Below are 55,604 nucleotides of genomic sequence, written 5' to 3'. Positions count from 1 at the left end.
TCGCGGACTGACTCGGGAAATCCGGGCGACAGCCTGGCCACCACGATCACGAGCAAGACGGTGTACGTCGACGTCAAGTAGTCACCGCGCAAGCGATGCAAGGGGCACCCCATCGGGGTGCCCCTTGTTCGTGGGCCATCATGTAGCGCGTGACGGAGTACTCGCTGCCGATCGTGCCGCGCTATGCGGAGATAGACCAGCAGGGCGTGGTGTTCAACGGCCACTACCTCACCTGGTTCGACGAGGCGGTGACCGGATACTTCGACCACCTCGGCGCGAGCTATCCGGACCTGATGTCCGCCGACCTCGACATGCAGGTGGTGCACACCGAGATCGACTACGCGGCACCGGTTCGTTGGCGTGACAACGTGCGCGTCGCCGTTGTCTGCGAGCGGGTGGGTGAAACAAGCTTCACGATCGGATTCTCCGTCCTGCGCACGCGCGCCGGGTCCGACGAGTCGGTGGCGGTGCGCGGCCGCAACGTCTACGTCGTGGTGTCCACCGAGGACTGGACCAAGCGACCGATACCCGATGCACTGCGCACGGTGCTGTCGCCGTAGGCGTCTCGATTACCCGCCAGGTGATGGTCGCGACGACCATGGCGGTCTAACGTCGGCGTGTGCATGACGTCAAGAACAAGCACGGTGGCGAACTCCTACGCCAATGGCGACAGCGGCGCAGGCGCAGCCAGTTGGACCTCGCTCTGGACGCAGGCATCTCCGCCCGTCACCTCAGCTTCGTCGAAACCGGACGGGCCCGGCCAAGCCGCGGGCTGCTGCTCGCGCTCGCCGAGCAGCTCGATGTGCCTCTGCGCGAACGCAATACGCTGATGCTCGCCGCGGGATATGCACCGACCTACGCCGAGTCCGATCTGAACGGCGAAGAGACCCGTGAGGCCCGCGATGCGCTCGCGCGGCTACTGGCGGGCCACGAGCCCTACCCGGCGGTGGTACTCGACCGCTGGGGCGACGTCGTGCTGACCAACGGCGCCGCCGGTCCGCTCCTGGAAGGTGTCGACGCCGAACTGCTGGCAGCCCCGATCAACAGCTACCGGCTCAGCCTGCACCCGAAAGGAATGGTCTCGCGGATCCAGAACCGGGCCGAGTGGACAGCCCATCTCGGACACCGGCTGGCCCGGCTGGCACGGCTCACCGGCGACCAACGCCTTGCCGAGCTTCTCACCGAGATCCGCACGTATCCCGGCGTCGCCGACGCACTCGACGGCTTCGGTGAACCGGCGACATCGGACCTGCTGCTGACCTTGCAGCTGACCCATTCCGCAGGCGATCTCCGACTGCACAGCACCCTCACCAGCTTCGGCAGCCCGCACGACGTCACTCTCTCCGAGCTGACCGTCGAATCGTTCTTTCCAGCCGATGACGCCACGCGCCAACGGCTGCAAGAACTTTCGGGCTAGCGCTCGCTAAGCCTGAACAGTGACCGGATCACCGACCCGGACGGTGTCGAAATACCACGCGGCATTGTCGGGGCTGAGGTTGATGCAGCCGTGACTCACATTCGAGTTGCCCTGTGACCCCACGGACCACGGCGCACTGTGCACATAGACGCCGCCCGACGTGATGCGCACTGCGTCAGCCACAGTGAGCTTGTAACCCTCGGGGTCGGACAGCGGGATACCGATGGTCCGCGAGTCCATCACCACGCTTTTTTCCTTCGCCAAAGCGGTGAACGAGCCGACTGGTGTGGGGTGCTTGGGCTTACCCATGGAAGCGGGCATCTGCCGGACCACCTGGTCGTCGATGCTGACCGTGAAGGTGTGTGCGTCGATGTCAGCGACGCCCACCACCTTGGAACCGGTTTCGAAGCTGGTGGAAAAGCCGTCTGCCGTCACCGATATCGGAGAGTGGGCGGGCCAGAACTGATCTGGGGTCCACTGCACCATCTGGTTACTGAGCCAAGTGAACTTGCCCGTCGGCGTCTTACTGGAGGCGATGTCGATCGATTCTTCGGCGCGGGCCGCGTTGATCACCGGCTCGGCGAATGTCACCTCGATGGGTGCGCCGACACCCACGACGTCCCCATTTCCCGGCGAGATCGCGGTGACTCTGAGGTTGGACCCCGGGCCGGGCACCGCGGCCAAGCCGGCGGGAGCCGAACCCACCATGGCGACAGCCGTAGCGCCAGCCACGACGAGTACGTACCGAACAGTTCTACGCAACGCTTCTATCCCTTCACCGACTTCCCGACCAGCAAAGTGCATTCTAGTGACTCAATCTGTGGGAAGTCGCCGACAGGCCGTTACTCCACGTCGGGACGGGTCTTGCACACCGCCGGGATTAGCGGAATTGTGGATTTACACCCCGGGCCCGACGAAGTGACCCGGGTCTGGAAGGGGCCGTCATGGCTGACAAGGCGAATACTTCCAAGGGCGCCGGAGCCGCCCCCACCGCGGACAGTCCGGCCGCCATCCGAAACGTGGTGCTCATAGGCCCATCGGGTGGCGGCAAGACCACACTCGTCGAGGCCCTGTTGACCGCTACCGGGGTGCTCTCGAGACCCGGATCCGTCGTGGACGGCACGACTGTGTGCGATTGCGACGAAGCCGAGATCGCCCAGCAGCGTTCGGTCGGGCTGGCACTCGCGCCGCTCTCGCACAATGGCGTCAAGGTGAACCTGATCGACACCCCCGGCTACGCCGACTTCGTCGGCGAACTCCGGGCCGGGTTGCGGGCAGCGGACTGCGCGCTGTTCGTGATTGCCGCGAATGAAGGTGTCGATGAACTCACCAAGTCCTTGTGGCTGGAGTGCCAGCAGGTCGGGATGCCGCGCGCGGTCGTGGTCACCAAGCTCGACCACGCCAGGGCGAACTACGACAACGCGGTGGCCGCCGCCCAGAAGACGTTCGGCGACAAGGTACTTCCGCTCTACCTGCCCGCTAACTCCCCTTGCACCGGGCTGATCGGACTGCTGTCGCAGACGCACTACGAGTACAACGGCGGCAAGCGGACCACCAAAGAGCCCGACTCGTCCTACTCCCGGCTGTCCGAACAGCGCGGCACGCTGATCGAAGGGATCATCGAGGAGTCCGAGGACGAGACGCTGATGGAGCGTTACCTCGGCGGAGAAGAGATCGACGAGAAGGTGCTCATCGAGGACCTCGAGAAAGCGGTCGCCCGCGGCTCCTTCTTTCCGGTGATCCCGGTGTGCAGCAGCACCGGCGTCGGAACGCTCGAACTGCTCGAGGTGACGACCAGCGGGTTCCCGTCTCCGCTCGAACATCCGCTGCCCGATGTGTTCACTCCGCAGGGCAAGGACCACGCCGGGCTCCGCTGCGACCCGAACGGACCGCTGCTCGCCGAGGTGGTCAAGACAACCTCAGATCCGTACGTCGGCAGAGTCAGCCTGGTCCGGGTCTTCTCCGGCACCATAAGGCCCGACGCGACGGTTCACGTGTCGGGCCATTTCTCGTCCTTCTTCGGTAACTCGGCAACCAATGGAAGCTCGGGGGGCCACGAGGACCACGACGAGGACGAACGGATAGGCACGCTGTCGTTCCCCTTGGGAAAGCAGCAGCGACCGGCGGGCACCGTCGTTGCGGGTGACATCTGTGCGATCGGCAGGCTGTCCAAGGCCGAAACCGGGGATACGTTGTCCGACAAGGCCGAACCGCTCGTGCTCAAACCATGGGACATGCCCGAGCCGCTGCTGCCGATCGCGGTGCAGCCGCACGCCAAGACCGACGACGACAAGCTGTCGGTCGGATTGGCGCGGCTGGCGGCCGAAGACCCGACGCTGCGTGTGGACCAGAATCCCGAGACCCACCAGATCGTGCTGTGGTGCATGGGTGAGGCGCACGCAGGCGTCGTGCTGGACGGTTTGGCCAACCGGTTCGGGGTCAGTGTCGACAAGATCGATCTCCGCGTGCCGCTACGCGAAACTTTCGGCGGTTCTGCGAAGGGACACGGCAGGCACGTCAAGCAGTCCGGCGGGCACGGCCAGTTCGCCGTTTGCGACATCGAAGTGGAGCCGTTGCCGGAGGGCTCGGGCTTCGAGTTCGTCGACAAGGTCGTGGGTGGCTCCGTGCCGCGGCAGTTCATTCCCAGCGTGGAGAAGGGCGTGCGGGCGCAGATGGAGAAGGGCGTTGGCCCCGGCTATCCGATGGTCGACATCCGCGTCACCCTTCACGACGGCAAGGCGCACAGCGTCGATTCATCCGACTTCGCCTTTCAGATGGCGGGCGGGCTGGCACTTCGTGACGCCGCCGCTGCGGCGAGTGTGAAACTGCTCGAGCCGGTCGACGAGGTGTTGGTGCTGGTGCCCGACGATCTGGTCGGCACGGTGATGGGCGACTTATCCAGCCGTCGCGCAAGGGTTCTCGGCACCGAGAACGTCGGCGCAGACCGCACCCAGGTGAAAGCCGAGGTGCCCCAGGTGGAGTTGACGCGCTACGCGATCGACCTGCGCTCGCTCTCCCACGGCGCCGGGTCGTTCACCCGCACCTTCAGCCGCTACGAACCCATGCCGGAGTCGGCCGCAGCCAAGGTCAAAGCGGAAGCCTAGGAGGCCGCCTTGAGCGCGGCCGCTGCCGATGCGAACATGGTGTTCTTGATCGCGCCGATGGTGCCGGGGTCCTTGGCGCCAAGTGGCGCAAGGATGTTCAGCGCCGTGCCCGTCACGGCGTCCTCCTCCGCGGTCGCATCGACAATTCCGATGGCGGCGGCCTCCTTGCCGCCGAACCGGCGGCCGGTGGTCATCGCGGCGACAGCCGCCTGCGGCGTCAGCTTGGCCTGAATCAACGCCGCCATCCCCGGCGTGAACGGAATGCGGATATCGACCTCCGGGAAGCAGAAGTAGCCGCGGTCGGCCCGCATCACACGAAAGTCGTGGGCGAGAGCCAGCATTGCGGCCGCACCGAAACTATGGCCACCGATCGCGGCGGCCGTCGGCATCGGCAGCGTCAGCATGCGGGCCAGCAGTGCTTGCACGCGCCCGACGTACCAGTGGGTCTGGTCGCCGTGGGCGGCCAGCCAGTCGAGATCAAGACCGTTCGAGTAAAACTTTCCGGTCGCCACCGTCACCAACGCATGCGCACCAAGGGATATCGCATCGTCGATCTGGGCGTCGAACTCGTCGAGAAACTCCGGCGAGAAACGGTTTTCGTCGTCGCCGAGATGCAGCACCGCGATCGTGTCCTGAAAACTGAGGGCAATGGGCATCGTTGCGCTTCACTCCGGTAGGTCTAGGAGACGACGGGTCAGCACCATCAGCTGCGCACGCAGCTCGTCGTCGTCGATGTCGGTGACAAGGGGGTGTACGACTGCGGTACCGATGGCGCCCGACAGCATCGCCGCGCTCACCCTGCCCTCGGCGTCGGCATCGCCGAGCAATACTCCGTAGAGGCGAGTGAGGAAGTGCTGGAACGGCTCGTGGTCGGCGAGCAGCCGGATCACCACGGGGTCGAACTGCAAAGTGGCGGCCGCGCGACGCCGCTCGATGGCCATATCGATGACGCGGGTGAGCAGCACTTCGCGGGCCCGTGGCCGGGACTTCTGCGCCTCGGCCGCCTCGAGTGCGTCGTCGAGGCGGCCGAGCTCCCGCTCGGTCAACGCGATGACGATCTCCTCCTTCGTCCTGAACTGGTGATAGACCGCCGCCTTGGTGACGCCGACCTCGTCGGCGATCATCTGCAGCGATGTGCCACCGACACCGTGGTCGGCAATCAGGGTGAGGGCTGCGTCCAGGACGCGGTGCTGCGCCGCACTGCGCCGCACGTCCGAGAACCGGCCGGCTGCGACGCGCTCTGCGGAGACCACGTCACGAGGGTATCCGGCGGGCCATCCGTTGCCACGGCCACGTCATCAGAGCCCACACGATGAGGATGAGCACGGCAGCGACAAGTACGTAGGCCGGCCACGACCCGAACAGGTCGAGCAGAGACGGCGTGCTCGGCTTCCTGTTGAGGAACCCGTAGTTGGACCCGGCAATACTGTTGAACGTCAACGTGATCACCGCCCACGCCAGCGTGACGCAGACAACGAACCGGTAGTCGCGCCACGTCGGCCGAAATCCCCGACCCCACGTCAGGTAGATCGCCGCCCAGACCACCAGCAGGTGAATCGCCCAGAAGGCCAGGAATTGATAGTTCGGGAAGTCCGGACCCCGCAACACAGGCGAGATCAACGCCTGCACGCTCAGCGCCAACCCCCAGTAGTAGGTCAGGGCGACGGCCCAATGCCGTTGCGACCACAACGCGTACGCGCCCACCGTCGTCGCCAGGTCGGTCAACTGCAGCGGCACCGACCACATTATCGACGGCGGGATGAGGGAGTAGACCAACACGGCCGCATAGATGAGACCGGTCAGCGCACCGAGCGCCCGGCCGAGCATGCGGGCTGCTGCCTCCGTCTGCCTACGTCCGATCCAGACCAACAGCACCGCACCGAGCGCGAACACCGCGAGCACGGCCCAGTGCGAGGGGCCGTACGCCGTGAACTGTCGGGGCGTCAGCGGGCCGCTACCTGCGCCGTCATCGCGGTCCCCGGCAACGGACGACCACCCGTCTCCCGCAGCGTCAGCGCGGTCACCAGCGAAACCACCGCTGCGACAATGACATAGAAGGCCGGTGCCTGAATGTGGCCGGTGCTGCCGGTCAGCCAGGCGACCATGTACGGCGTGGTGCCGCCGAACACGGCGACGCAGACGTTATAACCGATCGAGAAGCCGCTGTATCGCACCCGGGTGGCGAACAGCTCGACGCCCGTCACCACGGCGACCGAAATGTAAATCGATTCGATCGCCGCCAACATCGCTGCGCGGCGATCGCCGCACCGACCGAGCCCGAGTTCAGCAGCAGGAACAGTGGATATGCCAACAGCGCAAACGCCATCGTGCCACCGATGAGCAGCGGCCTTCGGCCGATCCGGTCCGAAAGCGCCGCGAGAGGAAGGATCAGCACGATCGCCACCACGCACGCCATCGTGATCGAGACGAACGCGACCGTCTTGGATAAGTGCAGTGTCTTGATGAAATACGTTGGCAGATAACTGAAGATGACATAGTAACCGACGTTGAACATGATCATGATGCCGATCACCTGAAGGATCGGTCGCCACGCCGTTCTGAGCGCCTCACGCAGCGGTGATATGGCGACGTCGTCCGATGCAGACAATTGCTCGAACGCGGGAGTGTCGGTCAGCTTCAACCGGATGTACAGGCCGACCAGTCCCAGCGGTCCGGCGATCAGGAAGGGGATGCGCCAGCCGTAGGAGTCCATGGCCGCATCGCCGAGCAGTGTCTGCAACAGCGTGACCGTCACCGAACCCAGCAGGAATCCCACGACGCCGGACCACGCGATGAAGGTCACCGTCAGCCCGCGTCGCTCATCGGACGCGAACTCGGCGAGATAGCAGGCACCGCCGCCGTACTCCCCGCCGGCTGAAAAGCCCTGCAGGCAACGCAGAAACAGCAACAGCAGCGGTGCGCCGACACCGACGGCGTCATATGTCGGCAGCAGACCCATCCCCAGCGTCGAGCCCGCCATCAGCAGGATGACGATCGCGAGCACGCGTTGTCGGCCGATACGGTCGCCGAGCGGACCGAAGACGAGACCCCCGAGCGGTCGCATCACGAACGCGGCGGCGAAGATCGCGAACGTGTTGAGCAGCGCCGCCGTCTCGTTACCGGCGGGAAAGAAGTTCGCCGCGATGAACGTGGCCAGGAAGCCGTAGATCGCGAAGTCGTACCACTCGACGGCGTTGCCGATCGACGCACCGCTGATGACCTGGCGAAGAGGAGGGGCGCCGCTCACCCCACCCACGCTAAATCAATCGACTGACTTAATGAAGTGACTTCATGTAGGCCGCCATGCGGGCGTGAGTCTCCTGCGACATCCAGCCGGCCCGCACGGTCATGTCCGTTTCGGTGCCTGCGTCGATCGCGTCTCGGGCGGGCAGGTGTAGCTGCCGCTTGGTCATGGCGTATGCGGCGGGCGCGTACTCAGCGAGCTCGCGGGCGAGCGCCGTCGCCCGCGGGAGCAGCTCTTCAGGGGTGACGACCTCGTCGACCCAGCCCAGCGCGGCGGCTGTGGACACGTCGACGGTGCCCGCACCCAACGTCGCCTGCGTCACCGATGTCCCCATCGCGTACCGGCAGATCTCCAGCGCCGACATCGGGAACATCGCGCCGACAGCGAGTTCGGTCAGCCCGATCGTCCCAGCCGACATCAGCCGGATGTCGGCGGCCATTGCGAAGACGCAGCCACCGGCTATGGCGTGGCCGTTGATCGCGGCGACCACCGGCGCGGGGTGGTCGAAGACGGCGAGGAACGCCGCCGACAGCGACGTCATGAAGCGATCGGTGTACTCGGCGCCGCCATCGACGATCGCGGGGAGGTCCACGCCCGCAGAGAAACACCGTCCGGCGCCGGTGATAACCACCGGTCCGTCCAGCCCGCGCATGGCGACGATGACGTCGTCGAGCAGGTCGAGGTCCAGCGCGTTGACCGGCGGGTGGTCGAACCGCACCACCGAAACGCCGTCGACCTCTTCGATGCTCATTGCTGCCTCGCGTCCTCCGCGCCCTCCGCGTTCGTCGCGTCCTCGGTGTCCTTCTTGTCCTTGACGCGGGTCTTGTACAGGCTCGCGACGGTGGTGATGACAAGGGTGACGATGATGACGCCGAGGGATGCCAGTGTCGGGATCTCCGGCACCGCAACGTGCTCGCCGCCGTTGATGAACGGCAGTTCGTTCTCGTGCAACGCGTGCAAAACCAGCTTCACGCCGATGAAGAACAAGATGAACGCGAGCCCCTGAGACAGGTAGACCAGTCGCTTGAGCAGGTCGCCGAGCAGGAAGTACAACTGCCGCAGGCCCATCAGCGCAAATACGTTCGCGGTGAACACCAGGTACGGCTCCTGGGTCAGGCCGTAGATCGCGGGGATGGAGTCCAGCGCGAAGATAAGGTCGGTGGTGCCCAGCGCGACGATGACGAGGAACATCGGCGTCATCAGCCGCTTGCCGTTCTCCTTGATATAGAGCTTGAGGCCGTCCCACCTGTCGGTCAGCTGCATGTGGCTGCGGGCGAACCGCACCACGAAGTTGTCCGCGTCGTCGTCATGGTCGGTGTTACGCACCAGACCGATGGCGGTGTAGAGCAGGAACGCGCCGAAGATGTAGAACACCCAGGAGAACTCGTTGATCGCGACCGCGCCAATCGCGATGAAGATGCCGCGGAAGATCAGCGCCAGGATGATGCCGACCAGCAGCGCCTGCTGTTGATACTTCTTGGGCACGTTGAAGCTGGCCATGATGATGAGGAAGATGAACAGGTTGTCGACCGACAGGCTGTACTCGGTGAGCCAGCCGGCGAAGAACTCCACCCCGAATTGGCTGCCGTGGAAGAAGTACACCCAGATGCCGAAGGCCACCGCGAGCCCGATGTAGATCGAAAGCGCTGTTACCAGCTCACGCTTTTTTGGTTCATGCGGCCGCCGGCCGATGACCACGACGTCGAACAGCAGAACGGCGATGGTCACGCCCAGCGTGACGATCCACTCGATTTGGGAAACTTGCATGAAGGGTGCCTCCGGTCGTCAAAACGCCCGAGGTCTCTTCCACCGTTCCGTTCGGCCCGCGAGCCGGTCGTCTGATGACAGTCGACGTGATGACGACACCGCGGCGAAGGAATACTCCCCTCGCCAACCAGTCTGTCAGAAACCTGTGGACGATGCCCAACCCGGTGCGACGGGAGGCCTGTGCGACGATGCCTCGATGACGGCTCGTCCAGCACATTTCACCCCGGCGGGGGAAGACCGCTACCTGCCGACCACGTACGCGCAGAGCCATTGGGGACCTGATCACCTCAACGGTCCAGCGCTGGTCGGTCTGGCCGCCCGCGCGTTGGAGACCGAGTTCGGATCACCCGAGTTCATGCCTACTCGGCTCACGGTGGACCTGTTCAAGGCCGCGCGCGGAGTGCCGACAACGACGAAGGTCACCCTGGTCAGGGATGGACGCCGAGTACGCAACGCCGAATGCGAGATCACCCAGGACGGTGTCACCGTGGTGCGCGCAACGATGGTGGCCTACCGCCGGTCGGAGGCGCCGCGGGGCGAGGAGTGGGCGTCGGCCGACGACTTCAGCTGGCCGCCGGAATTGGGCGGGGTCGGTATGTCCTTCATGGGCAGCGACGGTGTGGGCTGGACGAAAGGAATCGCCGAACACCAGCACACCGCCCGCAAGCGGTTCGTCAACCGGATGGTCGACGTCGTCGAGGGCCACGACAACACGCCCTTCGTCCGCGGCGCGATGGTGGCGGAGGGCGCCAGCCTGGTCACCAACCTCGGCTCGGCGGGGGTCGGTTACATCAACGGCGATCTCACGGTCGCGCTGGCCCGGTTGCCGGTCGACGAGTGGATGGGTGTGCAGGCCGACTCACACTGGGCGGCGGACGGCATCTCGGTCGGCTCGGCGACGATGTTCGACCGCATCGGCGCATTCGGTTCGGCCCTGGTGACCGCGGTCGCCAATCCGATGGCGCAGATCGACTTCACCGCCGATCCGTTCCCGTCGCGCAGCCCATAACGGTTCGGCGCCAATGCTTTCAGTTGAGATTTTTGTCATCGCCGGAAAACGGCCAAGGTCACGGCGCTGGACAGCCCGAGGATGAACGCCAGATAGTTCGCCAGAACCGCAGCCAAGTAGACCGCGAACTGAGGGCCGACGGGTGCGTGCGACGCAAAATTCATGGTCCGGTTCAGGAAGTAGCTCAGGGTGAACGCGCACCGTAGGCCAGGGTGACCGCGAACAGTATCGGCATGCGCAGGCCCGCGTGCACCGGAAAGGAGCAGCAGGTCGACTCCGAAGGTCAACCCGTTGATCAACACGAATCCCAGAAACGTGGGTGCGACAACGGAATTGAGCTGCCACGGCAGCCGCGCTACCGTCGCGACACATGCCGACGCTCCCACGGACAGGTGTCCACGACGTGAGCAGCGGGCCAACCCCGTGCCGCGGGGAGGGGTTCCACAGTTGAAACCTGCTGCTTGGCAACATCGCTCGATTGCTTCGTTATTCGGATATCAGTGCGAATATCCCCGTCTGCGACGCGTACAGCAAAATCTCTTGAGATACTGACCCCGTGCCGAGCCGCGTCGTCAGTCGACCAGACGAGGGTCGAGCGGTTATAACGTTCCTCGCTGCCGCGGCGTCGGAACCTGCCGGCTTGGTGGCCGAGGGCGAGCCGGGCATCGGCAAGACCACACTCTGTCTGTCCGCCATCGAACTCGCGGAAGAGCGCGGGTTCCGGGTATTGGCGGCCAGGCCTGCCGAGGCGGAGTCGGTGCTCGCGTACGCCTCGCTCGCGGATCTGCTTTCAGGCGTTGCCCCGTCGGTACTTGCGGACCTGCCGACCCCCCAGCGGCTGGCGATCGATCGGGTTCTGCTGCGCGCGGACGCCGAGGATCTGTCCACAGATCAACGCGCGGTGGGTGCGGGGTTCGTTTCGGTGGTCGAGCTGCTCGCGGAGACGGCTCCGGTGTTGGTGGCGATCGACGACCTGCAGTGGCTCGACCCGTCCAGCCGCAATGTCATCGCGTTCGCCGCTCGACGGCTGTCCGCCAGGGTTGGCGTGTTCGGTACTGTCCGGACGAATCCGGACGATCGCGACGGTGCGGCGTCCTGGCTGCAGTTGCCGCAGCCGGATGGCGTGCAGCGGGTGCAGATCCGGCCGCTGAGCCTGGGCGGTTTGAACGCTGTCATCACCCAGCGACTCGGACGCTCGCTGTCGCGCCCGGCCATTGTTCGGATACAAGAGGTTTCGGGAGGCAACCCGTTCTACGCGCTGGAATTGGCGCGGGCGATGGACGGGGGCACCAGAAACGTGGACATGCCCATGCCGATGACGCTCACCGAATTGGTGCGTGCCCGGATCGGCAGCCTCGACGAGTCCGTCGGCGACGCCCTGCTGGCGATGGCGTGCCACGCGGCGCCCACCGTCGAGGTGGTGTCCCGCGCGACCGGGATTGCCGCCCATGAAGTGGTCGCCCAACTCGAGGACATCGAAAATAAAGGCCTTGTCGGGATCGATGGCCACCGGCTCCACTTCGCACACCCGTTGTTGGCGAGGGGGTTTTACACCGATGTGGCGCCGGCGCGACGTCGGTCGATGCATCGTCGGCTGGCGGAGATCGTCGACGAACCCGAGTTGAAGGCCAGGCATCTGGCGCTGGCTGCCACGCACGGCGACGAGCTGACCCTGCTCTCCTTGGACGAAGCCGCCGACATGGCGCGGAGTCGGGGCGCGCCCGCCGCAGCAGCCGAACTCCTCGATCTGGCCATCGGTCTGGGCGGCGGCACCCCCGAACGTCGAATCCTCTCCGCGGCACATCATTTCGACGCCGGCGAGCCCGCACGGGCAAGGACGCTGCTGCAGGACACGATCGAAAGCCTCGAACCGGGGCCGAGGCGGGCGGAGGCGTTGACACTGCTGGCCCTCGTCGCGTCGCTCAACGACAGCTTCGATGAGGCCGCCGACCTGCTCGAGCGCGCACTCGACGATGTCGGTGACGAGCTCGCCCAGCGGGTGGCCATCTTGGTGTCGCTGTCATTCGCGGCGGTCAACGCCGGGCGGATGGACACTGCCGTCCAGCGCATCGGAGAAGCCGTCGGCAGAGCCTCCGAGCTCGGTGATCCGCATGCCCTCAGCCAGGCGCTGGGGATGCGGGTGATGCTGCATTTCATGTGCGGCGAAGGGGTTGACGAACGCAGTCTGCAACGGGCAGTCGATCTCGAGGACAGCGACGCCGACGTCTCCTCGGCTTTCAGCCCACGGGTTCAGCGGGCCTTGCTGTTGGCCTGGATCGGCGCACTCGACCGAGCCAACGCCGAAATGCTGTCCATCCGACGCCGCTGCATCGAAACCGGCGACGAGGGCGAGCTCTCGTTCATCGACTTTCACTCGGTGTTGATCCACCTCTGGCGCGGGTCCATAGCCGACGCCGCGCTGATCGCCGAGGACTCGGTGGAGCGCGCGCTTCAACTCAACGGCGATCTGCCGCTGTCTGTATCGCTGACGGTGCGGGCCGCGGTCGCCGCCTACGCAGGAGACGAGGAGTCGGTCCGCCGCGATGTCGCCGAGGCGACGGCGGCGAGCAAGCGCTGTGGATCGCGGCGGCTCGGTGAGTGGCCGGTGACGATGCTCGGCTTTCTCGAGGTCTCGCTCGGCAACTACGAGGACGCCGTAAAAACTCTCGAGCCCCTGATGGGAATGCTCGAGGTGATGCCGGCTTCAACGGAAATCATCAACGCGTCATACGTTCCCGATGCCGCGGAGGCTCTGATCCAACTGGGCAGGCAAGCCGAGGCCGAACCGCTGATCGCGGCACTTGAACGTAACGGGCAGCGGCTCGACCGGGCGTGGATGAAAGCGGTCGGCGCACGGTGCCGGGCCATGCTGCATGCGGCGCAGGGCGACATTCAGGCGGCGAACCGGGCGATCGAACGGGCGTTGGCCGAGCACGAACGGGTACCCATGCCGTTCGAGCGGGCACGCACCCAACTGCTGGCAGGCCAACTTTTACGCAGACAACGCCAAAAGGACCAGGCCGCAACGACTCTGCGGGCGGCGCTGAAGACATTCGAGGACCTCCACACCCCGCTGTGGGCGGACCGGGCCCGCGCCGAACTCGCCCGCGCCGACGTCGGCACTCGCCGGATGTCGAACTTGAGCCCGTCCGAGCAGCGGGTGGCCGAACTCGCCGCGTCGGGCATGACCAACCGCGACGTCGCCGCCGCCCTCTTCATCAGCCCGAAGACGGTGGAGTCGAACCTGGCCCGGATCTACCGCAAGCTGGGTATCCACTCACGTGCCGAACTCGGAAGGCACATGGGCCATTCCGACCAGTAGGACCGCTCAGGGGTTGCGCACGCAGTCGTAGGTGAGCGGAATCTCGTCACCCAGCTCGACGACCTCGAACTGATCGACGCCGATGTCATTGAACGACTGCGCCTCGATGCCGAGGTCGGCCCACTTCGCCGTGCTGTTGCGATCGTCGGCGAAGGTCAGCGCGATCTCGCCCCCATCGGCAAGCATCATGCCGTGCGTCTTGAGCGCCTTGAGGATCACCTTCTCGGAATCGGAGTAGCGGGACTCGTCGAAGTCGGGCTTCAGCCTGAACCGCACACCGTAGGGCGGGGCATCGGGATCTGCGCTCTCCGGCCCGCCCGCGTGAGTCGCCGGATGCACATAGACGTCGGCCTTCATCCGGTCATTGGGAAGAATGAACCGCAGCGCGTGATTCACTGTGCCGGAAGCGACTTCGTCGGCGGTCGGGGTCATGGCGGAAATCGGGAAACCCGCGGCGTCGGCACTGGTGCACTGGTCACCGCGTAGGTTCTCCGGGTACGTCTTGCTCAGGTCCCAGATGAACATCGCCTGGGTCGTCATGTTGTCGCCGACCTGATTGGCCTGGTAGAGCTCGTAGAGCTTCTGCTCGTCGCGATCGGCGACCAGCAGATGGCAATCGCCCTGTCCCTCGGTGTTGCCCGATATGTCGCAGGTGAGGTCTTGCGACCCTTCGATGGTGGCGTCCTTTGGCACCGGCATCTGCGTGGGCACGCTGTCACAGTCCGGACCGCCACCGCAGTAGTCCTCGATCCCCACCACATCCATCCGGGGACTGTTGCTGTCCGCGTTGAAGATCGAGATCGAGAAATCGGTCTGCAGCACGTTGTCGTTTCCCCAGCCGCCCGCGGCGGTCAGTGCCGCAAGGATTGCGTCACTGCGGTCGGACTTCGCGGCTCCCGCCACGTCGACCGTCCATGGCTGGGTGGAATCGGAAGCATCACCTCCGGTCGCCGGCGCACCGCCGGCACCGGCGGTCTTCGAAGCGCCCGCGGTCGAGGTGGGGCCGGAACTCGATACCGTGTGGGTCCCGCACGCCATGCACGCCGTGGTGGTGATGCACAGGACGGCGGCCAACGCGCCGAGTCGAGCGGGGTCCAGATGCGATCTCATGCAGCAGTCAGCGCCTCTCGGAGATAGTGAGCTGTGTGCAGACGCTATCGCGGTCGAGTTTGCTGAGATATCGGGTGTTTCCCTACCATTGGCCGCCGGTCACGGCAGCACGACGCGCAGCCGCTCCCAGCCCCTCACCGTCGACGTGGGGGCGGGCACAGCGCTGTCGTAGTCGATTCCCCATTCCGGCCAGCGGTTCAGCAACTCATCGAGGGCCACCCGGCCCTCCAGCCGGGCCAGGTTGGCGCCGAGGCAGTAGTGCACGCCCTTGCCGAACGTGAGGTGGCTGATGCTGTCGCGGTGGATGTCGAAGGTGTCCGGATCGGTGTAGCGCCGCGGGTCGCGGTTGGCGGCGCCGAACAGCAGCAGGACCGCGCTACCCGCGGGCACGGTGGTGCCGTACATCTGGAAATCCTTGACCGCGTACCGGGCGACATGCGGGCCGGTCGGCTCGAAGCGCAGAGTCTCGTCGACCGTGCGGGTCAGCAGCGAGCGGTCCTCGTACACCTCGCGACGCTGACCCGGGTGCTCGGCGAGCACCTTGGCAAGCCAGCCGATGAGCCTGCCCGTCGTCTCGTTGCCCGCGCCCGCCACGACCTGGGTGTAGTGCAGGATCTCCTTGCGGTGCAGCTTGCGGGTGACTCCGTTCTCGTCTTCGAACTCCATGGTCAACAGCGCCGTCATCAGGTCGTCCGACGGGTTGCGTGAACGCCACTCCACATAGTCGGCGTAGATGCTGCCGTCTGCGATCTTGTCCGCCTTGGCCACCTTCATCGGGGCGCCGGGCTTGGTGCGCAGGTTCGCGTCATTGGCGTCGCGAACGGCGATCTGGTCGGACTCCGGAATCCCGAGCAGCATGCCGATCACGCGCATCGGCATCATCGATGCGAGTTCGGCGACGATGTCGAAGCCATCCGAGCCGACATGCGGGTCAAGGCAATTGACGCAGAACCGCCGGATCTGGTCCTCGATCTCGGCCATCCGGCGGGGTGTGAAAACCCGGCTCATCAACCCCCGCAACATGGTGTGCACCGGCGGGTCCTCGAACATCATCACGCCCTTGGGCATGTCGAAGTCCGAATTCACCAGCTCGAGGATGTCGCTGCGGGAATTGGAGAACGTCTCCCAGTCGGCGACCGCCTTCTCGACGTCGGAGTGCCGCGAGATCGCCCAAAAGCGGTACCGCGCATTGTGGTAAAGCGGAGCTTCCTCGCGCAACCTGGCATACGTCGGCCATGGGTTGGCTGCGATGTCCAGGTCGTACGGGTCGTAATAGACGACGGAGTCGACGGTGCCCTCGGAAGTCGTCATCGTCGCCGCTATTTCAGGAGGCTGCCTGCGTCGACGGGCAGCGTGACGCCGGTGACATAGCGCGCCTCGTCGGAGGCCAGGAACAACACCGCGTTGCTGATGTCAACCGGCTCCACCCACGGGATGGGAAGGAAGTGGAACGACTGGCAGATCGGCGCGAGGTCATCGGGGCCGGGGTTCTCCAGGTCCGGACGGAACAGTCGATAGGTCGGCTCGTTCATCAACAGCGGAGTACAGACGTGGGTGGGATGGACGGTGTTGACCCGGATGGAATGCTGACCCAGCTCCACGGCGAATGTGCGCATCAACCCGACGACCCCGTGCTTGGCCGCGATGTAGTGACCGACCTGAGGGTAAGCCTTCGTGCCGCCGACCGAACTGGTGATCACGATCGAGCCGCCGCGACCGCCCGCCAGCAGATGCGGCACCGCGGCCTTCACCGTCTTCCACACACCACCGAGGTTGACGTCGATCGTCTCGTCGAAGATGTCCTCGCGCATCTTGTGCAGCTTCACGCCCCTGGTGCCAATGCCTGCGTTGGCGACGACGATGTCGAGCCGTCCGAGTTGCTCGACGCCGCTGTCGACGGCGGACGCCAGGGCCTCGAAGTCACGCACGTCGACTTCGGCCGTGACGATGCGCCGATCCAGGTTCTTCACCATGTCCGCGGTTTCGGCGAGGTCCTCCGGCGTGGCCGCGGGCGCAGTCGAGTCGTCGAAGCCGCGGCAGATGTCGACCGCGATGATGTCGGCGCCCTCTTCGGCAAGCCGCACCGCATGGCTGCGGCCTTGGCCCCGGGCGGCACCGGTGATGAACGCGACCTTGCTCTGGACCCGTCCGGCCATGGCACCTCGAATTCTGAGCCTTGTTGGGCGACTGCCCAACATTTATGCTGACGCCATGTCTAGCAGTCGGCGCGGTGGGCGGTCAAGGCCCAGATGACGGCACCAAAATCATCGGGCCGTGACTCTGCGACGCGTCAGGCTCTGATCCGAGCGACTGCCCAAGTGATGCTCGAGGAGGGGTATGCCGCTGCGACCTCCCGGCGAGTCGCGGCAAGGGCGGGGGTGAAGCCGGCGCTTGTGCACTACTACTTCCCGAGCATGGACGACCTCTTTCTGGCCGTGTTGCGCGAAGGCGCCGAGGACAACCTTGTCCGTCAGCGCGAGGCGTTGGCGGCCGACGAACCCCTGCATGCCTTGTGGAAGCTCAACAACGCGCACGGTGCCCGGCTGCTGATGGAGTTCATGGCGCTGGCCAACCATCGCAAGGAGATCCGCAACGAGATCGCCGCCTACGCCGCGCGCTTCGGCGATCTGGAGGAGAGCGCGGTCACCCTGGCCCTGCGGGCACACGGTGTCGATGTCGCCGAGTTTCCCCCCGTCGTGATGTCGATGATCGTGACCAGCCTGGCTCGAATCCTCGTATTGGAGCGCAGCCTCGGCATCACCCGCGGCCACGCCGAAGCGGGCGACTTCATCGAGCGACTGCTCGACAGGTATGAGATGCCGTCGGCCTAGCTGGCGCGAATAACGATTCGGTCACTATCTCGATCACGATCAATTAAGAATTCAGCGCAACTCATAAGAAGAATGGCGCCTTCAATGGCACTTAGGCGTCGGCGGCCGGATATGCCGGGTGAAAATGAGGCGGAAATCACGCCTACAGCTGTAACACTTCGTGTTCACTGCCAGCGAATACGTTGGCGACGTTTGACCGTCTTGCGCTTCGGCTACCTTGGTTCTCAGGGGCGGGGGAACGCAATTACACACCGCAATACGAGGGAACAATCGATCATGAAAAACATTGGTATAAATGCGCGCCGCAAAGTTGTCGGCGCTGTCGTCGGAACGGTGCTCGGCGGCGTTGCCGCGGCAACGATCGCTGCGCCGTCCGCTGTGGCCGCGCCTCAGGGCTGCAGCGCAGCCGATGTGGCAGGCACCGCCAGCTCGACGCTGGGTGCGGCTCGTGGCTACCTGAGCGACCACCCGGGCGCCAACCAGGCCGTGACGGCTGCTTTCAACCAGCCGCGCGGACAGGCCGCGGCTGACCTGCGGAACTACTTCACCGCCAACCCCGGTGAGTACTACGACCTGAAGGGCATCCTGGCCCCGATCGGCGACAAGCAGCGCCAGTGCAACGTGTCGGTGCTGCCCGGGGACCTGCAGTCGGCCTACGACGAGTTCATGGCCGGCTAGTCCACCGCACCACGACGACGCCCGCCGCCGCAGCCGACGCTGTGGCGGCGGGTTTCTCGTCTAATCCGCGCGGTGCGCCCACCGCAAGGAGCCGGACCCCAAATCCAGGCATTGCAGGGCGATTCCGTCGGAGCCCTGAGCTGACAGGTTCAACGCCGGGCACGGCGTCGTCACGTTGTACACCCCGATGAGCGGGCCCGCCGGCGTCCAGGTACCGGCGGGGTTGCAGATGACCGTCCCCCCGCTGGGTTCCAGCCCGTACGCGAAGGCCCGCCGGGGTTGAGGCGCGCACGGCGCGCCCGCGATGACGTTCCTTGCCACGTTGGGCACGCAGTCAGCCGAGTAGCACCAATCCGCAGATGCATTGTCCGCGAACAGCATCGACGTCGGCAGCAACGCGCTCACCGCAAGCGCGCCACCCGCAAGACCGCGAAACAAAGCGATTCGAACCGTCATGGCCGATCCTCTCCTAGGTGACTTCGGCGTCCACTCGTTGTTCGGTGCGCTTCAACGGTATCGATTCACCGCTCCTCGGATCGGCGGATCGGTGTGCGCCCCGGCGGCTGCTCCGGAGGTGGCAGTAGCGCGGTCCGGCTACTCACGGCCACCGTCGAGGGTGATTTCGTGCTGAGCTCGACTTCCTCACCGTCGTGACGGATGGTCAGCGTGGCGTCCGGCCCGTCGCGCAGCGTGTAGGTGACCTGGTCATGGTCGGCGTCGACGGTGAGCCGGAAATCTCGCCACCGCAGCCGGAAGCACAACCGGTCGATCCCGTCCGGCAGGTGCGGATCCAGCGTGAGGATCCCCTCGTCGTCGCGCAGGCCGCCGAAACCTGCGACCAGAGCGGTCCATGCCCCGGCCAGCGACGCCATGTGCAGGCCGTCTTCGGTGTTGTTGTGCAGGTCGCGCAGGTCGATCAGGGCCGCCTCGTAGGCGTAGTCGTGGGCCAGTTCCAGATGTCCGACAGCCGCGCAGATCACGGCCTGGGTGCACGCCGACAGAGACGAGTCGCGGGTCGTACGCCGTTCGTAGTAGTCCAGGTTGCGCGCCATTTGTTCGGGCGTGAACGCGTGGCTCCGCCAATGCATGGCCAGCACCAGGTCGGCCTGTTTGACCACCTGCGACGGATACAGCCGGCTGTAGGGCTCGTGCATCAGCAACGGATATTCGGTGTTCTCGGTGAAATTCCATTCCCGAAGGGTGGTGAAGCCGTCGCACTGCTCGTGCACCCCCAGACCCTCGTCATAGGGGATGTGGGCGGCGCCCGCGGCGTCCCGCCATGCGGCCATCTCCTCTGTGGTCACCCCGATGTCCTGCGCTGCTTCGGGGTGGCGCTCGCACGCGTCGGCGGCAATCTGCATGTTGTGCGCCGCCATCAGGTTGGTGAAGACGTTGTCCCGCACGATGGCCGTGTATTCATCGGGACCCGTCACACCGTCGAGATGCCAGACGCCGTGCCGGTCGTGGTGCCCCAACGACAGCCACAGTCGCGCCGTCTCCACAAGTACGGCGAGGCCACACTCGAGTTCCAGCGAATCATCGCCTGTGACAACGCGATAGCGTTCGAACGCCATCGCAATGTCGGCATTGACGTGCCAGGCGGCCGTGCCTGCGGGCCAGTACGCCGAGCACTCTTCGCCGTGGATGGTGCGCCATGGGAAAGCCGCGCCTTGGAGGTCGAGCAACGCGGCCCGGTCCCTGGCGAGGGCCAGGGTCGAGGCGCGCCATCGCAGGGCATCGGCGGCCGCGGTCGACGCCGTGTAGGTCAGCAGCGGAAGTACGAAACCTTCGGTGTCCCAGAAGGCGTGGCCGTCGTAACCGGTGCCGGTGAGACCCTTGCCCGGAATGGCCCGCCGTTCGGCCCGCGCACTCGCCTGCAGCACGTGAAAAAGCCCGAACCGCACCGCCTGCTGACAGTCGGGGTCACCGTCCACCTCGACGTCGGCGGAGTCCCAGAACACGTCGAGGCATTCCCGCTGCAAGTCGACCAGCCCCTGCCAGCCGGTGTAGCGGGCTCCCGCGATGGCCGCGGCGACCTGGTCCCGCAGCGCAGGGCGGGACCGCAGGCTCGACCACCCGTACGCCAGATACTTCACGATGCGCAGCTGCTGGCCCGGGCGAAGCCCGCAGATCACCGTCGTGCGTGCCAGATCACCGCTTGCCTCGGTGCGCACCTCGACCCGGCCCGGTACCTCGACGTCGTGGTCCATCGCCGCGGCCATCATCAGGCCACTGGCCCTCGTCTTGTGCACGAGCAACGCCGCATACTCGGTGGCCTCGTGACGGACCGCCTCCAACGGATCCTGCAGCAGGGTCGCGACCCGCGGGTCCTTCGATCGTTCCGGCTGGTCTTCGTTGGCGACAAGCTCGGACTGCACGGTGACGCGGACGAACTGGTCGATCGCCTCGACCACGTACTCAATGGCGGCCACGCTGCGCTGGCCCAACGACACCAGCCGCGTGGACTGCACCCGAACCTGCTTGCCGGCGGGCGACTTCCATTGCGCAACGCGAGCAAGAGTGCCGGCCTGCATGTCCAACACCCGTTCGTGTTCCGACAATTCGCCGTATCGCACATCGAACGGCTCGTCATCCACGAGCAGCCGGATGATCTTGCCGTTGGTGACGTCGACGATGGACTGCCCGTCCTCGGGATACGAGAAACCCGTTTCGGCATACGGCAGTGGCCGCGTCTCGTAGAAACCGTTCAGATATGTTCCCGGCAGGCCGTGGGGTTCACCTTCGTCGAGGTTGCCGCGCAGCCCGATGTGGCCGTTGGACAGCGCGAACAGCGACTCGGTCTGGGCAATCCGGTCCATGCTCAGGCTGGTCTCGCGGACGTGCCACGGCTCGACCGGGAAGGCGTCGTCGTCGATCATCAGGAGTCCAGCAGCTCGGCGAGATCCGACACGACGACGTCGGCTCCGTTGCGCCGCAACTCATCTGCCTGATCGGTGCGGTCGACTCCGACCACCAACCCGAAGTCACCCGCGCGACCGGCGGCCACGCCCGCGAGCGCGTCCTCGAACACCGCCGCCTCGTCGGCGGACGCTTCGAGCAGTTGGGCGGCGCGAAGAAACGAGTCCGGCGCCGGCTTGCCCGCGATGTTCTCCTCGCGCATGGTCTGCCCGTCGACCCGGACCTGGACGTAGGAGTCCAGACCGGTGATCTCGAGCACCTCGCGGGCGTTGGAACTCGACGACACGACCGCGACGCCGAGCCCGGCTGCGGCGACTGCCTCGAGGTACCGGCGGGACCCCTCGAAGACCTCCACGCCGTCGTCTCGCAGCGTCTGGTTGAACAGCCCGTTCTTCCGGTTTCCCAGGCCTTGCACCGTCTCGGTTTCCGCGTCGTCGTCCGGACTGCCCTCGTCGAGACTGATGCCGCGGCTGTCCAGAAAGGACCGGACGCCGTCTTCGCGCTTCTTGCCGTCCACGTACTTGCGATAGTCGGCGTCGATGTCGAAGGGGACGAATTGATCGCCGCTGCTGTCAGCGCGCGCCTTCAGGTAGGCGTCGAACATCTGCTTCCATGCTTTGCGGTGCACGCTTGCAGTGTCGGTGAGCACACCATCGAGGTCGAAGAGGCAGACATGAACACGTTCGGGTAATCCCAGCGTTTCGGCCACACGCCGGGGGTACCCACCAACGCCCGACCATAGACTGGCCCAATGGCCGACCTGCATCCCGGCGTCGCTGCGCTCGCTCCTCTGCTCGGCGTTTGGGCCGGTCAGGGCTCGGGCGAGTACCCGACCATCGTGCCGTTCGATTACCTCGAGGAAGTCACGTTCGGCCATGTCGGCAAGCCGTTCCTCAGCTATGCGCAGAAGACGAAGGCCGGCGATGACGGTCGGCCCATGCACGGGGAGACGGGCTTTCTGCGGCTACCGTCGCCGGGGCGGGTGGAGTTGGTGCTGGCACACCCGACCGGTATCACCGAGATCGACGAGGGCACGCTGACCGTGGCGGGCGACACGATCGTGATGGACCTCGCCGCCACGACGATCGGGCGCACCGCGTCGGCGAAGGAAGTGACGGCGCTTGGCCGGTCCATTCGCGTCGAGGGCGATGAACTCGTCTACACCGTGCGCATGGGTGCGGTCGGCCAACCCCTGCAAGACCACCTGACCGCCACTCTGCACAGGAAGCAGGTATGACACCACTAACCGGCAGGATCCGCGTTCCGACCGATCTCGACGAGGTGACCGACATCGCCGCTGAAGACCACTCCGATATCGATCCGGCGTCCGTCGAGCGGATCTGGCGAGCGGCGCAGCACTGGTATGCCGCGGGGATGCACCCGGCGATCCAGCTGTGCTTGCGCCACAACGGCAAGGTGATCCTCAACCGGGCGATCGGCCACGGCTGGGGCAATGCCCCGGATGACCCGCCCGATGCGGACAGGGTTCCGGTCACCACGGACACCGCGTTCTGTGCGTTCTCGGCGGCCAAGGCGGTCGCGACGACGGTCGTACACATGCTCGTCGAGCGGGGCGCCTTCTCGCTGGACGACCGCGTGTGCGAATACCTGCCCACCTACACGAGCCACGGCAAGGACCGAACCACGATCCGGCACGTCATGACGCACAGCGCTGGCGTTCCGTTCGCCACCGGTCCGCGGCCCGACCTCGACCGCATCGACGACACCGAATACGCGCGCCGCAAGCTCGGCGAGCTGAAGCCGATACACCGGCCCGGCCTCGTGCACATCTACCACGGGGTGACGTGGGGGCCGCTGGTGCGCGAAATCGTTTCGGCCGCAACGGGAAAGAGCATCCGCGAGATTCTCGCCACCGAGATCCTCGATCCGCTCGGTTTCCGGTGGACGAACTTCGGCGTGACCGAGCAGGATGTGCCGCTGGTGGCACCGAGCCACGTCACGGGCAAACCCCTGCCCGCCCCGATCGCGAAGGCCTTCAAGATCGCCGTCGGCGGCACCATGGCCGAGATCATTCCCTTCGGGAACACGCCGCTGTTTCTCACCGGCATCGTGCCGTCGTCCAACCTCGTCTCGACGGCGAACGAGATGTCACGGTTCGCCGAGATTCTGCAACGAGGCGGGGAGCTCGACGGCGTCCGGGTGATGCGACCGGAGACGCTGCGCGCGGCGACGAAAGAGTGCCGCAGGCTGCGTCCCGACATCGCCGACGGATTCGCACCCCGCCGGTGGGGTACCGGCTACATGCTCGGCAACAAGCGGTTCGGACCATTCGGCCGCGATGCGCCTGCGGCGTTCGGCAACACCGGCCTGACCAACATCGCGGTGTGGGCCGACCCGGAGCGCCGACTCGCCGCCGGGCTCATCAGCAGCGGCAAGCCGAGCGGTCACGCGGAGGCCAACCGCTATCCCGCGCTCCTCGACCGCATCACAGCCGAGATCCCGCGTCAGCGGATCTTTTCGCCGTAGACCTTCTCGACGGTCAACGCCATCAGCACCCGGCGGTCGGCCACCATCACCGATCGGTACTCGTCCCAGTCCGGGTGCTCGCCGGCCGCCTTGCGGTAATAGTCGACCAGGGCGTCGACCTCCGCGCCGTGCGGATCCGTTCCCGGTCCGGTCAGCGTCACCCGTCCCTCGGCGGTGGCCCACGCCCAGCCGTCAGGGCTGGTGACCTCCAGAGCGGCCCTCGGGTCGCGCCGCAGGTTCGCGGTCTTGGCCCTACCCTCGGTCATCGACACGTAAATGACGCCGGCGTCACGGTCGTAGAACGGGGTTATCGGCGACAGTTGCGGCAGTCCGTTCGACTTGATGGTCGCCAGAACTCCGAGTCGGCTGTCGGCGAGCAGCGTGTGCGTGTCGAATCCTGAGGCGGTCATGCTGTGGGCAACCTGCTACCGTCTGTCCGCTATTCCGGTACTGCCCGGTAAACTCGCTGTGCTGTCGCCGGAGGGGCAGACAGACCTGGAGGTAAGCATGGAAGGTGCGGCATCGAGTAGCTGCGCAATTGAAGAACGCCACATCGACTCCGTCTGCGTGGTGTCGGTGGCCGGTGTAGTGGACATGCTTACGGCCCCCGACCTCGAGAAGGCGATAGCCGAGGCCGCCAAGTCCACCCCGAGCGCCGTGGTCGTCGACATGAGCGACGTCGAGTTTCTGGCATCTGCGGGGATGGGCGTGCTGATCGCGGCCCAGGACGAGCTCGCACCCGCAGTCAAGTTCGCGGTCGTCGCCGACGGACCCGCGACGAGTCGGCCACTGAAGCTCGTCGGTGTCACTGACGTGGTTGACCTCTACGCCACGCTCGACGAAGCGCTTGGCGCTCTGACGAGTTAAAACCACAACTATCGGGTAGCCAGCATCCTGAGATGGAAGATTCAGGACAACGCGACTCGAGGACACGGTTCGCACCGACGAATGTCCCCGCCGACGCGGCATCCGCTGCGCAGATGCGACAGAACTTCTCCGATTGGCTGAAGCGGCATTTCGCGCTCGATCATACGAAGATCAGCGATGTCGTGCTTGCGGTCAACGAGGCATTGGCCAACGCGGCCGAGTTCGCCTATTCGACGGCGTCGCAGCCGGGCGCGATGAATTTGCTCGCCGCCTACGACAGCCACACCTCGGTCCTGTCGGTCACCGTCACCGACGAGGGCGCCTGGCGCATCGCGGACTCCGAGAGGAAACGCGCCTCCCGCGGCCGGGGCATCCCGCTCATGCGTGCACTGGCCGATCGGGCCACGATCGACTCGACTGCGAAGGGCACGCAGGTGCGCCTCGAATGGAACCACGTCGCCGCGGCACAGAACGCCGTGAACTGACCTGCGCTCACTTCGGCAGCTTGACCACCTGGACGAAGAATTCGTCGATCTGCCTGACCGCGCTCATGAACTGATCCAGGTCGACCGGCTTGGTGACGTAGGCGTTGGCGTGCAGCTTGTAGCTCTTGAGGATGTCCTCCTCGGCTGACGAGGTTGTCAGCACCACCACCGGGATGTGGCACAGGTCGTCGTCGGATTTGATCTGCTCGAGCAACTGCCTGCCGTCGTACTTCGGCAGGTTCAGGTCGAGCAGGATCAGATCCGGCCGTGGCGCGCCTTCGTATGCACCGCGCCGGTAAAGGAAGTCCAGGCCCTCCTCGCCGTCGTGCGCCACGTGAAGGTTGTTGTTGATCTTGTTGTGCTCGAACGCTTCCCGGGTGATGAGCTCGTCGCCCGGGTCGTCCTCGACCAGCAGGACGTCGATGGCTCGAGTATCTGATGTCACTCGTGTGATCCTTCCAAAAGAGCGGATGGTATTGCGTTGGGTTCGGTCGTAGGGGTGGCGGACAGGGTGAAGTGAATTCGGGTGCCTGGGCTGTAGGACGGGTCGACCCAGATGGATCCGCCGTGATGCTCGACGATCTTCTTGCACAACGCTAGACCGATGCCGGTCCCGCTGTATACCTCGCGGAGGTGCAGGCGCTGGAAGATGACGAAGACCTTGTCGGCAAACTCTGGGGCGATGCCGATGCCGTTGTCGGAAACGCTGAAGAGCCAATCATCGGCATGTTCGCCGGTGCCCTGCTCTACTTCGATGACGAGTCGCGGTGCGACGCCGTCTCGCCGGAACTTCACCGCGTTGCCGATCAGGTTCTGCCACAGCATCGTCAGCAGCGTCGGGTCGCCGTCGACTGTCGGGAGCGACTGCTGCGGCCGCTTGATCTCGGCGCCTGCCTCCTCGATCGCCGTCGACAGGTTGCCAAGCGCGATCTGTAGCGTCTCCTCGAGATCGACCTCGGTGTGGGTCGAGTTGAGCCGCCCGACCCGGGAGAAGGTGAGCAGGTCGTTGATCAGGGCCTGCATTCGTTTGGCGCCGTCGACGGCGAAGCCGATGTATTCGGTCCCGCGTTCGTCGAGTTGGTCCCCGTACCGCTTCTCAAGCAGCTGGCAGAACGATGCGACCTTGCGCAACGGCTCCTGCAGGTCGTGTGAAGCGACGTAGGCGAACTGCTCGAGTTCGGCGTTGGATCGTCGCAGCTCCTCGGCCTGATCGTCGAGTGCGGTCTTGGCGGCCCGGGAGGCATCGAGTTCGTCGACGATTCGCTGCCGCATGTCCTCGACATCGGCTGCGATGGCGCGGATGTCTCGCGGCCCGCGCGGCGTGATGCGCTCGGAGAAATTGCCCTCGGTGATACGGCGGCACGCCGCGGCAAGGGCGGACAGTGGGCGGGTGACGGCACTTCGAACCAGCAGAGCCAGCACGACGCCCAGCCCGACGAACACGACCACCATGGCGATCGCCAGCCCGTCGCGCCAGTGCCGCATGTGGTCGAGCTGCTCGATCCCCTCTGTCCTCGCCGCTCGGAGATTTTCGTTCTGACGGTCGAAAAGTGTTCGGAGGTTGTCGAATTCGGACTTGCCGCGATCGGTCAGGCTGCGGCTTTGCGCAAGGGGGGCGCCACTGCTGATCTCCGCGATGATCGGCTCTGCGTACGATGTCCGCCACGTCTGGGCGCGCTGTTGGATGACATCCAGATCGGATATCAGCTCGGGGTGTGTGCCGACCCGCTCACGGACGTTTTTCGATGCTTGTTTTTCGGCGGCCTGGCCGGCGTAGTACGGCTCGAGAAACTGCATGTCGGCGGTGATGACGTAGCCGCGTACCGCGGTCTCCTGGTCGCGCAGCGCCGCCTGCAGCGCATAGGCCTGCACCCTTGCCGGCTGGATGTTGTCGATCACCTCACGCGAGAGCTGATCGGTTCGCGTCATCAACAACCCGCCCGCCACCAAACCCGTGAGCACAACCAGTCCCATCGCGGACAGCACCAGGTTCTGCCAGCCCTGCACGGTGAGCCGTCGCCCATGCTTGGGCTTGGCCACAGATGCGCTCCCGTCGCGATCCGTCATCGAGAAGTGCGCTCCACGCGCACCACCGCGATGTCGTCGGTGAGGCCGCCGTGGGCCCGCGCACGGCTCGACGCTTCCTCGATCAGGGCGTCGATGAATTCCGGGCCGGACAACCTTGCATGCGCACGCGCCAGGTCGAGCAGTCCCTCTTCGCCGAGTCGTTCGTTGCCCCGCCCAGAGTGCCCCTCGAAGAGGCCATCGGTGAGCAGCACCAAGCCCGTGTCCTGCGGCCATTCCACCTGGTGATATTCCCAGTCACCGGAGTTCAGGCCGAGGGCGGGGCCGCCCGGCGGCTCGAGCCACCGCACGGAACCCCCGCCGTGCAACAGCATCCCCGGATGGCCCGCGCGGACCGCGCGGAACTCGGAACCCTCGGGCGGTATCGCGAGGCTGAGCACCGTCGCGAAGATGCCTTTGCCCGCCCGTTCGGTACGCAGAATCCGGTCCAGCTCGCGCATCCGGTCGGGACCGCGCAGGCCGGCGAAGGTCAGTGCACGCCATGCGATGCGCAGCGCAACCCCGAGTGCCGCCTCGTCAGGGCCGTGGCCTGCGACGTCGCCGATCATGACGTGCACAGTCCGGTCCGGTGTCTGGACGAAATCGTAGAAGTCGCCGCCGAGCAGCGAGTTCTTCCGGCTGGGCACATAGCGCGTCGTGATGTCGAGGCCAGGGTTGTCCAGCAGCAGCGGCGATGGCGAGAGGCCACGTTCGAGGCGGGCGTTCTCCATGGCGCGCAGCTGGCTGGCGTGCAATTCCACCGACGTGATCTCGGCGCGCTTGCGCTCGATTGCGTAAAGCACGGCCCGCCTCAACATCTCGGGTTCGACGCGACCCTTGACCAGATAGTCCTGCGCGCCGGAGGCCACCGCAGACATCCCGAAATGCTCGTCGGACAGTCCGGTCAGGACGACGATCGGAAGGTTGGGGTCGACGGCTTTGACGCGTTCCAGCGCCGCGATTCCGCTCGCGTCGGGGAGGTTGAGGTCGAGCAGCACGCAGTCGGGGCGGGAGATGGACAGTTCGCGTTCGGCGTCGGACGCCGACTGCGCCCATACACAGGCGATGTCGGCGGCCGCATCGGCGATGAGCTCTTCTACCAGCAGCGCATCGCCGCGGTCGTCTTCTACCAGCAGCACCGAGAGCCGACGCCCGCCCGCAGTGCGGACGGACGCAGGGTCCGGCGCAGGCTGGGTATGCGGCTTAATCGGCGCGCGCATGGGTCATCACGTCCTTTAGTAACGCCACCCGGTCGCGCGACCCTCTGCTTCAGTGACAACGCCTAGACAATACCCAGGGCCCCTTCGTCTCGCCGCACATCGGTCCCCCGACCTCCGCGCGCGCGGAGACGTTTCCTATCGTGGCTTGATGAGCACCCTTCTCGATGCGGATCGCGTCGCCGATCTAGCCAGAAAGGTCGTGACCGACCACGACCCGAAATCCGTCCCGATTCCCGAGTTGCTCGGCGCCGCCTATGACGCCGGGCTGTCCTGGGTGCACTTCCCGGAGGGCCTGGGCGGCCTCGGGGTTTCGCGCGGCCTGCAGGCCGTAGCCGACGGAATCCTTCAGGGTGCGGGCGGCCCGGTACCGCTGGGGCTCAACCCGATGGGCTACGGCATGGCGGCTCCGACGATCCGCGAGCACGCGCAGTCCGACGAGGTGAAGCGCCAATGGCTGCGACCGCTGGCGACGACGGATGACCTGTGGTGCCAACTGTTCTCGGAGCCGGGTGCCGGTTCGGATCTGGCCGGGCTGGCGACCACGGCGGTGCCCGACAGCGACGAGTGGATCATCAACGGCCAGAAGGTGTGGACCAGCCTGGCGCACCGCGCGCGGTGGGGCCTGCTGCTGGCGCGCACCAATCCCGACGTGCCGAAGCACAAGGGGCTGACCTATTTCGTGATCGACATGCACGGGACGGGTGTCGAGACGCGCCCATTGCGCCAGATGACCGGCCAGGCCGAGTTCAACGAGGTGTATTTCACCGACGCGCGCATCCCCGACGCGCATCGGCTCGGCGACGTCGGCAACGGGTGGAACGTCGCGATGACCACGCTGATGAACGAACGCACCGCGCTGGGCGGCAGTGGCAGCAGGCGCGGCGCGGGCACCATCTCCGAAGCCGTCTCGCTGTGGGCATCGCGGCCACATCGGCAGACCCCTGTGCTGCGGGACCGGCTGACCCAGCTGTGGCTGCGCTCGGAGGCACAGCGCCTGACGTCGGAGCGCTCACGCGCCTCGGCCGGTGTCGGTGGTCCCGGGCCGGAGGGCTCGATCGGCAAGCTGGTCGGAGCCGAACTCAACCAGCAGATTTACCAGTTCTGCATGGATTTCCTTGGGCCGGAAGGCATTCTGTACCACGGCTACGACAGCGGCAGTCGCATCGGGGACAAGGACTGGCAGGGTCCCATCCAGCAGCGGTTCCTGCGCAGCCGCGCCAACACCATCGAAGGCGGCACGTCGGAAGTCATGCGCAACATCTTGGGCGAGCGGATCCTCGGCCTGCCGGGTGATCTGCGCGCGGACGCGGGCATGCCGTGGAAGGAGATCCCCCGTGGTTGAGGAGCTTGCGGATCAACCCCGCAATCAGGTTGAGGAGCTTGCGGATCAACCCCGCAATCATGCTGAATTCGTCTTCTCCGACGAGCAGAACCAGCTGCGCGCCGCCGTGCGCAAATTCTGCACCGAGAACTTCGACGAGCAGACGGTGCGGACCCTGATGGAGTCCGACCCGCCGTTCGACGCCAAGGTGTGGGCGCGGCTGGGCGGTGAGCTCGGCGTGCTCGGGCTCTCGGTGCCGGAAGCCGACGGCGGGGTCGGCGGCGACCTTGTCGACCAGGCCGTCGCGGTCGAGGAACTCGGCTCATCGCTGGCGTGTGGGCCGCTGTTCGGCACCGTGTTCCTGTCGATTCCCGCCCTGGTGGCGGCGTCGGCGGGCGCAGCGCGGGACGAGGTGTTGGCCGAGCTGGTCGAGGGCAGACGGACCGCGGCATTCGCCGTGCCCGATTTGGCGGGCACGCTGGGCGAGGTGACCGTCACCGCCGACGGCGATGCGCTGACCGGAACTATCGAGCGGGTGGTCGACGCGGGTGCGGCAGACGAGCTGCTGGTGGCCGCGCGGGGTGCCGACGGAGTGGCCCTGTATGCCGTCGACGCCTCCGCGTCGGGGGTGCACCGCAGCCCGCTGGCCACGCTGGATCTGACCCGGCCGCAGGCGGGGGTCGAGTTGGCCGGCGCACCGGGCCGACTCGTTGCCGGTCCGGACGAGGCGGAGCGCGTCATCGAGCACGCTCTGCAGGTTGGTTCGGCGCTGCTGGCGGTCGAGCAGGTGGGCGCAGGCCAGCATCTGCTGGACCTGTCGGTCGAGTATGCGAAGTCGCGTCTGCAGTTCGGCAGACAGATCGGGTCATTCCAGGCGATCAAGCACAAGCTGGCCGACCTGCTCGTCGACCTCGAACACGCGCGGTCGTCGGCCTATCACGCGGTGTGGGCTCTGTCGGACGGTTCCGACGATCCGGCGTTGGCGGTGAGCATCGCCCAGGCGACGGCCTCGGCGGCGCTCAGCCGAATCGCGGCCGACACGATCCAGGTGCACGGCGGCATCGGCTTCACCTGGGAGCACCAGGCTCACCTGTACTTCAAGCGGGCCACCACCGACGCCGCCCTGCTCGGCAGCGCCGAGCAGCACAGGTCACGGGTCGCCGAGCTGGTGCTCGACAACCTCGACACCCCTGAGCGCGGTCCACGGGTGGCCGACGGGACGCCCGCCTAACGGACTACACGGGAAGCGTTGTGCCGGTTTCCTTTTCGGCGAACGCGAACACCTCGGCGGCAGCTTCGTAGTCGCCTGCCAGTGCCGTGCGGCCGAGCATCACCAGCGGGCCCGACAGGCCGAACGGGCCGTCGTAGCCGATGTAGCTGCCCGGCGGAATCGGTTCGCTGATGCAGTACAACGTCGACGCGGCGCCGGCGTCGATGTCATTGGCGACAACGGTGGCGACTTTCCGCACCACCTTGTCGGCGGCGGCCAGCACCGGTTTGTCGGAGATGCTCGAGATGTTCGAGGCCACCCAACCGGGGTGGGTGAGCTGGCTGACGACAGGCGAATTCGCGGCCCGCAGCCTGCGGTCCAATTCGAGACCCCACAACATCACCGCGAGCTTGGACCTCCTGTACGCGCCCATCGACGTCCATTTACCGGTGCGCAGGTGCATGTCGTCGAGCCGAAGCTCGGCGGTTCGATGTGCGTGCGATCCGACATTGATGATCTTCGAGCGCACCCGCGGAAAGACCAGGTTCGTCAGCGCGAACGGCCCCAGCATGTTCTGGCCGATCTGCTTCTCGAACCCGTCGACGGTTTCTTCGCGTTGCTGCGTCAGCCCGCCCGCGTTGTTGATCAGAATGTCGACGTCGCCGTCGAGCGCATCGGCGAAAGCCCGCACCGACGACAGGTCTGCGAGGTCCACCTTCGCAATCGACGTCGAGCCGCCGATCTCCTTGGCGCGCTGCGCGCCCAGTTCCGTGTTGCGCACCGCCATGATCACGTGCGCACCCGCCCGGGTCAGCGCCCGCGCGGTCCCGAGGCCGACGCCGTTGGTCGCACCCGTCACGATGATGCGCTTGCCTGTCAGGTCGCCCAGCCGTGCCGGTGTCCAGTGCCTCGTCACGGGGCAAGGCTAGTGGGTTGGTTGTCACGCACCCCGCGGTAGATGCCCCAGCGGACTATCACGGGCATCAGCACGCGGTCGAACGACCACGCCGGGAACCGGAACGCCTGGCCCTTGGGGGTGAACACCTCGAGGCCGTTGGGCTGTACGCCGAGGACAGAACCCCAGCGGCGCTTGGGCGCGCGGTAGGAGCGCAGCGGCTTGCCGGCGAACTCGGCGCGGATGTTGTGGGCCAGGATCCCGTCCCCCCGGTTGCGCGCCGAGCTGCGGAGCGGATCGGTGGCCGCGACGTCGCCCACCGCGAACACCGTGGGATGCCCGGGCACCTGCAGTTGCGGTGTCGTCGCGACGAAGCCCTGCTCGTCGAGGAGCTCGGCAGGCAACCAGTCGGTATTGGGCCGCACCCGGCCGATCGCCCACAGCACGGCGTCGGCCGATGCCTGCGGCTGTCCGGTGCTCCACTGCACGGCCTCGCCGGTGATCTCGTCGCACATGAACCCGTCGGGAATCAGGGCACGGTGGCCGGGATGCAGGCCGACGCCCGCCTCGTCGAGCCGTCGCCGCACTTTCTCCCAAATCCGCGGGTGGTGTGACGGCAGTGCCCGCTCGCCGGGGTAGTAGAGGTCGACCCGCTTGTCGGGCCACGTGGTCGCGACCTGGGCAGCGCTGCTGATCGCCGCGGCACCACCGCCGATCACGATCACCGACTCCGCATCGGTGAGGCGTGCGTGCGCGTCGCGAAGGTCGGCACCGATTTCGTTGTGCGACTGTAGGTTCGGTGTGCGCCAGAATCCGTTGCTGACGCCTGTGGAGATGACCAGCGCGTCGTAGGGCTCCTGCGCCGACACGCCGTCATCACCACGGACGGTGACGGCGCGGGCGTCGAGGTCGACGCCGGTCAGCGTGCCGTGCACCGTGCGCACCCGGTCCAGGGCGCGGAACCGGTCGAACGGAATCCAGTTGGCCCGTGCCCACTCATCGGGCCGGGAGAGCCGCCAACCCAGTTCCTGGCCGCTGACCAGGGCGGGCTTGGCCGAGATGCCGACGACATCGAACTGTCGGGCCAGTCGGATGGCTGTGAGCACACCACTGTCCCCGAGCCCGGCGATCACGACACGTTTTCGGCTCACGCCATTTTGTAGCATCCGCAGACGCGCTTCGATTACCGAGGAGGCCAGGCGATGAAGTCGCACAGCTACGACGTCCGGGTGGCGTGGACCGGCAACACCGGCGTCGGCACCGCCGGTTACGCCGACTATCGACGGGACACGGTCACGACCGCAGGCGACAAAGACGGGCTGCTCGGATCTTCCGATCCGAATTTCCGCGGCGACCCCGCCCGGTGGAACCCGGAGGAACTTCTTCTCACATCGCTTTCGCAGTGCCACCTGCTGTGGTATCTGGACCTGGTCGCGAGGGCGGGTGTCGTGGTGACCGATTACGTCGACGAACCGAGCGCCACAATGGTTCTCAATTCTGACGGAAGTGGCCAGTTCCAGCGCGTCGTGCTGCGGCCGTCGGTCACCATCACCGATCCCGACGACCGATCCCGCGCTCTGGAGCTGCATTCGCGTGCCCACGACATGTGTTTCATCGCCCGCTCGGTCAACTTCCCGGTCGACTGCGAGCCAACGGTCGGCGTCCGGCAGACAGGTGCCTTAGGCTAACCATGCTCGATTGCCGCCACTCGCCCACCTAGAATTACTGCTGGCCGCGACCCGAGGAGCCACCGTGACGCACTACTTGCGACGAACGACAGGTGCGGTGATGGCCATGGCGACCGTGCCGATGGCAGGCGTCATCGTCTTCACGCCCGCAACCAGCTGGGCCTGCTTGCCCGGCGAGACAGCGGGCCCCACAGCTTGTGCGCCGTTCTGTCTGCCCGGCAAGGCGCTCGATGTGCAGACGGGTTTGTGCGTTCCCGTGTCGGACCCGCCGCCGAACGGTGTCAATCCCCCGATCAACGACTACTAGTGCGTCAGGCCGCAGGCGTGGGCACCCAGTTCCCGTGGAATCCGGCGGGCACCCGGTGTGGCAGCTTGATGCTCGCCACGTCCTCGAGCGTCTGCGCATCGAGGATCGCCAGCTCACTTCGATCGTTTGCACGGTCGTAGACGTAGCCCATCAGCACCCCGTCGTCCTCCGCGGCATCAGGCGAGGAAGGATGAAAGACGAACTCGCCGAGCGCTTTCTGTTTCCCGAACGGGCGCGCCTTGGCTCCGCCACCCACCAGGTCATGCTTGAGGAGCACGTCGTTTCCGCTTGCGCCCTCGCCGACCGTCGGCGCGTAGCCGTACCGGTGTCGCCTGCCGACCAGACGTTCGTCGACGCGGGGGAATTCCTGGCCGCGGTCGTCGACGCGGGACTCGCGCACCTTGCCGTCGGCCAGGTCGACGGTCCAGCGATCGAGCGTCGGCGGTCCTTCGTTGGGACCGAGGTGCTCGGTGTCGAACATCTTCGGATGCCGCACCACGTCCAGCACGACGGTGTCGCCGTCGTCGTAGGCGTTCATCGGGTGGAAGACGTAACACGGTTCGACGTCGAACCAGCGGACGTCGGAGTTGTCGCCGTCGCGGGGCATCACCCCAACCCGCGCGGGATACCTCGGGTTCCACGAATAGGGGAATCGACGGTCGGTGCCCTTGCCGCTCGGCTGCCTGGCTGAAACGGGATCCGGGATGCGGACGCGACCGATCAAGGCGGACAACATGAGTCGTGCTGGCAACCGCAGGCTGCGAGGCACCGTCATCTCGGCCGCCTGTCGGGTGTCGAACGTCACGGGCAGGTCGTAGAACACCACGTGACGCTCGGTCAGCGACATGTCGTGCATCATCGGACTGCCCGCCACTTCGATGTCGACGGTGCGCCGCGCCTTTCCGTCCGCACCGATCACCGAGTACTGCACGGTGTTCCCGCGATACATGCTGTACGAAACCGCATGCAGCTCATCGGTTTCCGGATCACGCTTGGGATGGGCGGTGTAGCCGCCGGTGAGCGTGCCGTCGAAGTCACAGACCCCGACGGTGTCTAGCTCGTCGGTCATCTCGAAATTGGCGACACCGGATTCGATCAGGGCGAGAGTCCTGCCCGCATGCCCGATCACGTTGGTGTTCGCGCCGATTCCGGACAGCCGAAAGTCGCCCGTCAGTGGGGTCTCGCCCAGCGCTCGTGCGGTCTGCGGGCCACGCACCCAGCGGTTCCGGTACCACTCCGCCTTGCCGTCGCGGATGCGGATGCCGTGCACCATGCCGTCTCCGACGAACCAGTGATACAGCTGCGGGTCGATCTCACCGATCGGGTTGGGACCGTTGCGCAGGTACCGGCCGTCGAGGTAGTCCGGAATCGTCCCCGCCACCTCCAGGTCGGTCAGCGTGTACTCACGGTCCACCGGCGCGAATTCGCCGTCGAGATAGCGGTTCGTCATCGCCACACCCCCAATAACAGTGTTATGAACTCCTCTTGTATAACACTGTTATGGCACCATGGCAACCGTGAGCGATGTGCGGGAGCAGATGGTCGAGGCGGGCATGCGAGTTCTCGAGCGGGACGGCATGGCTGCGCTCAGCGCTCGCAAACTCGCCGCCGAGACCGGCACCTCGACGATGGCCGTCTATACCCACTTCGGTGGCATGACCGGGCTCATCGACGCCATCGCCGGCGAGACGTTCGTCCGCTTCACCGCCGCGCTCACCGAGGTCGAGCGGACCGATGACCCGGTCGCCGACTTCTTTGTGATGGGGGTTCACTATCGAGAGTTCGCACTGGCCAATCCACAGCGCTACCAGATGATGTTCGGCACGACCGCCGACTCCCTCGACCGTCATCACGCCGATCTGACCGTTACCGGCAGCGCCAGCGACCGGGCCGAGTTCGCCGTGTCGTTCGAGGCGCTGCTGGAGGTGGTCCGGCGGATGATCGGTGCGGGCCGAATTCGCGACGACGGAGCGTCGGTGGTTGCCGGGCGGCTGTGGTGCCTCACCCACGGCGCGGTTCTGCTCGAGATCGCCGGCTTCTTCGGGCACGAGGGGCACGGAGTCACCGAGATCCTCGCGCCGATCACCGTCGACGTCCTGGTCGGCATGGGTGATGACCGGAACCGGACGAACCAATCGCTGACCGAGGCGGTCACGCGCATCGGCGACCGGATCTAATCGGCCGCGCCGTCGAGACCCGTCCGCAAGAGATCCCATGCGAGCCGTCGCGCCTCGGCCGCCTTCTCGTACATGGTCCTCTGCACGGACGGGATCGGATTCGGCTGCGTCGTACGCCCGTCGACGATGTCGTCGCACACGTCCTGCGCGACCCGAATCCCCATCAGGACAGCCTCGTTCACACCCTCGAGTGCCCGATTGAGGCGAGTGTCGTCCACGATTTGGTGCGCGTTGGCGAGTTCGACCGAGAAGTCGTTCACGACCTGCCCGATCTGTTCGAAAATCGGCAGCATCGCTTCTTCCCGCTCGGCGCGATCCTGGCTGCCCAGGACGCCCGCACCCCGGTTCCACAGCGTCGCCAGCATCTGGGTATGCAGGCTCACCGCCCGCGACACCTCTATCACCGCCTGTTTCTGAAGCTGATTGTGCAGATGGGTGCGCTCGACCTCCGCCTGCTGGTGGTGGGCAGCCAACTCTGCGCGATGAGATTTCTGCTGGCTCTCCAGTTCGGCCCTGTGCAGCTTTTGCGTTGATGCCAACTCGCGCACCGAGCGCTCCTCGGCGGCAGCCCGCTCGAGGGCCGAGCGCTGCTCGGCGGCCGCCAACTCGGTGCGCAGCCGCTCTTCCGCCAGGGCCGCTCGCTGGTTCGCCTGACGCTGAATGTTGACGGTCTGCCACAAGATGACCAGCACGGCGCAGAAGACCGCGGCGCCGAAGAACCAGTCTGCCTTGGGGCCGACTTCGCCGGGGGCCCCGAGGATGAACCACGCGATGGCCAGGCCGCCGACGGCCCCGCCGGACAGCCAGCCGACGCCGCGCCAGCCGTCGATCGCAGCGAACCAGCCGTCGGCTCGGCGGGCAGGCACTGTCCCGGGTATCGGCTCCGTCGCGTCCCGTACCTCGCCGCGTTCGGACTGGTCGCCTGCGACGGTGGACTCCACAAGTCCCGTCATCGACCCTCCGTTCCACCCGAGCCTTCCCGCGTTGCGGGTACAGACTAGGGAACCGCACACCCCATCGTCACACCGTGCCCGGGACTCCCGGTGACGCAGCGGGGCGCCGCCCGCTAGTGTCAACCCGTGCTCAAGTCGAGCGGGGCGACGGACAGGCACGCGTCGTCGGCTGCTCACTGCTTTCGTAATTGACCGCGGAGATTCGAGAGGCCCATGGGACAAGCAGCGCCACAGGATGATTCGTCGATCATCGTCAGTCTGTCCGAGGCGGCGATGCATATGTACAGCGCTGCGATCGACGCCTTGCCGTTCGCCGAGGACAAGAAATTCCACAAGCGGGCCGACGTGGTGCTCGAGGGCTTGCGGAAGCTGCGCACCGCCCTGGGTGATGCCGCCAGTAGCAACAGGCCGTCGCCTGCAGTGATCGTCGAGCTCAGCAATGTGAGGCGGCGATACGACTCCCTCATGGAGCATGCCGCCGCGGCACCCGGATCGAGCCTGGGCCAGCAGCTGTACGTGACGCGGGTGCACGCCAAGCTGTCGGCGGAAGAAGTGGCCAACGGCGCGGGACTGCCGACCCACCTGCCTGACGAGCTCGAGGCGGGCGGCACCCCCAACGATGACGAGGCCGCAAGGATCCGGGACACGATCGCCGCTCTCGGCGGAGTGCCCGGCACCGAACACCTGCAGCACCCCGAGCCCGATCATCACGAGGCCGAGGAGCACCACGACCACGACGATTCACACGTCAACGGTCACGAAGAACATTTCGCCGAGGAGCACGCCGGCTGAGCCGGGCCGAAAAATCCCGCGGCATGGTGTAGCGGTCAGCGGTCGAGCTCACCGGCTATTCCGCGTTCGATCGCCGCGCGGGTGCGCTCCGGCAGCACGATAAGACCGTCGAGTTCTCGTCGGGCGACATCGAAGGCGCGCCCCCGTTCCTGCGGGGTGGCCGCGGTGTCCGTCGCGATGCGCAGCGCGCTGTGCGCGCGGGAGAGACGCTGCTGCTGGTCCCTTGAGAAGTCGGCGCGGCGCTTGCGGATCGCTTCTGCCTCCGCAACCTCGAACGCCGTCACGTACTCCTCGACAGCGTCTCGGTAATCGCGGGCGGCGGCACTATCGTCGAGCAGATCCCCCGGCTCGGCGGGACGCAGCAGGTCGGCCCGCAGCTTGGCGCGGTGGAACCGCTGGGTGAACGGATCGCGCATATCGGTCATCAGCGGATAGTCGAGCAGCTTGCTGACATCCATTTCGTAGTCGAGCCAACGGGTGTCCGTGCGGTCGTGCTCACGCACCGTCCGCTCGATTGCCCGCCGCTGCGCCGACGTGCTGGTCCGTTGCGCCTGCGGAGACCCGCCCACCGCCGGGACGTCGTCGACGCGGTCGCGAACTTTGGACACCGCCTTGAAGCCGCCGTAGGCCAAGCCGATCAGCGGCACGACCACAATCAGCAGCTCCACCAGACGCACGATGAGCAAGCCCACTCCGCCAGGATGCCACCGCCGCGCCCCTGAGCGACTAGGGAGGAGTCTCGGGCTGCGCGTCAGTCGATCCTCGGGCGGACAGCAACAGCGCCACGACGACGAGTGCGATGCCGAGGATTTCCAGGATCGTCGGAATCTGTCGCAGCACCCCGATGCCGATCAGCGTCGCCGTCACCGGTAGGAGCGCCAGCAGCAACGCGAACTTCGCACTGCCGATCTGGACGAAGACGAGTTGGTCCAGCGCGTAGGGAATGGCGGTGGACAGCAGCCCGATGCAGAGACCGAGCAGCCATGTCCGGGAATCGGCGAAGACCGACGCGTCGATGAGTGCCTGGGGGACGAGGATGGCGGGGGCGAGGATCACCGCTCCCAGTGACATCCCCACCGCCAACGAATCGAGTCCGTCGCCGGTGTCGGCGACCCGCTTGCCGAGCAGGATGTAGCCGGCCCACATAGCCGCCGACACCAGCGCGAACAACACGCCGGTCAGGTTGGCGTCGAACTCCACCCCAGCCAGCAGCGCCACGCCGACGCATGCCAGCCCGACGGCGGCGAAGTCACGTCGTCTTCGTGAGCCGAGTGCCGCCACCGCCGTCGGACCGAGAAACTCGATGGCGACCGCGGTGCCGAGCGGGATGCGCGAGATCGCCTCGTAGATTGCGACGTTCATGCCGATGGTCACGAGCCCGAACGTCAACGCGACACCGGCTTGGCGCCTGCTCCACCGACGACGCCACGGTCGCCGCCACGCGAGCAGGGCGACTGCGGCGGCGGCGGCCCGAAGCCAGGCGACCGTCGCCGGCTCGGTGGTGTCGAACAGGAACACGCCGATGGCGGCGCCTGCGTATTGAGAGATCGCCCCGACCACGAAGATGATCGGGATCGACCATCCGGGCAGCAACGATGGAGATCGGATGAGTCGCAACGATACGTCGTCGGCATAGGGTGGATTTGTGAGCACCGACGACGAGCGGGACGGGGTGAAACTCACCAATCTCGACCAACCGCTCAGCCCGGAGGCGGGCGCCACCAAGCGTGACCTGGTGGACTACCTCGACGCCGTCGCCGATCGGATGCTGCCGGGGCTGGCCGGGCGACCGCTCACCGTGCTTCGAGTCCTGCGCGGGCAGGCGCCGTTCATGCAGAAGAACGTGCCGAAGTACACCCCGGACTGGGTGAAGACCGTCCCGATTTGGGCCGAGGCGTCCAAGCGGGAGGTGCACTATGCGCTGTGCGACGACCGACGCACCCTGTTGTGGTTCGCGAACCAGCGTGCGGTCGAATACCACCCGACACTGGGGCTTGCCGAAAACATCTACCGACCCACGCATTTGGTTCTCGATTTGGACCCACCCGGTAACGACGACTTCGGCGCCGTGGTGGCGGTCGCACATCTGGTCCGGCAGGCTCTGGCCGATGCGGGTCTGTCGGGGGCGGTGAAGACGAGCGGTGCGAAGGGAATTCACGTTTTCGTACCGATCGACGATTCCGCGCCTGTCGACGATGTGGCCGCGGCAACGCGTGCGGTCGCGGCGAGGGCGGAAGCGCTCGATCCCGCATTGGCCACGACTGCGTTCATCGTCGAGGACCGCGGCGGCAAGGTGTTCGTGGACTCCACCCGCGCAGGTGGGGCGACCGTCGCGGCCGCCTACAGCCCGCGCCTTCGACCGGGCACGCCGGTCTCCTTTCCGCTGGACTGGTCGGAGCTGGATTCCGTCAACCCCGCCGACTTCACCGTGCATTCGGCGATCGACGCGCTCGGCGACCGTGACCCGTGGGCCGATGCGATGCCCGAATCACAGCGGCTGCCAACAGACTTGATCGAACAGGGCCGCACCATCCCCGTCGCCCGGGTGGCCGCGATGCACGAAGGGAAGCGTCGCGCCAGGGCCCGCCGCACGACGTCCTAAACGGGAAGTGTTCGGCTGGAGTCGACCACGGGCAGCACCGACGCGCCAGTGCACCCCTGACCGCCTCGGCCAGCCCCTCAGCCGATGCGGCCGGTTCCACCAATGACGACGATTCGCATGATTGATCCCTTCTGATCGTTATCGCTGACGGCCAGAACGGATGGGACTTCGTCGATTCATCCCGATCTCGAAAGTTCTCTGCGGACTAGGACTCCAGCGAAACGAGGGTGATGTCCGGCGGTGCACCGATCCGGACGGGCGGGCCCCAGAAGCCCGCCCCCCTTGTGACGTACAGCTGCGTCTGGTCCACCGTCGAGAGCCCGGCGAGCGAGGGTTGCACAGCGCGGACGATGTAGTGGAACGGCCACATCTGGCCACCGTGGGTGTGGCCGGACAGTTGGAGGTCCACGCCACGCGCGGAAGCCTCCGTCACTTGAACCGGTTGGTGGGCGAGCAGAATCGTCGGTCGCGATCCGTCCACGCCGGACAGAGCCCGGTCGAAGTCAGGCGGGTGCGACCGTTGCTCACCGGCGACATCGTTGACACCGGCCAGATCGAAGGCGGCCGTTCCCCGCCGGATTGCCGTGTTCTCGTTCTGCAGCGGTGCTACGCCGAGTCGCTCCAACTCCCGTAGCCAGGACGCCGTGTCGTCGACGAAATACTCGTGGTTACCGGTGACGAAGAAAGAACCCTCCCGAGACACCAAGTCGCGCAACGGCTCCGCTGCGGGTCCGAGCTCCTCGACCGTCCCGTCCACCAGGTCGCCGACGATCGCAACGAGATCCGGCTCGGTTCCGTTGATCATCGCGACGATCCGCTCGGTATGCGCACGCCCGGCCAACGGGCCGAGGTGGATATCGGACACCACGGCGATGCGGAACCCGTCGAAGGCGGGATCGAGCCTGCGCAGTCGAATGGGGACCCGAAGGACGTCGGGCGGACCGAGTGCACTGGCCATGCCGACACCGACCAGGCTCACAGAGGCGACGCCTGCCGCGACCGCGCTCGTCCTGGCGATGAACACGCGGCGGTTAATCGCCCGCTCGTCCGCCTCGGCCAGGTCCGGCGATCTGCGGTTTATCCAGCGGCGCAAGGCAATTCGGACGGGCTCGACCACCAGCAAGGTGAGAAACAGATAGACGATCAGACCGAACCAGACATATCCGGGCCATGCGAGCCACGCCGGCTCACGCCATCCGAACAGCCTCGGTAACAGCAGCGTGCACACCAGGAGCACCAGCAGTGCGACGAGAACTGCGGTGAGCGCCCATCGAGCACCGCCCCCACTGGTGTCCTTGATCAGCCGCTTCCAGATATAGCAATGCATCAGTCCAAGGACCGCGGCGAGGATGGCGATGAACATGCGTCAGCAGGTCAGCGGCGGCAGTGCGTCGACGCGGAGAACACCTGCGCTGGTGGGGGGCTGCCTCATGGTCGCCTCAAGGCCCACCGCGATGGTGCCGCCATCCGCGCCGCCGACCGACGGGCGTAGGTAGGTGAGCGCACCCGACCGCGTGTCGATGACGGTCGCAGAGGTGTCGACATCATCGCCTGGGCGCCCTCTGTCCAGCACCACGTAGGGCCCGACGACAAAGAGCGGCGAGGCGTCAAACTTCCCGCCCGCAGGGACATCCCCCGTGACACGTACCAGCCCTGAGTTCGGTGACCAGTACGCGAGGGCGGGCTCGCCCCGGTCTGTTCCGGTGGACCACGCGTAGGCGTTGCCGTCGGTCGCGAGCGTCAACTGCTCGCGGCCGGTGCCGACCGCCCCGGCGACCGCGGGCGGCAACGCGTCCGGAATCTTCAGCTCTGCCCGCGCGCCGGTGTTCTGATCCCAGGCGACGTCCCATGTCAGGCCCGCGGCGGTGGCCCGCACGTTGCGCATCTCGCCGGCCGCCACCTCGCTGACGGTTCCGGTGTTCAGGTCATACGACTGAATCTTCCCGGCGTCGCCGACAAAGGTGTTTCGCGTGATCCAGTACACCTTCCCGCCGAACAGGGCGACCGAATCAATGGTCTTGCCGCCGGACGTGAGGTCCTCCAGAGGGCTGTCAACGACATTCCTGGTCGCACTGCCCTGCCGGTCCACCACGTCGATACGCGTGATCGTCGGGATGATGCCGTTGGCGCCGCGCGGTGAGTGCTCGACGCCGACGACGACCCAGCGGTCGTCCATCGTCACCGTCCCGATCGTGTTCTCGTCGGGCTCCGGCACCGCGTAGATCTCGCTCACGGATTTGTCGGAGTTGATCAACAGCAGGTTCCGAGTGCCGCCGTCGTCGTGTGAGACGGCAACCTCACCGCGCCTGCCGACGGCCATGGGAACGTTCGAGACGCCGCCGGTCTCGACGGCGCTCTCGTCGATGGCCTTTTGCCACGCCGCCGGGACCGTCGTTACGCAGGACGGCAGCGTGGTCGGTTTCGGGGCCGCGACCGTCGTCGTCGTGCTGGTGGCCGGCTGCTCGGCACCGGACCCGTCCGAGCACGCGGCCGCTGCGACTGTCAGGACCGCCATCGCGACGGCGACACGACCGCCTGCCGCCATCGCTGTCACACCGCCGCCCACCCACCGACCTTAGAACCTGCTCTATGAATCGGCAGTAGATGCCTCCGCCAGGGTTTTGATCCCGGCTACCGTCGCCGTCATCGCTTCGTCGAACTGGCGGAGACGGGCGGCGACGATCATTCGTTCTCGGCCGGGCTCCTGCCGACCAGCAGCGTCACTCCGGACGTACCGGGACCGAGCTGCACCCGGTACGTCAACTTGGTCCCGTTGTCCGTCGGGGTCAACGTGAAACGCCAGATCGCGGCGGGACATTCGCGCCCGCCGACGGCCCACGCGAAGACCCGAGGGGCGTCCCACTCGATCACCTCCGACTGAGTGGTCCATTCCCCCATCGCCGAATATCGATTGATGCCGACTGTGGCTGCAATCGTTGTGGAGACCTCGGTCCCGGGTAAGGGCACGCACCCGAGACTAGGGAGGGCCGGCGGCGGTGCACGCCGTCGCGGTGGTGATGTCAGTCATCTGTCACAGCGCCTCAAGCATCACGTCGAGCGGGTATCAGGGCCCCGCAACCCGTTTCGTTTTGCTGTTCTGCGGCAATCCCCTGCGCACGTAGCGGCGACAGCTCCCTTACGCGCGGCTACCCAACAGAAAGGACCGAGCATGGCGCTCAACGACGACGACATCACCACATCAGGCGGCGGCGGAGAGGGAACCGCCGACGGCGGCTCCAACCCCGAGGGCCACGACGGGGGCGCCGACGGAAGCGCAGGCGCTGAAGGTCCGGCCGACGGCGGCTCGAACCCGGCAGGCCACGACGGTGGAGCCGACGGAAGCGCAGGGGGCGAAGGCGCGGCCGACGGCGGATCGAACCCCGAAGGCCACGACGGCGGCGCAGACGGCACAGCCTGACCGCGCCTCGGTGCTGAGCCGCTGCGTCTCGATCGACCCCCAGATATTCGCTACCGAGTACTGGGGGCGTCGGCCGCTGCTCAGCACGTCAGACGCGCTCCCCCGCGACTTCAGCGATCTGCTCTCGCCGGACACGGTCGACGAATTGATCGCCGAGCGCGGGGTGCGCGCGCCGTTCATCCGCCTGGCCAGCGAGGGCGACGTGTTGGCCAAAGACAGCTATGTCGGTCCCGCCGGGTTCGGCGCAGAGATGCCCGACCAGGTGGACTCCGCCAAGGTGCTGGCCCAGTTCGCCAGTGGCGCAACGATTGTCCTGCAGGGCCTGCACCGACTGTGGCCGCCCGTAATCGACTTCGTTCGGCAGGCGGTCGACGAGCTGGGTCATCCGGTGCAGGCGAACGCCTACATCACGCCGCCCACCAGTCGCGGCTTCGATCCGCATTACGACGTCCACGATGTATTCGTCCTGCAGGCATCGGGGCAGAAGCGGTGGATCGTGCACGAGCCTGTCCATGTCGATCCCCTGCCGTCGCAACCGTGGACGGAGCACCGCGCTGCGATAGCCGACCGGGTGGCCGGGGCACCGGTCATTGACACGGTGTTATCCGAAGGCGATGCCCTGTATCTGCCACGCGGATGGATCCATTCGGCGCAGGCGCTGGAAACCACGTCGATTCATCTCACCGTCGGCGTGGCTCCCCTGACCGGCATCGACGTGGCACGAACGGTGATCGGCGAGATGGCGACCACGCAGGCATACCGGAGGTCTCTGCCGATGGGCGGCGACCCGACTGATCGGGATGAGATCATCGCGTCGGTGAGCAAGGTGATGGCGGAGATGGTCGCGACACTGCGGGACGAGGCGTCCGCGCTGAGCGACGCCGCAGCCTCGAGGTTGGTGCACCGGCACGCTGACCGGACACGGCCCGTCGCGATCCGTCCGCTGGCCGCCCTTCTGGCAGGCGAACAAGCCGATACAGTCCCGGTTCAGTGGCGGCACGGCCTGGTGACCACCATCCACGAATCCGACGGACATGTCGTGCTCCGACTGCCGGACAAGGTGCTAACACTGCCGATGTCCTGCGCAAACGCAGTCGCTGCCCTGCGCGCCGGGCAGGTGGCTGACGCCGGTAGCCTGCCGGGTCTCGACCACGCCGACGGGACCGTGTTGATCCGCAGACTGCTGCGAGAGGCTGTCGTCGTGCCGGTCGACGGATGACGGCTGCCGGAAGGGTGCCGTGCAGCGACCAGTCGGTGTTGCGCGCCGACCCGATGTACGGAACAGCCTCCGCCGGGTTCTCCTGGGTACTACTGGAATTGCCTGGCGCTTGGGGACATTCGGCGTTCCTGCAGTCTCCGACCGTCATCGACCCCAACCTCGGGCGCGCCATCGTCCGCCGCGTCGAGTCCGCGAAGATGCGCATCGCGGCAATTCGTCGTCCCGGTCGTCGGTCGGCCACACCACGATGGCGGTGGTTCGTGGCGCACTGCGAACCCGGTAGCGAAGCGCTGTACGGCGGCGAGGTCAGCGACCCCAGCGAATACCTCGATATCGCTCTCGACGGCAGCGACGGTTCGCCGTCCGCCGATCCTGTCGTGGCGATTTGTGCACACGGCAAGCACGATCAGTGCTGTGCAGTGCGGGGTCGCAGCGCCTGCAAGGCGATTGCGGCGCGATACCCCGAATACACCTGGGAGTGTTCACATCTGGGTGGTGACCGTTTCGCGGCGACCATGCTCGTGCTCCCCGAGGGGCTGTGCTACGGGCGGGTCGACTCGGCCGATTCGGCGGATCTCATCCGGCTTTATCTCGAAGGGCGCGTTGACAACAGGTTTCTGCGCGGGCGGACATCGCTGCCGCACGTCGTACAAGCCGCCCAGCACTTCGCCCGTGAGGCGTTTGGAGACGACCGCATCGCCAGCCTGTCACCGCTGACCGTCGAGCGGGGCGATCACCGAATCCGCGTAGTGCTTCAGGACGACGCGGGAACCATCAATGTCATGCTGACCGAGGAGATGTCGGAGCCGCTGTTGTCGCAGTGCGACGCACGGGTCCCCGGCCAGGTCCGGATGTTCAGGCTGGCATCGATCTACAGGGAGACGGTTCCGTAGTCGCCGATGTGCCCGATGAGCGCACGCAATTGATCGTCTGCTGTTCCAAAGGTGTTGTCGATGGCAGTGAGTCGCGACGCATAGTGGCCGACCGGGTACTCGGCCGTCATTCCGATGCCGCCATGCAGCTGGATAGCCTCTTGGGCGATGTGCCGTCCGGATCGGCCGATCTGCAGCTTGGTCCGCGCGGCGACGACCGGGTCGAATCTGCCGTCGGCGATCGACATCGCGGCGTAGAAGTTCATGCTGCGGGCCAACTCCTGTGACACGTACATGTCGGCGGCGCGCTGGGTCAGGGTCTGAAAATTGCTCAGCGGAACACCGAACTGCTTGCGTTCGCCGAGGTATCCGGTGGTCAGCCGCAGCGCCTCCTCCATCGCGCCGACCGCTTCTGCGCACAACGCGGACTGAAACCGAATGACGGTGCGCGCGATGTGTTCTGCGGCGTCACCGCCAGCCCCCAGCGGCTCGGCGGAGACGGCGTCGAAGTCCAGTTGAGCCCCCCGTCTGCCGTCGAAGGTGCGGTAGGCGCGCCGCGTCGTGGCGGCAGCGTCGACGAGGAACAGTCCCGAGCCACCGTCGGGAAGCGCGGCGGTGACGATGACCGAGTCAGCCGAATCGCCCGCCAGCACAGGGTTTTTCCGGCCACTGACCGTCCACGAGTCTGCGCTTTTCTCCGCCCGCGTGTTGAGTTCAGCAGGGCCCGTCCGTGCACCCGGCTCGTCGTGGGCGAAGGCCAACAGCACCTCGCCCGCCGTCACATCATCGAGAACCTTCTTCTGCTCGTCGGAACCCAGCTCGGCGATCAAACCGCCGGGGATCAGCGCCGCATGTGCCAGCGGCTCCGGCGCCAGCCGCCTGCCGATCTCGGTCATCACCACCATGACCTCGATCTGACCTGCCTCGTCGGGATCGAATCCAAGGCCCAGCAGGCCCACCTCCGCGAACTGCTTCCACACCTCGCGGCTCCAGCCGAGTTCACCGCTGGTGATCTCGTTGTATCGGGTGATGTCGTAGTTCCGCGACAGCACGTCGCGGGTGACATCGCGCAGCAGCTGCTGCTCCTCGGTCAGGTCGAAGTCCACGGTCAGCTCACAATCCCAGAATGGTCGAGGCGATGATGGTGCGTTGAATTTCGTTGGTACCGCCGTAGATCGACGTCTTCCGGTAGTTCAGGTAGCGGGGTGCAGCATGCTGCGCCCACACCGGTGCGTCGAGGTCGTCACCGCTGTCGAACGGCAACGCGTCCGGTCCGGCCACCTCGACGAGCAGTTCGGTGGCCGCTTGCTGCAGCTGGCTGCCACGCAGCTTGAGGATCGACGATGCGGGGTTGGGCTTACCGTCGGCCTCCGATCCGCTGACCCGCATCTGGGTGAGTTCCAGTGCCAATAGACCGTTCTCGATTTCGACAACCCGTGCCGCGAACAGGGGATCGTCGAGCAGCGTCGACCCGTTGAGGCGCACCTGGGCGGCCCGTTCCTTGACCTGTGACATCCACAGCTTGGTGTTGCCGATGCGCGCAATGCCTGTGCGCTCGTTGCCCAGCAGGAACTTCGCGTACGTCCAACCCTGGTTCTCCTCGCCGACCAGTTGATCGGCGGGCACGCGCACGTCTTCGAAGAAGACTTCGTTGACCTCGTAACCGCCGTCGATCAGCTTGATAGGTCGCAGGGTGATCCCCGGCGTATCCATCCTCGCCAGCAGAAATGAGATGCCCGCTTGACGCTTGGGCGCATTCGGGTCGGTGCGGGCCAGCAGGAAGATCCAGTCGGCGTACTGGCCCAGCGTCGTCCACGTCTTCTGGCCGTTGACGACGTAGCTGTCGCCATCACGTACGGCGGTGGTGCGCAGCGATGCCAGGTCTGAGCCGGCTTCCGGTTCCGAGAAGCCCTGACACCACCAGATGTCCAGGTTGGCGGTGGGCGGCAGAAACCGCTCCTTGAGCTCCTGCGACCCGAACTGGGCGATCACTGGGCCGACCATCTTGGCGTTGAAGGGCAGCGGCTCGGGCACCGCGGCCAACTGCATCTCGTCCAGCCAGATCTGGCGCTGCAGCGGTGTCCAGTCCTTGCCGCCCCACTCGACCGGCCAGTTGGGCACCGCTAGGCCGTGCTGGTTGAGGATCTGTTGGGTGCGGACCAAATCGTCGGGATAGTCCGGTTCCCCCGCGCGGGCCCGCTCACGGATATCGTCGGGAATCTCGGTGGTGTAGATGCGCCGAAGCTCTTCGCGGAAGGCGGCATCCTCGTCACTCAATTCCAGCTTCAAGGTCAACCCCGTTCTGTGTTGCGCTGCCGCAGATGCTTCCACGAGGTACCCGTCGAGGGCCACCTCCATGTGGCAGCGCACAAAAAAGGAAGGGATCGACGTCCCTTCCACTATCAATCTATATCGCACCCGGGGGCTTGCGGCAAGGCCCCGGTCTTGCTCCACAATCTTCCCCCTAGGCGAAACGCGCACCAATTGGGGGCATGTGACAACTCGGGAGTATGAGAGCGAGCTGCGCTCCGAACAGCAGTACGTGACCGAGCTCTACCGCCGGCTCGATGCTGAACGGGCGCGGGTGAAGGGCGGCTACGTCGCGGCGTTGCGGGGGCCGATCGACAAGAAGGACGGCGGGACGTTCGTGCAACGGGATTCCGAGGTGCGCGCGCTGGCCAAGGAGATGCGGCGGCTGGGTATCGCGGACAACGGTTTGTGCTTCGGGCGGCTGGACTCCCTCTCGGGCGACCGCTCCTACGTCGGCCGGATTGGCATCTTCGACAAGGACGACGAATACGAACCCTTGCTGATCGACTGGCGAGCGCCCGCGGCGCGTCCGTTTTACACGGCCACCGGCGCCAACCCGGAGAACATGCGCCGCCGTCGTCAGTTCCACACTCGCGGCAGGCAGATCACCGAATTCACCGACGAGGTCCTCGGCCGGCCCGACGGTGCGCAGCAGGGAGACGGTAGCGATGCCGCCCTGCTCGCGGCGGTCAATGCACCGCGCGGCGACGGGATGCGCGACATCGTCGCCACCATCCAGGCCGAACAGGACGAGATCATCCGGCTCGACCATCCTGGCGTGCTCGTGATCGAAGGTGGCCCCGGCACCGGCAAGACGGTGGTGGCGCTGCACCGGGTCGCATACCTGCTCTACACCCAGCGCAAGCGGATCGAGAATCACGGTGTGCTCGTGGTCGGTCCGAATTCGGCCTTTCTCAACCACATCGGCCGCGTCCTGCCGTCGCTCGGTGAGACCGACGTGGTGTTCATGACGACCGGGGACCTGGTGCCCGGTTTGCACGTGAGCGACGAAGATGCGCCGGAGGTCGCGCGGCTCAAGGGCTCACGCATGATGGCCGATGTGCTCGCGGCGGCGGTCGCCGACCGGCAACGGCTGCCGGAAGAGCCGATACCGATCAACCTGGCCGACGTCACGGTGCAGATCGACGCGGAAACGGCGCAGTGGGCGCGAGATGAGGCGCGCGGAAGCCAGAGACCGCACAACGAGGCCCGCGCCGTCTTCATCGACATCGTCACGTATGTGCTGACCGAGCGGGCGATAGCGCGCATCGGGCGCGGCTGGCTGACCCGGGAAGACAAGAAGGCGTGGGAGCAGATGCGCAGCGACCTCATCCGCGACCTTGCCGACAATGCCTCCTTCTCGGCGGCGGTCGAGGAACTCTGGCCGATACTCACCCCCGAATCGCTGTTGGCCACGCTGTACTGCTCGCCCGAGCGCTTGCGGGCGGCGGGGGCGGACGCAGCGCTGCTTCGTGCAGAAGGCGACTCGTGGACGGTGTCGGACGTGCCGTTGCTCGACGAGCTGGTCGACCTGTTGGGGCCGGACAAGCCCGTTGACGACTCCGCAGAGCGGGAGCGCAAAGCCGAAGCCAAGTACGCCGAGGAGGTCCTCGACATGATGGTCGGTCGGGAAGACCTGATGTCCGACGAGGACCATCTGCTCGCCACCGACCTGCTCTACGCCGAGGACCTGGCTGACCGCTTCGTCGTACGCGATACCCGGGAGCTCGCCGAACGCGCGGCCGCCGACAGGGACTGGACCTACCGGCACGTCGTCGTCGACGAGGCGCAGGAACTGTCCGCAATGGATTGGCGGGTGCTGATGCGCCGCTGCCCGAGCCGGTCCTTCACGGTGGTCGGTGACCTCGCGCAACGCCGGTCGGCGGCTGGAGCGACATCGTGGGACACGATGCTGGATCCGTACGTGCCAGGCCGGTGGATGTACCGGTCGCTGTCGGTGAATTACCGCACTCCGGCAGAGATCATGACCGTCGCCGCCGCCCTGCTCGCCGAGTTCGCGCCGGACGTCCAACCGCCGGATTCGGTGCGCGCGACAGGTGTCAAGCCATGGTCCAAACAGGTCACCGAAAACGAATTAGCCTCTGCGATCGAAGATTTCGTCCGCGAGGAAGCGCAACGCGAAGGCACGAGCGTTGTGATCGGCCCACCCGGTGTGCCGGGTGCTGTGGCACCGTCGGAAACGAAGGGACTGGAATTCGACGCGGTCCTTGTGGTGGAGCCGGAGCGGATACTGGCGGCGGGACCGCGCGGCGCGGCCGAACTGTACGTCGCCCTCACCCGTGCCACGCAACGCCTTGGCGTCCTGCACCGCGGCCCGCTGCCCTCTGCGTTGAGTGGACTCGCCGACAACCGGGGTTAGTGGGCGCGCATGTGCAGCACTTGGGCCGGCTCCCGGTCCGACAGGGGCTCCGGTAGGTCACCCTGATAGGACGGGTGCCTGCGCATCGCGGCCACGAGTGCCTCTGACCGGGTTCGGGATGCCCGCCACCCGGGATGCGCTTCGAGGAAGACGACATTGGCGGCTGCGGCCGTCGTGGTCATGTCACCACCACCTTGTGCAAATATGGCGTCGTTCTTCGGACGTTGTATTCAATGTGCCCGGCGAGCCTGAGCGAGACCGTCAGCACTGCCCGTGAAGTCGCTAAGAAGTGCCCCGCCGTTGCACTCTCTAAACCCGTCGCTTCCGCCGGGTATTCCTACTTCCAGGCGAATACCGGCTGCTCCAAGTCGTCGACCCGGTCGTTGCGTCCCTCCAGCCCCAGCCGCCTCAGCTGCAGCAACACGGCACCTGTCGGAGCGTGGATCAGGTCGTTGCCAAGCGGAATCTGCACGACCGGGCGCGGGCTCTCCGGGATCGAGATGAAGCGCGGAGAGTCGTCGCGCTGAAGTTGGTGCAGCCCGACGCGGTAGACGGCCACCACCTCGTCGGGTGCGGGACGCGGGTCGAGCCGTCCGCCACCCCAGATCACCACCGGGGTGATGACGTAACCCGAACGTGTCGGGTAGTCGTCCAAGAGCCCCAAGACATCGGCTTCGGTCAGCGTGACGCCGACTTCTTCGTCCAGCTCCCGCAGCGCGGCGTCGACCACTGTTTCGCCCGGGTCGAGGCGGCCGCCGGGAAGTGCCCACTGGGCGGCGTGAGACGAGAGCCGGGTGGCCCTGCGGCACAGCAGGAAAGCGGCTCCGCCTGCCACGTCGACCATCCGGCCGTCGAGGCCTTCCAGCACGATCTCGCGTCCGTCGTTCCAGGCGTCGACATTCACCGGGTCGACCCTGTCGTCTCCGACATCGGAGTCCACGAGCACCACGGCGACGGCCGCGTGCCGCTTCGTCGGGTCGGCCACCGCGCGCCGGTCGTGGGCTGTCAAGTTCGCCCTGATCCGCTCGCGCAACGCGTCGTCGTACGTGATCGTCACCGCTCGACCTTAGGACGAGGGGACGATGAAGACGTGCCCGAGGGTGACACCGTGTATGCGCTGGCCCGCCGCCTCGACGGTGCGCTGCGCGAGCGCATGCTGACGCACGGCGAGTTGCGGGTACCCGCGCACGCGACCGCGGACCTGGCCGGGCTGACGGTTCTGGGCCACGTCACGCACGGCAAGCACCTGCTCACCCGGCTCACCGGTGACCTCACGCTGCACACCCACCTCAAGATGTCGGGCTCCTGGACCATCTCTTCTACCGGGCGGTGGCTCCCGCCGACTGTCATGGCCGATGTGCGGGTGGTGCTGCGGACCGACGAAGGTCCGGCGGCGTACGGCGTGCGCCTGCCGGTCGTCGAGTTGCTGCGCACCCGCGACGAGGCATCTGCTGTCGGGCACCTGGGCCCCGACCCGTTGCGCGACGACTGGGACGCCACCGAAGCCGCGCGTCGCCTGGCCGCCGACCCCAGCCGAGCCCTCAACGCCGCCCTGCTCGATCAGCGCTGCGTCGCCGGATTCGGCAACCTGTGGGCCAACGAACTCTGTTTCCTGCGCGGGCACAACCCGTGGACACCGGTGGAAGACGTCGACATACCGGCGCTCCTTGAACTCGGGGCAAGGGCTCTACGGCATTCCGCCACTGTTCCCGGAGCGATGCAGGTGACGACGGGCGTACGTCGCAAGGGCGAGCAGCACTGGGTGGCCGGCCGGGCGGGCCGTCCGTGTCTGCGATGCGGTACGCGGGTTCGAGTCGTGGCCGAGGTGGCCAACGATCCGGAACGCCGGCGCACCTGGTGGTGTCCTACCTGCCAGCCGGGCCGCCCGTGAACGCGGCGTCGAAGAACTCGTGCTCCAGACGCATTGCCCGCCGATAGGCGATGCGGACGGTGGCGGTGTCATCAGCCTGTTCATCGAGGAGCCGCTCCAAAGATGTCGCCGTCGCGTCGAACTCCGGATCGGCGTAAGTCCGCACCCACTGTGCGTAGGGCCCCGCAGTGTGCGCATCGAGCGACGAGCCGAGCCACGCATAGAGCCGCATGCACGGTGTCATCGCCGCGTAGATGACGCCCAGATCCTGCGTACAGGCCGTTGCCAGCAGAAACTCCGTGTAAGCCGACGTCGCAGGCAACGGCTCCACGCGGGTCATGTCGATGCCCCACGAGCCCGCGTAGTCAGCGTGCAGTCCCAGCTCGTGTCGAACGCCGGTGAGGAGGTCGGCCAGGGTGAGCAGTGTTGACGTGTCCCGGCTGCGCGCCAGTGCCAAAGCATATGCGCGGGCGAAGGATTCGAGGAAGAAGGCGTCTTGCGCGATGTAGCCTGCGAAAAGCTCCCTCGGCAGCGAGCCGTCCCCGATGCCGCGTACGAATGGGTGCGCGAGTACGTCGGCCGCCACATCGGCGCTTTCCGACCACAACCGCGCGGACAACGTCACGAGCGGACCGGTCAGCGCTTCAACCAACTCCGCACCGTTTCGAGATCCCTGGTCAGAGACATCAGGATGCCGTCCCGGTACAACACTCCACCGCTGATCGCGTGGCTGCCCTGCCAGATGATGTGGACGCGGTCCGGCCTGCGCAGGTAGTAGTCGCTGCGATCGGCGTCCCTGTGCTGCCAGCCGGCTTGGGCGGCAAGGTCAGACACCTCCTCGCGCTCGACGATTGCCGTCATGGCATGTACCTCCTGTGTCGCACGGGTACGTTATCAGCCGCGGTCGCCCTGCAGGCTGCGGCGCAGGGTCGCCGCCCGCAGCGTGAGGTGATTGCGCTCGGCGACGTTCTGCGCCCGATCGGCGGCAGCGACGTACAGCTCCGCGGCGGTTGCGATGTCGCCGGCCCGCTCGTGAAGGTAGGCGGCCGAGGCCGTGTACCGCGGCAGCGTCGGGTCGAGCGCGGCGAGCGCCGCCAATCCGGCCCGCGGGCCGTCAGCCTCGCCGACCGCGACGGCGCGGTTGAGCCGCACGACCGGGCTGTCAGTGAGCCTGACGAGCTCGTCGTACCACTCGACGATTTGCGGCCAGTCGGTCTCGTCGGCCTTCTGCGCGTCGCCGTGCAGAGCGGCGATCGCGGCCTGTGCCTGGTACTCACCCAGCTGGTCGCGAGCCAGCGCCGCCTGCAACACGGCTACCCCCTCGGCGATCATGTCGCGGCGCCAGAGGCTGCGGTCCTGATCGGCGAGCGGCACGAGGCTGCCGTCGGCGCGTGTCCGTGCCGGACGTCTGGCGTGGTGGAGAAGGAAGAGGGCGAGTAGGCCCGCGACCTCCTCATCCTGGGTGGAGGCGGCGAGCTGCCGCGCCAGCCGGATCGCCTCGGCGGCGAGGTCCACGTCGCCGCTGTAGCCCTCGTTGAACACCAGGTACAACACCTTCAGCACGGTGCGCAGATCGCCTGGCTCGTCGAGCCGGACATCGCCGACAATGCGCTTGGCCCGGCTGATTCGCTGTGCCATCGTCGATTCGGGCACGAGGTACGCCTGCGCGATCTGGCGGGTGGTGAGGCCGCCGACGGCCCGCAAGGTGAGGGCGACAGCCGATGGGGCGGTCAGGCTGGGGTGCGCGCACAGGAAATAGAGGTGCAGCGTGTCGTCCACAGAGGCGGCCGGCCCCGGCGGTGGCTCGTCGGACACCACGCTTTCACGGCGGCGACGCGCGGTGTCGGATCGTGTCAGATCGATGAAGCGCCGCCACGCCGTCGTGATGAGCCAGCCCTTGGGATCGTCCGGATATTCAGCGGACCACGTTCCCCACGTTTCGAAGGCGCGTACCAGCGCTTCCTGCACGGCATCCTCGGCGGTCGCGAAATCCGCCCCGCGGTGGACGAGGGCCGCCAACACTTCCGGGATCAGATCCCGCAGCTGCGCCTCGTCGACCGCGCCGACGGCCATCACTCAGTGATGCTCGTCGGGGCACCCATGAACGGCCGCAGTTCGAGCCACTCGTGAATCGGCCTGCCTCCCGCGCCGGGCGCCGCCGACAACTCACCGGCCAGCTCCACCGCCCGCTGGTAGGAGGCGACGTCGATGATCATGAAGCCCGCGATCAGATCCTTGGTCTCGGCGAACGGCCCGTCGGTGGCCGGCGGCTTGCCCTCGCCGTCGTAGCGAACCCATGCGCCCTCGGAGGCCAACGCCTGGCTGTCGACGTACTCGCCGCTGTCTCGGAGCCGGTCGGCGAAGTCCTCCATGTACTGGATGTGCGCGTCGATCTCGTCGGGCGTCCACTGGTCCATCGGCACATCGTTTACCGACGCCGGTGCGCCTCGGTAGTGCTTGAGAAACAGGTACTTGGCCATGCGGCTCTCCCTTCTGGTTGGCGACCCTAGTTGGTCACTCATCCATGGGACGGAGCCGTCACGCCGTTCTCGACATCTACTTCTGGGGCTTTTCCTGGATCTCGTCCTCGGCCTCGGTCGGCAGAGCTTGAGCCCCGGGGGTGGCAGGCGTCAGCACGTCGTCGATGGGAGCATCTGCACCAGTCGGCTCGGTCATTGTCATCTCCGTTTCGTCGGGGCGGCGATCAGCCGCCGCAGCACTGTCATCGCGCGGTGTACCCAATCTCAGGATCGGCGGAACGCAGACCCTCAGAAGCCTGTGCTAGGTCGCGGTGCCGGTCCTGTGGGAGTAATCGGGTAAGGGCAACTGTTCAGCAGCGTTCATCCGGTTGCCGGTCACAGCGCCCAGCGCTTTACCGACCGGGCTCGAAACCAGACGGGCGCCGGCGTGAAGCGCGCGGATGCCGGTACGGGTCCGAGGGCCCTCGTTGCGGCGTTGGGGGAAACGTTCGATGACGGTCGTTTTCCAGCCGCGCGATGCGAGCTGATGAGCGAGTGCGGGCCCGCCGATGCCTGCGCCGGAGATGACGGCGTGGGGAGTCAAGTG

Annotated in this window: 58 protein-coding genes and 2 pseudogenes (1 of these 60 running past the window's edge); 24 read left to right on the top strand and 36 right to left on the bottom strand. The window is 66.4% G+C overall.

Translation table 11 applies throughout. From position 1 onward, the window contains the following. The 3 genes from QOJ24_RS15675 to QOJ24_RS15665 form a co-directional block, all read left to right on the top strand. On the top strand, window positions 1–81 hold the 3' end of the coding sequence (locus QOJ24_RS15675) for a hypothetical protein (protein ID WP_526262742.1). Its footprint begins 222 nt before the window's first position; only the last 81 of its 303 coding nucleotides appear in the window; its start codon lies off the left edge, out of view; its stop codon occupies window positions 79–81. Between the two features lie 68 nt (window positions 82–149). Continuing rightward, entirely contained in the window at window positions 150–560 is a 411-nt protein-coding gene (locus tag QOJ24_RS15670; RefSeq protein ID WP_526262740.1) for an acyl-CoA thioesterase, read from the top strand. 59 nt (window positions 561–619) lie between these two features. Next, window positions 620–1,417, top strand: a complete 798-nt coding sequence (locus QOJ24_RS15665; RefSeq protein WP_526262738.1) for a helix-turn-helix domain-containing protein — start codon at window positions 620–622, stop codon at window positions 1,415–1,417. A gap of 6 nt (window positions 1,418–1,423) precedes the next feature. Here the strand turns inward: QOJ24_RS15665 and QOJ24_RS15660 are convergent, their stop codons facing one another. Further along, window positions 1,424–2,221, bottom strand: a complete 798-nt coding sequence (locus tag QOJ24_RS15660) for a L,D-transpeptidase (RefSeq protein WP_526262736.1) — start codon at window positions 2,219–2,221, stop codon at window positions 1,424–1,426. Between the two features lie 140 nt (window positions 2,222–2,361). On the opposite strand from QOJ24_RS15660, the gene QOJ24_RS15655 reads away from it, so the two are divergent. After that, window positions 2,362–4,521 (top strand): elongation factor G-like protein EF-G2, encoded by a 2,160-nt coding sequence (locus tag QOJ24_RS15655; RefSeq protein ID WP_526262734.1) that lies wholly within the window; start codon window positions 2,362–2,364, stop codon window positions 4,519–4,521. Here QOJ24_RS15655 and QOJ24_RS15650 read toward each other — a convergent pair. The 6 genes and pseudogenes from QOJ24_RS15650 to QOJ24_RS15625 all read right to left on the bottom strand — a co-directional run bounded on the left by QOJ24_RS15650 (window position 4,518) and on the right by QOJ24_RS15625 (window position 9,532). After that, a complete protein-coding gene (locus QOJ24_RS15650; RefSeq protein WP_526262732.1) occupies window positions 4,518–5,177 on the bottom strand; it encodes an enoyl-CoA hydratase-related protein in 660 nt (219 codons plus the stop codon). The genes QOJ24_RS15655 and QOJ24_RS15650 overlap by 4 nt on opposite strands. 9 nt (window positions 5,178–5,186) lie before the next feature. Then, on the bottom strand, window positions 5,187–5,774 hold the full coding sequence (locus tag QOJ24_RS15645) for a TetR/AcrR family transcriptional regulator (protein ID WP_526262730.1): 588 nt from the start codon (window positions 5,772–5,774) through the stop codon (window positions 5,187–5,189). Between the two features lies 1 nt (window position 5,775). After that, window positions 5,776–6,468 carry a YwaF family protein gene (locus tag QOJ24_RS15640; protein WP_526262805.1) on the bottom strand — a complete coding sequence of 231 codons (693 nt, stop codon included), beginning with the start codon at window positions 6,466–6,468 and terminating at the stop codon, window positions 5,776–5,778. After that, window positions 6,465–7,768, bottom strand: a pseudogene (locus QOJ24_RS15635) (MFS transporter). The gene QOJ24_RS15640 and the pseudogene QOJ24_RS15635 overlap by 4 nt, the downstream one beginning before the upstream one ends. A gap of 28 nt (window positions 7,769–7,796) precedes the next feature. Beyond that, complete coding sequence (locus QOJ24_RS15630; protein ID WP_526262729.1) at window positions 7,797–8,516, bottom strand: enoyl-CoA hydratase/isomerase family protein; 720 nt, start codon at window positions 8,514–8,516, stop codon at window positions 7,797–7,799. Then, window positions 8,513–9,532, bottom strand: coding sequence for a TerC family protein (locus QOJ24_RS15625; protein ID WP_526262727.1), 1,020 nt, complete (start codon window positions 9,530–9,532; stop codon window positions 8,513–8,515). The genes QOJ24_RS15630 and QOJ24_RS15625 overlap by 4 nt, the downstream gene beginning before the upstream one ends. A gap of 196 nt (window positions 9,533–9,728) precedes the next feature. On the opposite strand from QOJ24_RS15625, the gene QOJ24_RS15620 reads away from it, so the two are divergent. Further along, window positions 9,729–10,541: an acyl-CoA thioesterase domain-containing protein gene (locus tag QOJ24_RS15620; protein ID WP_526262725.1), complete on the top strand. Its 813-nt coding sequence runs from the start codon at window positions 9,729–9,731 to the stop codon at window positions 10,539–10,541. 35 nt (window positions 10,542–10,576) lie between these two features. Here QOJ24_RS15620 and QOJ24_RS15615 read toward each other — a convergent pair whose 3' ends face one another. Beyond that, entirely contained in the window at window positions 10,577–10,927 is a 351-nt protein-coding gene (locus tag QOJ24_RS15615) for a hypothetical protein (RefSeq protein WP_526262723.1), read from the bottom strand. Between the two features lie 170 nt (window positions 10,928–11,097). On the opposite strand from QOJ24_RS15615, the gene QOJ24_RS15610 reads away from it, so the two are divergent. Next, the gene (locus QOJ24_RS15610; protein ID WP_526262721.1) at window positions 11,098–13,863 is read left to right on the top strand and encodes a helix-turn-helix transcriptional regulator; all 2,766 of its coding nucleotides are present in this window, start codon (window positions 11,098–11,100) and stop codon (window positions 13,861–13,863) included. A gap of 6 nt (window positions 13,864–13,869) precedes the next feature. Here the strand turns inward: QOJ24_RS15610 and QOJ24_RS15605 are convergent, their stop codons facing one another. From QOJ24_RS15605 to QOJ24_RS15595, 3 genes are all read right to left on the bottom strand, one after another. Beyond that, the gene (locus tag QOJ24_RS15605) at window positions 13,870–14,973 is read right to left on the bottom strand and encodes a hypothetical protein (protein ID WP_526262719.1); all 1,104 of its coding nucleotides are present in this window, start codon (window positions 14,971–14,973) and stop codon (window positions 13,870–13,872) included. A gap of 99 nt (window positions 14,974–15,072) precedes the next feature. Beyond that, the gene (locus tag QOJ24_RS15600) at window positions 15,073–16,284 is read right to left on the bottom strand and encodes a cytochrome P450 (RefSeq protein WP_526262717.1); all 1,212 of its coding nucleotides are present in this window, start codon (window positions 16,282–16,284) and stop codon (window positions 15,073–15,075) included. 8 nt (window positions 16,285–16,292) lie between these two features. Then, window positions 16,293–17,129: a mycofactocin-coupled SDR family oxidoreductase gene (locus tag QOJ24_RS15595; RefSeq protein ID WP_526262715.1), complete on the bottom strand. Its 837-nt coding sequence runs from the start codon at window positions 17,127–17,129 to the stop codon at window positions 16,293–16,295. 93 nt (window positions 17,130–17,222) lie between these two features. Between QOJ24_RS15595 and QOJ24_RS15590 the strand changes: the two genes are divergently transcribed. Beyond that, window positions 17,223–17,804 carry a TetR/AcrR family transcriptional regulator gene (locus tag QOJ24_RS15590; RefSeq protein WP_526262713.1) on the top strand — a complete coding sequence of 194 codons (582 nt, stop codon included), beginning with the start codon at window positions 17,223–17,225 and terminating at the stop codon, window positions 17,802–17,804. Window positions 17,805–18,080: 276 nt separating this feature from the next. Next, entirely contained in the window at window positions 18,081–18,482 is a 402-nt protein-coding gene (locus QOJ24_RS15585; protein WP_526262711.1) for a hemophore-related protein, read from the top strand. A gap of 60 nt (window positions 18,483–18,542) precedes the next feature. Here the strand turns inward: QOJ24_RS15585 and QOJ24_RS15580 are convergent, their stop codons facing one another. The 3 genes from QOJ24_RS15580 to QOJ24_RS15570 form a co-directional block, all read right to left on the bottom strand. Next, a complete protein-coding gene (locus QOJ24_RS15580) occupies window positions 18,543–18,938 on the bottom strand; it encodes a hypothetical protein (protein ID WP_526262709.1) in 396 nt (131 codons plus the stop codon). A 65-nt stretch (window positions 18,939–19,003) separates the two neighbouring features. Beyond that, a complete protein-coding gene (locus QOJ24_RS15575) occupies window positions 19,004–21,361 on the bottom strand; it encodes a glycosyl hydrolase family 65 domain-containing protein (protein ID WP_526262707.1) in 2,358 nt (785 codons plus the stop codon). After that, on the bottom strand, window positions 21,361–22,167 hold the full coding sequence (locus tag QOJ24_RS15570) for a beta-phosphoglucomutase family hydrolase (protein WP_526262705.1): 807 nt from the start codon (window positions 22,165–22,167) through the stop codon (window positions 21,361–21,363). Before QOJ24_RS15570 ends, QOJ24_RS15575 begins: the two co-directional genes overlap by 1 nt. On the opposite strand from QOJ24_RS15570, the gene QOJ24_RS15565 reads away from it, so the two are divergent. Together QOJ24_RS15565 and lipE are read left to right on the top strand one after the other, a co-directional pair. Beyond that, the gene (locus tag QOJ24_RS15565; protein ID WP_526262703.1) at window positions 22,153–22,638 is read left to right on the top strand and encodes a peroxynitrite isomerase; all 486 of its coding nucleotides are present in this window, start codon (window positions 22,153–22,155) and stop codon (window positions 22,636–22,638) included. The genes QOJ24_RS15570 and QOJ24_RS15565 overlap by 15 nt on opposite strands. Further along, window positions 22,635–23,888: a lipase LipE gene (gene lipE, locus QOJ24_RS15560; protein WP_526262701.1), complete on the top strand. Its 1,254-nt coding sequence runs from the start codon at window positions 22,635–22,637 to the stop codon at window positions 23,886–23,888. The genes QOJ24_RS15565 and lipE overlap by 4 nt, the downstream gene beginning before the upstream one ends. On the opposite strand, the gene QOJ24_RS15555 is transcribed toward lipE, so the two are convergent. Then, entirely contained in the window at window positions 23,867–24,298 is a 432-nt protein-coding gene (locus QOJ24_RS15555) for a PPOX class F420-dependent oxidoreductase (protein WP_526262699.1), read from the bottom strand. The two genes, lipE and QOJ24_RS15555, sit on opposite strands and share 22 nt — an antisense overlap. 97 nt (window positions 24,299–24,395) lie before the next feature. Here QOJ24_RS15555 and QOJ24_RS15550 point away from each other — a divergent pair, with 97 nt between their 5' ends. Together QOJ24_RS15550 and QOJ24_RS15545 are read left to right on the top strand one after the other, a co-directional pair. Next, on the top strand, window positions 24,396–24,755 hold the full coding sequence (locus QOJ24_RS15550) for an STAS domain-containing protein (protein ID WP_526262803.1): 360 nt from the start codon (window positions 24,396–24,398) through the stop codon (window positions 24,753–24,755). Window positions 24,756–24,787: 32 nt separating this feature from the next. Beyond that, window positions 24,788–25,240, top strand: a complete 453-nt coding sequence (locus tag QOJ24_RS15545) for an ATP-binding protein (RefSeq protein ID WP_526262697.1) — start codon at window positions 24,788–24,790, stop codon at window positions 25,238–25,240. Window positions 25,241–25,247: 7 nt separating this feature from the next. Here the strand turns inward: QOJ24_RS15545 and QOJ24_RS15540 are convergent, their stop codons facing one another. From QOJ24_RS15540 to QOJ24_RS15530, 3 genes are read right to left on the bottom strand one after another with little or no spacing between them, the layout of a single operon-like run. Then, a complete protein-coding gene (locus QOJ24_RS15540; RefSeq protein ID WP_526262695.1) occupies window positions 25,248–25,685 on the bottom strand; it encodes a response regulator in 438 nt (145 codons plus the stop codon). Next, window positions 25,682–27,307: a sensor histidine kinase gene (locus tag QOJ24_RS15535; RefSeq protein WP_526262693.1), complete on the bottom strand. Its 1,626-nt coding sequence runs from the start codon at window positions 27,305–27,307 to the stop codon at window positions 25,682–25,684. Before QOJ24_RS15535 ends, QOJ24_RS15540 begins: the two co-directional genes overlap by 4 nt. Further along, on the bottom strand, window positions 27,304–28,524 hold the full coding sequence (locus QOJ24_RS15530; RefSeq protein ID WP_526262691.1) for a PP2C family protein-serine/threonine phosphatase: 1,221 nt from the start codon (window positions 28,522–28,524) through the stop codon (window positions 27,304–27,306). Before QOJ24_RS15530 ends, QOJ24_RS15535 begins: the two co-directional genes overlap by 4 nt. 148 nt (window positions 28,525–28,672) lie before the next feature. Here QOJ24_RS15530 and QOJ24_RS15525 point away from each other — a divergent pair, with 148 nt between their 5' ends. After that, entirely contained in the window at window positions 28,673–29,866 is a 1,194-nt protein-coding gene (locus tag QOJ24_RS15525) for an acyl-CoA dehydrogenase family protein (RefSeq protein WP_526262689.1), read from the top strand. Then, window positions 29,859–31,076 carry an acyl-CoA dehydrogenase family protein gene (locus QOJ24_RS15520; RefSeq protein ID WP_526262687.1) on the top strand — a complete coding sequence of 406 codons (1,218 nt, stop codon included), beginning with the start codon at window positions 29,859–29,861 and terminating at the stop codon, window positions 31,074–31,076. The genes QOJ24_RS15525 and QOJ24_RS15520 overlap by 8 nt, the downstream gene beginning before the upstream one ends. Before the next feature lie 4 nt (window positions 31,077–31,080). Here the strand turns inward: QOJ24_RS15520 and QOJ24_RS15515 are convergent, their stop codons facing one another. Continuing rightward, window positions 31,081–31,971, bottom strand: a complete 891-nt coding sequence (locus tag QOJ24_RS15515) for an SDR family NAD(P)-dependent oxidoreductase (protein ID WP_526262685.1) — start codon at window positions 31,969–31,971, stop codon at window positions 31,081–31,083. Next, window positions 31,968–33,101, bottom strand: a complete 1,134-nt coding sequence (locus tag QOJ24_RS15510; RefSeq protein ID WP_526262683.1) for an FAD-dependent oxidoreductase — start codon at window positions 33,099–33,101, stop codon at window positions 31,968–31,970. The genes QOJ24_RS15515 and QOJ24_RS15510 overlap by 4 nt, the downstream gene beginning before the upstream one ends. Window positions 33,102–33,152: 51 nt before the next feature. On the opposite strand from QOJ24_RS15510, the gene QOJ24_RS15505 reads away from it, so the two are divergent. Then, the gene (locus tag QOJ24_RS15505; RefSeq protein WP_526262681.1) at window positions 33,153–33,638 is read left to right on the top strand and encodes an OsmC family protein; all 486 of its coding nucleotides are present in this window, start codon (window positions 33,153–33,155) and stop codon (window positions 33,636–33,638) included. A 64-nt stretch (window positions 33,639–33,702) separates the two neighbouring features. Further along, window positions 33,703–33,945 (top strand): hypothetical protein, encoded by a 243-nt coding sequence (locus QOJ24_RS15500; RefSeq protein WP_526262680.1) that lies wholly within the window; start codon window positions 33,703–33,705, stop codon window positions 33,943–33,945. 4 nt (window positions 33,946–33,949) lie between these two features. On the opposite strand, the gene QOJ24_RS15495 is transcribed toward QOJ24_RS15500, so the two are convergent. After that, complete coding sequence (locus QOJ24_RS15495) at window positions 33,950–35,395, bottom strand: carotenoid oxygenase family protein (protein ID WP_526262678.1); 1,446 nt, start codon at window positions 35,393–35,395, stop codon at window positions 33,950–33,952. Window positions 35,396–35,453: 58 nt separating this feature from the next. Between QOJ24_RS15495 and QOJ24_RS15490 the strand changes: the two genes are divergently transcribed. Then, window positions 35,454–36,122 (top strand): TetR/AcrR family transcriptional regulator, encoded by a 669-nt coding sequence (locus QOJ24_RS15490; RefSeq protein ID WP_526262676.1) that lies wholly within the window; start codon window positions 35,454–35,456, stop codon window positions 36,120–36,122. Here QOJ24_RS15490 and QOJ24_RS15485 read toward each other — a convergent pair. Further along, a complete protein-coding gene (locus QOJ24_RS15485) occupies window positions 36,119–37,075 on the bottom strand; it encodes a hypothetical protein (protein ID WP_526262674.1) in 957 nt (318 codons plus the stop codon). The genes QOJ24_RS15490 and QOJ24_RS15485 overlap by 4 nt on opposite strands. Window positions 37,076–37,288: 213 nt before the next feature. Here QOJ24_RS15485 and QOJ24_RS15480 point away from each other — a divergent pair, with 213 nt between their 5' ends. Beyond that, window positions 37,289–37,867 carry an XRE family transcriptional regulator gene (locus tag QOJ24_RS15480; protein WP_526262672.1) on the top strand — a complete coding sequence of 193 codons (579 nt, stop codon included), beginning with the start codon at window positions 37,289–37,291 and terminating at the stop codon, window positions 37,865–37,867. Window positions 37,868–37,902: 35 nt separating this feature from the next. On the opposite strand, the gene QOJ24_RS15475 is transcribed toward QOJ24_RS15480, so the two are convergent. Both QOJ24_RS15475 and QOJ24_RS15470 read right to left on the bottom strand, forming a co-directional pair. Continuing rightward, window positions 37,903–38,559, bottom strand: a complete 657-nt coding sequence (locus QOJ24_RS15475) for a hypothetical protein (protein ID WP_526262670.1) — start codon at window positions 38,557–38,559, stop codon at window positions 37,903–37,905. A gap of 34 nt (window positions 38,560–38,593) precedes the next feature. Further along, entirely contained in the window at window positions 38,594–39,484 is an 891-nt protein-coding gene (locus QOJ24_RS15470) for an EamA family transporter (RefSeq protein WP_526262668.1), read from the bottom strand. Between the two features lie 28 nt (window positions 39,485–39,512). Here QOJ24_RS15470 and QOJ24_RS15465 point away from each other — a divergent pair, with 28 nt between their 5' ends. Then, entirely contained in the window at window positions 39,513–40,469 is a 957-nt protein-coding gene (locus QOJ24_RS15465) for a DNA polymerase domain-containing protein (protein WP_526262666.1), read from the top strand. Window positions 40,470–40,674: 205 nt separating this feature from the next. Here the strand turns inward: QOJ24_RS15465 and QOJ24_RS15460 are convergent, their stop codons facing one another. The 3 genes from QOJ24_RS15460 to QOJ24_RS15450 all read right to left on the bottom strand — a co-directional run bounded on the left by QOJ24_RS15460 (window position 40,675) and on the right by QOJ24_RS15450 (window position 43,436). After that, on the bottom strand, window positions 40,675–41,832 hold the full coding sequence (locus tag QOJ24_RS15460) for a metallophosphoesterase (RefSeq protein WP_526262664.1): 1,158 nt from the start codon (window positions 41,830–41,832) through the stop codon (window positions 40,675–40,677). A 3-nt stretch (window positions 41,833–41,835) separates the two neighbouring features. Then, on the bottom strand, window positions 41,836–43,035 hold the full coding sequence (locus tag QOJ24_RS15455; RefSeq protein ID WP_526262662.1) for a hypothetical protein: 1,200 nt from the start codon (window positions 43,033–43,035) through the stop codon (window positions 41,836–41,838). Between the two features lie 116 nt (window positions 43,036–43,151). Then, window positions 43,152–43,436, bottom strand: coding sequence for an SRPBCC family protein (locus QOJ24_RS15450; RefSeq protein ID WP_526262660.1), 285 nt, complete (start codon window positions 43,434–43,436; stop codon window positions 43,152–43,154). A 202-nt stretch (window positions 43,437–43,638) separates the two neighbouring features. On the opposite strand from QOJ24_RS15450, the gene QOJ24_RS15445 reads away from it, so the two are divergent. Genes QOJ24_RS15445 through QOJ24_RS15435 form a run of 3 tightly spaced genes read left to right on the top strand, consistent with a single transcriptional unit; the run spans window position 43,639 to window position 45,999 of the window. Next, window positions 43,639–43,887: a BatC protein gene (locus QOJ24_RS15445; RefSeq protein ID WP_526262658.1), complete on the top strand. Its 249-nt coding sequence runs from the start codon at window positions 43,639–43,641 to the stop codon at window positions 43,885–43,887. 10 nt (window positions 43,888–43,897) lie between these two features. Next, window positions 43,898–45,106 (top strand): cupin domain-containing protein, encoded by a 1,209-nt coding sequence (locus QOJ24_RS15440; protein WP_526262801.1) that lies wholly within the window; start codon window positions 43,898–43,900, stop codon window positions 45,104–45,106. Continuing rightward, entirely contained in the window at window positions 45,103–45,999 is an 897-nt protein-coding gene (locus tag QOJ24_RS15435) for a ferredoxin family protein (protein WP_526262656.1), read from the top strand. The genes QOJ24_RS15440 and QOJ24_RS15435 overlap by 4 nt, the downstream gene beginning before the upstream one ends. Here QOJ24_RS15435 and QOJ24_RS15430 read toward each other — a convergent pair. Together QOJ24_RS15430 and QOJ24_RS15425 are read right to left on the bottom strand one after the other, a co-directional pair. Then, complete coding sequence (locus tag QOJ24_RS15430) at window positions 45,978–47,084, bottom strand: acyl-CoA dehydrogenase family protein (protein WP_526262654.1); 1,107 nt, start codon at window positions 47,082–47,084, stop codon at window positions 45,978–45,980. The genes QOJ24_RS15435 and QOJ24_RS15430 overlap by 22 nt on opposite strands. A gap of 7 nt (window positions 47,085–47,091) precedes the next feature. Further along, window positions 47,092–48,267, bottom strand: a complete 1,176-nt coding sequence (locus tag QOJ24_RS15425) for an acyl-CoA dehydrogenase family protein (protein ID WP_526262652.1) — start codon at window positions 48,265–48,267, stop codon at window positions 47,092–47,094. Between the two features lie 205 nt (window positions 48,268–48,472). Here QOJ24_RS15425 and helR point away from each other — a divergent pair, with 205 nt between their 5' ends. Beyond that, window positions 48,473–50,668: an RNA polymerase recycling motor ATPase HelR gene (helR, locus tag QOJ24_RS15420; RefSeq protein ID WP_526262650.1), complete on the top strand. Its 2,196-nt coding sequence runs from the start codon at window positions 48,473–48,475 to the stop codon at window positions 50,666–50,668. On the opposite strand, the gene QOJ24_RS15415 is transcribed toward helR, so the two are convergent. Then, the gene (locus QOJ24_RS15415) at window positions 50,665–50,850 is read right to left on the bottom strand and encodes a hypothetical protein (RefSeq protein WP_526262648.1); all 186 of its coding nucleotides are present in this window, start codon (window positions 50,848–50,850) and stop codon (window positions 50,665–50,667) included. The genes helR and QOJ24_RS15415 overlap by 4 nt on opposite strands. Window positions 50,851–51,005: 155 nt before the next feature. Beyond that, window positions 51,006–51,725, bottom strand: coding sequence for an NUDIX hydrolase (locus QOJ24_RS15410; RefSeq protein ID WP_526262646.1), 720 nt, complete (start codon window positions 51,723–51,725; stop codon window positions 51,006–51,008). 33 nt (window positions 51,726–51,758) lie between these two features. Between QOJ24_RS15410 and QOJ24_RS15405 the strand changes: the two genes are divergently transcribed. Next, window positions 51,759–52,559, top strand: coding sequence for a DNA-formamidopyrimidine glycosylase family protein (locus QOJ24_RS15405; RefSeq protein WP_526262644.1), 801 nt, complete (start codon window positions 51,759–51,761; stop codon window positions 52,557–52,559). On the opposite strand, the gene QOJ24_RS15400 is transcribed toward QOJ24_RS15405, so the two are convergent. From QOJ24_RS15400 to QOJ24_RS15380, 5 genes and pseudogenes are all read right to left on the bottom strand, one after another. Then, the gene (locus tag QOJ24_RS15400; RefSeq protein WP_526262799.1) at window positions 52,534–53,163 is read right to left on the bottom strand and encodes a TenA family protein; all 630 of its coding nucleotides are present in this window, start codon (window positions 53,161–53,163) and stop codon (window positions 52,534–52,536) included. The two genes, QOJ24_RS15405 and QOJ24_RS15400, sit on opposite strands and share 26 nt — an antisense overlap. Window positions 53,164–53,174: 11 nt before the next feature. Beyond that, window positions 53,175–53,399: a hypothetical protein gene (locus QOJ24_RS15395; RefSeq protein WP_526262642.1), complete on the bottom strand. Its 225-nt coding sequence runs from the start codon at window positions 53,397–53,399 to the stop codon at window positions 53,175–53,177. Window positions 53,400–53,432: 33 nt separating this feature from the next. Then, window positions 53,433–54,611, bottom strand: a complete 1,179-nt coding sequence (locus tag QOJ24_RS15390) for an RNA polymerase sigma factor (RefSeq protein WP_526262640.1) — start codon at window positions 54,609–54,611, stop codon at window positions 53,433–53,435. Further along, window positions 54,611–55,018, bottom strand: coding sequence for a YciI family protein (locus QOJ24_RS15385; protein ID WP_526262638.1), 408 nt, complete (start codon window positions 55,016–55,018; stop codon window positions 54,611–54,613). The genes QOJ24_RS15390 and QOJ24_RS15385 overlap by 1 nt, the downstream gene beginning before the upstream one ends. 301 nt (window positions 55,019–55,319) lie before the next feature. Then, window positions 55,320–55,604 (bottom strand): annotated as a pseudogene (locus tag QOJ24_RS15380) (hypothetical protein); the annotation flags it as partial.

The organism is Mycobacterium sp. (assembly GCF_032159775.1).
GTDB lineage: Bacteria > Actinomycetota > Actinomycetes > Mycobacteriales > Mycobacteriaceae > Mycobacterium.
Note: the sequence above shows the minus strand (reverse complement) of the source record. Positions and strands in the feature narration are given on the sequence as shown.

Coding starts and splice junctions, on each gene's coding strand:
- QOJ24_RS15660 (WP_526262736.1), bottom strand. CDS start 2,221: ATGCACTTTGCTGGTCGGGAAGTCGGTGAAGGGATAGAAGCGTTGCGT.
- QOJ24_RS15655 (WP_526262734.1), top strand. CDS start 2,362: ATGGCTGACAAGGCGAATACTTCCAAGGGCGCCGGAGCCGCCCCCACC.
- QOJ24_RS15650 (WP_526262732.1), bottom strand. CDS start 5,177: ATGCCCATTGCCCTCAGTTTTCAGGACACGATCGCGGTGCTGCATCTC.
- QOJ24_RS15630 (WP_526262729.1), bottom strand. CDS start 8,516: ATGAGCATCGAAGAGGTCGACGGCGTTTCGGTGGTGCGGTTCGACCAC.
- QOJ24_RS15625 (WP_526262727.1), bottom strand. CDS start 9,532: ATGCAAGTTTCCCAAATCGAGTGGATCGTCACGCTGGGCGTGACCATC.
- QOJ24_RS15620 (WP_526262725.1), top strand. CDS start 9,729: ATGACGGCTCGTCCAGCACATTTCACCCCGGCGGGGGAAGACCGCTAC.
- QOJ24_RS15605 (WP_526262719.1), bottom strand. CDS start 14,973: ATGAGATCGCATCTGGACCCCGCTCGACTCGGCGCGTTGGCCGCCGTC.
- QOJ24_RS15600 (WP_526262717.1), bottom strand. CDS start 16,284: ATGACGACTTCCGAGGGCACCGTCGACTCCGTCGTCTATTACGACCCG.
- QOJ24_RS15595 (WP_526262715.1), bottom strand. CDS start 17,129: ATGGCCGGACGGGTCCAGAGCAAGGTCGCGTTCATCACCGGTGCCGCC.
- QOJ24_RS15590 (WP_526262713.1), top strand. CDS start 17,223: ATGACGGCACCAAAATCATCGGGCCGTGACTCTGCGACGCGTCAGGCT.
- QOJ24_RS15585 (WP_526262711.1), top strand. CDS start 18,081: ATGAAAAACATTGGTATAAATGCGCGCCGCAAAGTTGTCGGCGCTGTC.
- QOJ24_RS15580 (WP_526262709.1), bottom strand. CDS start 18,938: ATGACGGTTCGAATCGCTTTGTTTCGCGGTCTTGCGGGTGGCGCGCTT.
- QOJ24_RS15575 (WP_526262707.1), bottom strand. CDS start 21,361: ATGATCGACGACGACGCCTTCCCGGTCGAGCCGTGGCACGTCCGCGAG.
- QOJ24_RS15565 (WP_526262703.1), top strand. CDS start 22,153: ATGGCCGACCTGCATCCCGGCGTCGCTGCGCTCGCTCCTCTGCTCGGC.
- QOJ24_RS15570 (WP_526262705.1), bottom strand. CDS start 22,167: ATGCAGGTCGGCCATTGGGCCAGTCTATGGTCGGGCGTTGGTGGGTAC.
- lipE (WP_526262701.1), top strand. CDS start 22,635: ATGACACCACTAACCGGCAGGATCCGCGTTCCGACCGATCTCGACGAG.
- QOJ24_RS15555 (WP_526262699.1), bottom strand. CDS start 24,298: ATGACCGCCTCAGGATTCGACACGCACACGCTGCTCGCCGACAGCCGA.
- QOJ24_RS15550 (WP_526262803.1), top strand. CDS start 24,396: ATGGAAGGTGCGGCATCGAGTAGCTGCGCAATTGAAGAACGCCACATC.
- QOJ24_RS15545 (WP_526262697.1), top strand. CDS start 24,788: ATGGAAGATTCAGGACAACGCGACTCGAGGACACGGTTCGCACCGACG.
- QOJ24_RS15535 (WP_526262693.1), bottom strand. CDS start 27,307: ATGACGGATCGCGACGGGAGCGCATCTGTGGCCAAGCCCAAGCATGGG.
- QOJ24_RS15530 (WP_526262691.1), bottom strand. CDS start 28,524: ATGCGCGCGCCGATTAAGCCGCATACCCAGCCTGCGCCGGACCCTGCG.
- QOJ24_RS15525 (WP_526262689.1), top strand. CDS start 28,673: ATGAGCACCCTTCTCGATGCGGATCGCGTCGCCGATCTAGCCAGAAAG.
- QOJ24_RS15505 (WP_526262681.1), top strand. CDS start 33,153: ATGAAGTCGCACAGCTACGACGTCCGGGTGGCGTGGACCGGCAACACC.
- QOJ24_RS15495 (WP_526262678.1), bottom strand. CDS start 35,395: ATGACGAACCGCTATCTCGACGGCGAATTCGCGCCGGTGGACCGTGAG.
- QOJ24_RS15490 (WP_526262676.1), top strand. CDS start 35,454: ATGGCAACCGTGAGCGATGTGCGGGAGCAGATGGTCGAGGCGGGCATG.
- QOJ24_RS15485 (WP_526262674.1), bottom strand. CDS start 37,075: ATGACGGGACTTGTGGAGTCCACCGTCGCAGGCGACCAGTCCGAACGC.
- QOJ24_RS15480 (WP_526262672.1), top strand. CDS start 37,289: ATGGGACAAGCAGCGCCACAGGATGATTCGTCGATCATCGTCAGTCTG.
- QOJ24_RS15460 (WP_526262664.1), bottom strand. CDS start 41,832: ATGTTCATCGCCATCCTCGCCGCGGTCCTTGGACTGATGCATTGCTAT.
- QOJ24_RS15445 (WP_526262658.1), top strand. CDS start 43,639: ATGGCGCTCAACGACGACGACATCACCACATCAGGCGGCGGCGGAGAG.
- QOJ24_RS15435 (WP_526262656.1), top strand. CDS start 45,103: ATGACGGCTGCCGGAAGGGTGCCGTGCAGCGACCAGTCGGTGTTGCGC.
- QOJ24_RS15415 (WP_526262648.1), bottom strand. CDS start 50,850: ATGACCACGACGGCCGCAGCCGCCAATGTCGTCTTCCTCGAAGCGCAT.
- QOJ24_RS15395 (WP_526262642.1), bottom strand. CDS start 53,399: ATGACGGCAATCGTCGAGCGCGAGGAGGTGTCTGACCTTGCCGCCCAA.
- QOJ24_RS15390 (WP_526262640.1), bottom strand. CDS start 54,611: ATGGCCGTCGGCGCGGTCGACGAGGCGCAGCTGCGGGATCTGATCCCG.
- QOJ24_RS15385 (WP_526262638.1), bottom strand. CDS start 55,018: ATGGCCAAGTACCTGTTTCTCAAGCACTACCGAGGCGCACCGGCGTCG.